At 41.2% G+C, this 57,671-nt stretch carries 55 protein-coding genes and 1 pseudogene (1 of these 56 running past the window's edge); 55 read left to right on the forward strand and 1 reads right to left on the reverse strand.

Annotated features, from left to right (window positions below):
• From infB to rpsU, 48 genes are all read left to right on the forward strand, one after another.
• Positions 1–2,022 (forward strand): translation initiation factor IF-2 (gene infB / locus LI164_RS08565; RefSeq protein WP_227086999.1); only part of this gene is annotated, 2,022 nt, incomplete at its 5' end.
• A gap of 41 nt (positions 2,023–2,063) precedes the next feature.
• Entirely contained in the window at positions 2,064–2,453 is a 390-nt protein-coding gene (gene rbfA, locus LI164_RS08570) for a 30S ribosome-binding factor RbfA (protein WP_005336656.1), read from the forward strand.
• Positions 2,437–3,390, forward strand: coding sequence for a bifunctional oligoribonuclease/PAP phosphatase NrnA (locus LI164_RS08575; protein ID WP_227087000.1), 954 nt, complete (start codon positions 2,437–2,439; stop codon positions 3,388–3,390). The genes rbfA and LI164_RS08575 overlap by 17 nt, the downstream gene beginning before the upstream one ends.
• Positions 3,391–3,392: 2 nt before the next feature.
• On the forward strand, positions 3,393–4,307 hold the full coding sequence (gene truB / locus LI164_RS08580; protein ID WP_005331043.1) for a tRNA pseudouridine(55) synthase TruB: 915 nt from the start codon (positions 3,393–3,395) through the stop codon (positions 4,305–4,307).
• Complete coding sequence (locus tag LI164_RS08585; protein WP_117494194.1) at positions 4,308–5,204, forward strand: bifunctional riboflavin kinase/FAD synthetase; 897 nt, start codon at positions 4,308–4,310, stop codon at positions 5,202–5,204.
• A 150-nt stretch (positions 5,205–5,354) separates the two neighbouring features.
• Positions 5,355–5,621: a 30S ribosomal protein S15 gene (rpsO, locus tag LI164_RS08590; RefSeq protein WP_005331040.1), complete on the forward strand. Its 267-nt coding sequence runs from the start codon at positions 5,355–5,357 to the stop codon at positions 5,619–5,621.
• A 357-nt stretch (positions 5,622–5,978) separates the two neighbouring features.
• Positions 5,979–8,066, forward strand: coding sequence for a polyribonucleotide nucleotidyltransferase (locus tag LI164_RS08595; protein WP_227087001.1), 2,088 nt, complete (start codon positions 5,979–5,981; stop codon positions 8,064–8,066).
• Positions 8,067–8,631: 565 nt separating this feature from the next.
• Positions 8,632–10,080: a histidine kinase N-terminal 7TM domain-containing protein gene (locus LI164_RS08600; protein ID WP_227087018.1), complete on the forward strand. Its 1,449-nt coding sequence runs from the start codon at positions 8,632–8,634 to the stop codon at positions 10,078–10,080.
• Positions 10,077–11,399, forward strand: a complete 1,323-nt coding sequence (locus LI164_RS08605) for a hypothetical protein (protein ID WP_227087002.1) — start codon at positions 10,077–10,079, stop codon at positions 11,397–11,399. The genes LI164_RS08600 and LI164_RS08605 overlap by 4 nt, the downstream gene beginning before the upstream one ends.
• Entirely contained in the window at positions 11,387–12,013 is a 627-nt protein-coding gene (locus tag LI164_RS08610) for a response regulator transcription factor (protein ID WP_173793868.1), read from the forward strand. Before LI164_RS08605 ends, LI164_RS08610 begins: the two co-directional genes overlap by 13 nt.
• Before the next feature lie 85 nt (positions 12,014–12,098).
• Positions 12,099–13,478 carry an extracellular solute-binding protein gene (locus tag LI164_RS08615; protein ID WP_117612796.1) on the forward strand — a complete coding sequence of 460 codons (1,380 nt, stop codon included), beginning with the start codon at positions 12,099–12,101 and terminating at the stop codon, positions 13,476–13,478.
• A 22-nt stretch (positions 13,479–13,500) separates the two neighbouring features.
• Positions 13,501–15,084: a helix-turn-helix transcriptional regulator gene (locus tag LI164_RS08620; RefSeq protein ID WP_227087003.1), complete on the forward strand. Its 1,584-nt coding sequence runs from the start codon at positions 13,501–13,503 to the stop codon at positions 15,082–15,084.
• A gap of 283 nt (positions 15,085–15,367) precedes the next feature.
• Complete coding sequence (locus tag LI164_RS08625; RefSeq protein ID WP_117682465.1) at positions 15,368–16,417, forward strand: hypothetical protein; 1,050 nt, start codon at positions 15,368–15,370, stop codon at positions 16,415–16,417.
• Positions 16,418–16,467: 50 nt separating this feature from the next.
• The gene (locus tag LI164_RS08630; protein ID WP_005330204.1) at positions 16,468–17,148 is read left to right on the forward strand and encodes a TIGR00266 family protein; all 681 of its coding nucleotides are present in this window, start codon (positions 16,468–16,470) and stop codon (positions 17,146–17,148) included.
• 43 nt (positions 17,149–17,191) lie between these two features.
• On the forward strand, positions 17,192–17,542 hold the full coding sequence (locus tag LI164_RS08635; protein ID WP_005330205.1) for a hypothetical protein: 351 nt from the start codon (positions 17,192–17,194) through the stop codon (positions 17,540–17,542).
• Positions 17,543–17,668: 126 nt separating this feature from the next.
• The gene (locus LI164_RS08640; protein ID WP_227087004.1) at positions 17,669–19,060 is read left to right on the forward strand and encodes an SPFH domain-containing protein; all 1,392 of its coding nucleotides are present in this window, start codon (positions 17,669–17,671) and stop codon (positions 19,058–19,060) included.
• Between the two features lie 41 nt (positions 19,061–19,101).
• Positions 19,102–20,175 (forward strand): hypothetical protein, encoded by a 1,074-nt coding sequence (locus LI164_RS08645; protein WP_227087005.1) that lies wholly within the window; start codon positions 19,102–19,104, stop codon positions 20,173–20,175.
• Between the two features lie 15 nt (positions 20,176–20,190).
• Entirely contained in the window at positions 20,191–21,015 is an 825-nt protein-coding gene (locus LI164_RS08650; RefSeq protein WP_005330212.1) for a TPM domain-containing protein, read from the forward strand.
• A 23-nt stretch (positions 21,016–21,038) separates the two neighbouring features.
• Positions 21,039–22,142, forward strand: a complete 1,104-nt coding sequence (locus LI164_RS08655; RefSeq protein ID WP_040015208.1) for a hypothetical protein — start codon at positions 21,039–21,041, stop codon at positions 22,140–22,142.
• Between the two features lie 124 nt (positions 22,143–22,266).
• Positions 22,267–23,217: a stage III sporulation protein AA gene (gene spoIIIAA / locus LI164_RS08660; protein WP_005330216.1), complete on the forward strand. Its 951-nt coding sequence runs from the start codon at positions 22,267–22,269 to the stop codon at positions 23,215–23,217.
• Positions 23,211–23,729 carry a stage III sporulation protein AB gene (locus tag LI164_RS08665; protein WP_117656872.1) on the forward strand — a complete coding sequence of 173 codons (519 nt, stop codon included), beginning with the start codon at positions 23,211–23,213 and terminating at the stop codon, positions 23,727–23,729. The genes spoIIIAA and LI164_RS08665 overlap by 7 nt, the downstream gene beginning before the upstream one ends.
• 62 nt (positions 23,730–23,791) lie before the next feature.
• On the forward strand, positions 23,792–23,986 hold the full coding sequence (spoIIIAC, locus tag LI164_RS08670) for a stage III sporulation protein AC (RefSeq protein ID WP_005336645.1): 195 nt from the start codon (positions 23,792–23,794) through the stop codon (positions 23,984–23,986).
• A 38-nt stretch (positions 23,987–24,024) separates the two neighbouring features.
• Positions 24,025–24,411: a SpoIIIAC/SpoIIIAD family protein gene (locus LI164_RS08675; RefSeq protein ID WP_005336643.1), complete on the forward strand. Its 387-nt coding sequence runs from the start codon at positions 24,025–24,027 to the stop codon at positions 24,409–24,411.
• A 110-nt stretch (positions 24,412–24,521) separates the two neighbouring features.
• Positions 24,522–25,655, forward strand: a complete 1,134-nt coding sequence (locus LI164_RS08680) for a stage III sporulation protein AE (RefSeq protein ID WP_227087006.1) — start codon at positions 24,522–24,524, stop codon at positions 25,653–25,655.
• Between the two features lie 61 nt (positions 25,656–25,716).
• Positions 25,717–26,100, forward strand: a complete 384-nt coding sequence (locus LI164_RS08685) for a stage III sporulation protein AF (protein WP_005330230.1) — start codon at positions 25,717–25,719, stop codon at positions 26,098–26,100.
• Positions 26,048–26,692, forward strand: a complete 645-nt coding sequence (locus LI164_RS08690) for a stage III sporulation protein AG (protein WP_081445637.1) — start codon at positions 26,048–26,050, stop codon at positions 26,690–26,692. The genes LI164_RS08685 and LI164_RS08690 overlap by 53 nt, the downstream gene beginning before the upstream one ends.
• Complete coding sequence (locus tag LI164_RS08695) at positions 26,693–27,319, forward strand: SpoIIIAH-like family protein (RefSeq protein ID WP_005330233.1); 627 nt, start codon at positions 26,693–26,695, stop codon at positions 27,317–27,319.
• Positions 27,320–27,531: 212 nt separating this feature from the next.
• The gene (locus tag LI164_RS08700; RefSeq protein WP_005330235.1) at positions 27,532–29,136 is read left to right on the forward strand and encodes a peptide chain release factor 3; all 1,605 of its coding nucleotides are present in this window, start codon (positions 27,532–27,534) and stop codon (positions 29,134–29,136) included.
• 96 nt (positions 29,137–29,232) lie between these two features.
• Entirely contained in the window at positions 29,233–29,616 is a 384-nt protein-coding gene (locus tag LI164_RS08705) for an Asp23/Gls24 family envelope stress response protein (protein ID WP_005330237.1), read from the forward strand.
• Positions 29,617–30,015, forward strand: coding sequence for a transcription antitermination factor NusB (gene nusB / locus LI164_RS08710; protein ID WP_005330241.1), 399 nt, complete (start codon positions 29,617–29,619; stop codon positions 30,013–30,015).
• An 86-nt stretch (positions 30,016–30,101) separates the two neighbouring features.
• The gene (gene xseA / locus LI164_RS08715; protein ID WP_117606097.1) at positions 30,102–31,313 is read left to right on the forward strand and encodes an exodeoxyribonuclease VII large subunit; all 1,212 of its coding nucleotides are present in this window, start codon (positions 30,102–30,104) and stop codon (positions 31,311–31,313) included.
• Positions 31,306–31,521 carry an exodeoxyribonuclease VII small subunit gene (gene xseB, locus LI164_RS08720; RefSeq protein ID WP_005330243.1) on the forward strand — a complete coding sequence of 72 codons (216 nt, stop codon included), beginning with the start codon at positions 31,306–31,308 and terminating at the stop codon, positions 31,519–31,521. The genes xseA and xseB overlap by 8 nt, the downstream gene beginning before the upstream one ends.
• Positions 31,505–32,407, forward strand: coding sequence for a polyprenyl synthetase family protein (locus tag LI164_RS08725; RefSeq protein WP_117494199.1), 903 nt, complete (start codon positions 31,505–31,507; stop codon positions 32,405–32,407). The genes xseB and LI164_RS08725 overlap by 17 nt, the downstream gene beginning before the upstream one ends.
• Before the next feature lie 12 nt (positions 32,408–32,419).
• Positions 32,420–34,282, forward strand: a complete 1,863-nt coding sequence (dxs, locus tag LI164_RS08730; RefSeq protein ID WP_005330245.1) for a 1-deoxy-D-xylulose-5-phosphate synthase — start codon at positions 32,420–32,422, stop codon at positions 34,280–34,282.
• Positions 34,283–34,285: 3 nt separating this feature from the next.
• Complete coding sequence (locus LI164_RS08735) at positions 34,286–35,098, forward strand: TlyA family RNA methyltransferase (RefSeq protein ID WP_005330246.1); 813 nt, start codon at positions 34,286–34,288, stop codon at positions 35,096–35,098.
• A gap of 4 nt (positions 35,099–35,102) precedes the next feature.
• Positions 35,103–35,939: an NAD(+)/NADH kinase gene (locus tag LI164_RS08740; protein WP_117606099.1), complete on the forward strand. Its 837-nt coding sequence runs from the start codon at positions 35,103–35,105 to the stop codon at positions 35,937–35,939.
• 4 nt (positions 35,940–35,943) lie between these two features.
• On the forward strand, positions 35,944–36,402 hold the full coding sequence (argR, locus tag LI164_RS08745) for an arginine repressor (RefSeq protein ID WP_005330250.1): 459 nt from the start codon (positions 35,944–35,946) through the stop codon (positions 36,400–36,402).
• Positions 36,403–38,079, forward strand: coding sequence for a DNA repair protein RecN (gene recN, locus LI164_RS08750; RefSeq protein ID WP_117606100.1), 1,677 nt, complete (start codon positions 36,403–36,405; stop codon positions 38,077–38,079). It abuts the gene before it with no gap.
• Positions 38,080–38,294: 215 nt separating this feature from the next.
• The gene (gene spoIVB, locus LI164_RS08755) at positions 38,295–39,359 is read left to right on the forward strand and encodes a SpoIVB peptidase (protein ID WP_005336615.1); all 1,065 of its coding nucleotides are present in this window, start codon (positions 38,295–38,297) and stop codon (positions 39,357–39,359) included.
• A 114-nt stretch (positions 39,360–39,473) separates the two neighbouring features.
• Positions 39,474–40,265: a sporulation transcription factor Spo0A gene (spo0A, locus tag LI164_RS08760; protein WP_005330257.1), complete on the forward strand. Its 792-nt coding sequence runs from the start codon at positions 39,474–39,476 to the stop codon at positions 40,263–40,265.
• Positions 40,266–40,333: 68 nt separating this feature from the next.
• On the forward strand, positions 40,334–41,770 hold the full coding sequence (gene glgA, locus LI164_RS08765; protein ID WP_227087007.1) for a glycogen synthase GlgA: 1,437 nt from the start codon (positions 40,334–40,336) through the stop codon (positions 41,768–41,770).
• Complete coding sequence (metF, locus tag LI164_RS08770) at positions 41,760–42,641, forward strand: methylenetetrahydrofolate reductase [NAD(P)H] (protein WP_117656880.1); 882 nt, start codon at positions 41,760–41,762, stop codon at positions 42,639–42,641. The genes glgA and metF overlap by 11 nt, the downstream gene beginning before the upstream one ends.
• Positions 42,642–42,656: 15 nt before the next feature.
• Positions 42,657–43,301, forward strand: a complete 645-nt coding sequence (locus LI164_RS08775) for a vitamin B12 dependent-methionine synthase activation domain-containing protein (protein WP_005330265.1) — start codon at positions 42,657–42,659, stop codon at positions 43,299–43,301.
• Positions 43,302–43,304: 3 nt separating this feature from the next.
• The gene (locus LI164_RS08780) at positions 43,305–45,710 is read left to right on the forward strand and encodes a homocysteine S-methyltransferase family protein (RefSeq protein ID WP_227087008.1); all 2,406 of its coding nucleotides are present in this window, start codon (positions 43,305–43,307) and stop codon (positions 45,708–45,710) included.
• 2 nt (positions 45,711–45,712) lie between these two features.
• Positions 45,713–46,720, forward strand: a complete 1,008-nt coding sequence (asnA, locus tag LI164_RS08785) for an aspartate--ammonia ligase (RefSeq protein ID WP_005330281.1) — start codon at positions 45,713–45,715, stop codon at positions 46,718–46,720.
• A gap of 158 nt (positions 46,721–46,878) precedes the next feature.
• Positions 46,879–49,515, forward strand: coding sequence for an alanine--tRNA ligase (gene alaS, locus LI164_RS08790; RefSeq protein WP_227087009.1), 2,637 nt, complete (start codon positions 46,879–46,881; stop codon positions 49,513–49,515).
• Positions 49,516–49,545: 30 nt separating this feature from the next.
• Positions 49,546–50,880, forward strand: a complete 1,335-nt coding sequence (locus LI164_RS08795) for an APC family permease (RefSeq protein ID WP_119209806.1) — start codon at positions 49,546–49,548, stop codon at positions 50,878–50,880.
• A gap of 113 nt (positions 50,881–50,993) precedes the next feature.
• Positions 50,994–51,170: a 30S ribosomal protein S21 gene (gene rpsU, locus LI164_RS08800; protein WP_004054229.1), complete on the forward strand. Its 177-nt coding sequence runs from the start codon at positions 50,994–50,996 to the stop codon at positions 51,168–51,170.
• 187 nt (positions 51,171–51,357) lie between these two features.
• On the opposite strand, the pseudogene LI164_RS08805 reads toward rpsU, so the two are convergent.
• A pseudogene (locus LI164_RS08805) lies at positions 51,358–51,951 on the reverse strand (transposase); the annotation flags it as partial.
• A gap of 49 nt (positions 51,952–52,000) precedes the next feature.
• Here LI164_RS08805 and LI164_RS08810 point away from each other — a divergent pair.
• The 7 genes from LI164_RS08810 to LI164_RS08840 all read left to right on the forward strand — a co-directional run.
• Positions 52,001–52,195, forward strand: a complete 195-nt coding sequence (locus LI164_RS08810) for a hypothetical protein (RefSeq protein WP_227087010.1) — start codon at positions 52,001–52,003, stop codon at positions 52,193–52,195.
• Between the two features lie 243 nt (positions 52,196–52,438).
• Entirely contained in the window at positions 52,439–52,723 is a 285-nt protein-coding gene (locus tag LI164_RS08815; RefSeq protein WP_117648933.1) for a winged helix-turn-helix domain-containing protein, read from the forward strand.
• A gap of 114 nt (positions 52,724–52,837) precedes the next feature.
• Positions 52,838–53,230 carry a hypothetical protein gene (locus LI164_RS08820; protein WP_227087011.1) on the forward strand — a complete coding sequence of 131 codons (393 nt, stop codon included), beginning with the start codon at positions 52,838–52,840 and terminating at the stop codon, positions 53,228–53,230.
• Between the two features lie 163 nt (positions 53,231–53,393).
• The gene (locus LI164_RS08825) at positions 53,394–54,989 is read left to right on the forward strand and encodes an ABC transporter substrate-binding protein (protein ID WP_005330295.1); all 1,596 of its coding nucleotides are present in this window, start codon (positions 53,394–53,396) and stop codon (positions 54,987–54,989) included.
• 143 nt (positions 54,990–55,132) lie between these two features.
• On the forward strand, positions 55,133–56,065 hold the full coding sequence (locus LI164_RS08830; RefSeq protein ID WP_005330296.1) for an ABC transporter permease: 933 nt from the start codon (positions 55,133–55,135) through the stop codon (positions 56,063–56,065).
• The gene (locus tag LI164_RS08835) at positions 56,065–56,991 is read left to right on the forward strand and encodes an ABC transporter permease (protein ID WP_005330297.1); all 927 of its coding nucleotides are present in this window, start codon (positions 56,065–56,067) and stop codon (positions 56,989–56,991) included. Before LI164_RS08830 ends, LI164_RS08835 begins: the two co-directional genes overlap by 1 nt.
• Positions 56,992–57,006: 15 nt before the next feature.
• Positions 57,007–57,671, forward strand: partial view of an ABC transporter ATP-binding protein gene (locus LI164_RS08840; protein WP_005330306.1) — the 5' portion only. Its footprint extends 322 nt past the window's final position; 665 of the gene's 987 nt are visible here — the first part of the coding sequence; its start codon is at positions 57,007–57,009; its stop codon lies off the right edge, out of view.

Below are 57,671 nucleotides of genomic sequence, written 5' to 3' on the forward strand. Positions count from 1 at the left end.
CGTAATCAGGGCGGACGTGATGACAGACGTGATAATCGTGGACGTGATGACAGACGTGACAACCGCAAGAACAGTCCGGCAATTCCAGAGCCAATCGTGGAAGGTCAGAAGCCACAGAGAAACAAAGGAAAAGGTAAGGATGACTTTAAGAAGAAAGATAAAGACTTCCGCCATGACGAAGACCGCGTAGGAAAAGGTAAGAAGGGCAAGAATGAGCCAAAGACTCAGCTTCAGAAACCGGAGAAGAAAGAGCAGAAACAGGAAGAGCAGATCAAATCTATCACGATTCCAGAGGTTCTGACGATTCAGGAACTTGCAGATAAGATGAAGATTGTTCCTTCGGTTATTGTAAAGAAACTCTTCATGCAGGGTAAAATCGTAACAGTCAATCAGGAAATTGATTACGAGACAGCTGAAGAAATCGCATTGGAGTTTGATGTTCTTTGTGAAAAAGAGGAAGTTGTTGATGTGATTGAAGAACTTCTTAAAGAGGACGAAGAGGATGAAAGCAAGATGAAAAAACGTCCACCTGTAGTCTGTGTCATGGGTCACGTTGACCACGGTAAGACTTCCCTTTTGGACGCTATCCGTCAGACAAATGTCATCGACCGAGAGGCTGGTGGTATCACACAGCACATTGGTGCTTCTGTTGTAGAGGTAAATGGAGAAAAAATCACATTCCTGGACACACCGGGACATGAGGCGTTTACAGCAATGCGTATGCGTGGAGCAAGTTCTACAGATATCGCAATCCTTGTTGTCGCAGCAGATGATGGTGTCATGCCACAGACTGTTGAGGCTATCAACCATGCAAAAGCTGCAGGTGTTGAGATTATTGTAGCTGTCAACAAGATTGATAAACCGAGTGCTAATGTTGATCGTGTAAAACAGGAATTGACAGAGTATGAATTGATTGCAGAGGACTGGGGTGGAAGTACTATTTTTGTTCCGGTATCTGCTAAGACAGGAGAAGGTCTGGAAGAACTGATGGAAATGATCCTTCTGACTGCAGAGGTTATGGAATTAAAAGCAAATCCGAACCGCCGTGCAAGAGGTCTTGTATTGGAAGCACAGCTTGATAAAGGAAGAGGTCCGGTCGCAACTGTGCTTGTGCAGAAAGGTACACTCCGTGTCGGAGATGCAATTGCAGCAGGTTCTGCACATGGTAAAGTAAGAGCTATGATGGATGACAAGGGAAGACGTGTCAAAGAGGCAGGTCCATCTGTTCCAGTAGAGATTCTTGGACTTGATGATGTGCCGAATGCAGGAGAAGTTGTAGTATGCTGTAAGAATGAAAAAGAGGCAAGAAGCTTTGCTGAGACATTTATTGCTCAGAATAAAGTGAAACTTCTTGAAGATACAAAGTCAAAACTTTCCCTGGATGATCTGTTTACACAGATTCAGGAAGGTAATTTAAAAGAACTTGATCTGATCGTTAAGGCTGATGTACAGGGATCTGTGGAGGCTGTAAAACAGAGCCTTCTGAAGCTGTCTAACGACGAAGTTATTGTAAAAGTAATCCATGGTGGTGTTGGTGCAATCAATGAGTCTGATGTCAGCCTTGCATCTGCATCTAATGCAATTATCATTGGATTTAACGTACGTCCGGATGCAACTGCAAAAGAAACAGCAGAGCGAGAGGGCGTAGATGTACGTCTGTATCGTGTCATCTATAATGCGATTGAGGATGTAGAGGCAGCTATGAAAGGAATGCTTGATCCGGTATTCGAAGAAAAAGTACTTGGTCATGCAGAAGTGCGTCAGACATTCAAGGCTTCCGGTGTCGGAACTATTGCAGGTTCCTATGTACTGGATGGCTTGTTTGAGCGTGACTGCTCAGTTCGTCTGACAAGAGATGGAATTGTGATCTTTGAAGGACCGCTTGCGTCTCTGAAACGTTTCAAAGATGATGTAAAAGAAGTAAAAGCAGGCTATGAGTGTGGTTTCGTATTTGCAAACTTCAATGATATCAAAGAGGGTGACCTTGTAGAAGCCTTCAAGATGGTAGAGGTTCCAAGATAAGGGAAATCATGTGAAAAGCCTTCTCTTAGGAGGAATAGAAATTGAGAAAAAGAAGTATTAAGAATACAAGAGTGAACACTGAAGTACAGCGTGAACTCAGTGAGATTATCCGCCGGGGCTTAAAGGACCCGCGGGTAGCTCCGTGGACATCTGTTGTAGCAGTCGAGGTGGCACCAGATCTTAAGACATGTAAAGCATATATCAGTGTTCTCGGTGACGTAAAGGCGCAGGAGGATACGATCAAAGGACTGAGAAGTGCAGAAGGATTTATCCGCCGCGAACTGGCAAGAACTCTGAATATGCGAAACACTCCGGAGATTCAGTTCATTCTGGATCAGTCTATTGAGTATGGTGTTAACATGTCCAAGAAGATTGATGAAGTAACAAAAGATCTGAACACAGAAGGTGATGAAGATGTTGAATCTGAATAAGATTCTGGAACCGGCAAAAACAATCGCCATCGGAGGACATGTGCGTCCGGATGGCGACTGTGTCGGATCCTGTATGGCAATGTATCAGTATATCCAAAATAATTATCCAGACAAAGAAGTGGACGTTTTTCTGGAGAAAATCCCATCTACATTTTACAGAATCAAAGGGACGGATGAGATTTTACATGAGATTGACGAGAGTAAACATTATGATCTGTTCATTGTACTGGACTGTGGAGATACCGGAAGACTGGAGTTTTCTGTGCCACTGTTCGTAAGTGCAGGACATACACTTTGTATTGATCATCATGTCAGCAATATCTGTTTTGCACAGGATAATTATGTTGTACCAGATGCAAGCTCCACTTCAGAGCTTGTTTACAATCTGATTGATAAAGATAAGATTACAAAAGAGATTGCAGAAGCACTGTATCTAGGAATCGTACATGATACAGGAGTATTTCAGTATTCCTGTGCCGGACCATCTACATTTCGTGCGGCGGCAGAACTTCTGGAGACTGGAATTGATGCGGCAGATCTTATTATGGATACATTTTATGAAAAATCTTATGCGAGAATGCAGATTTTCGGACGTGCACTGGTGGAGAGCTTTTTGTTCATGGAAGGAAAATGTATCGTCTCCTATATTCGTAAGAAAGTCATGGATTTCTATGGTGTAAAGCCAAAAGATCTTGACGGGATTGTAAGCCAGCTCCGTAATACCAGAGGCGTGGAAGTTGCTATTTTTATGTATGAGCTGGATCAGAATGTATTTAAAGTCAGCCTTCGTTCTGGGAATGAAGTTGATGTAAGCAAGATTGCAGGATATTTTGGCGGCGGTGGACATGAAAAAGCTTCTGGAGTTACTATGACAGGTACGCCGCAGGATATTCTGAATAATCTGGCAGAGCGCATTGATGAGCAGTTGAAAGGATAGGCATGATACACGGAGTTATAAATGTATATAAAGAGCAGGGATTTACTTCTCATGACGTGGTTGCAAAGCTTCGTGGAATTGTGGGACAGAAGAAAATTGGTCACACAGGCACATTGGATCCGGATGCGGTCGGTGTGCTGCCTGTATGTCTGGGACGTGCAACAAAATTGTGCGATATGCTGACAGATAAAGACAAAGTCTATGAGGCTGTGATGCTTCTGGGTGTGGAGACAGATACCCAGGATACAACCGGACAGATACTAAAAAGCAGTGAGACAGACGAGCTTACAGAAGAACAGGTCCGGGCTGCAGTTTTAGATTTTGTGGGGGATTACAATCAGGTTCCACCTATGTATTCCGCGCTTAAAATCAACGGCAAGAAGCTTTATGAGCTTGCCAGAGAAGGCAAGATTGTAGAGCGTGCGGCAAGACGGGTACAGATTTTCGATATTGAAATCCTAAGTATAGCATTGCCACGGGTGACAATGAAGGTTCATTGCTCAAAAGGAACATATATCCGTACACTGTGCCACGATATCGGGCAGAAGCTTGGATGTGGTGCATGTATGGAAAAGCTTACAAGAACAAAGGTAAGCAGATTTGAGATAAAGGACAGTCTGACACTTGCACAGATCGAGGTATTAAAGAAAGAAGACAGACTGTCAGAAATACTGATTCCAATTGATCAAATGTTCGCAGATTATCCGAGCATTATTGTGTCGGGAGAAGCGGCGAGACTTGCGTATAATGGTAATGGGATCAAAGACAGAGATGTCCGGAAAGATGAAAATATTCTGGACGAAGCGTATGTCAGGGTATATGATGATGTAGAAGATTTTATTGGGGTGTATCAGTATCACGAGAAAGAACGTGAGTACCGGATACGGAAAATGTTTTATATAAAAGAGGAAAAATAGATGCAGTATATCAGAGGTCTTGAGCATTATGACAATGCCAGAAAGACAGCAGTGACATTTGGAAAGTTTGACGGACTTCATAAAGGGCATATGACGCTCGTTGACACAGTGAAAAAACTGCAGGACAAAGATGATGTAGATAGTGTAGTATGTGCGTTCGATATGGATTCACCGGCGCTATTGATGCTTCCGCAGGAACGGCAGATTCATCTGGAGGATGAGGTGGATTATCTGGTCGACTGTCCATTTACAGATGAAATCCGTCAGATGAGAGCTGAGGATTTTATCCGGAATATTATCATCGGAACATTTCATGCAGCTTATGTAGTAGTAGGTACAGATTTCCAGTTTGGCTATAATAAAGAAGGAGATATCTATATGCTTGCCCAGTATCAGGAAAGATATGGATACCGTCTGATCGTTCTGGAAAAGATACGGTATGAGAATCATATTATCAGCAGTACCTACACAAAGAAGATACTGGGAACCGGAAACATGGATCTGGTCGGCAGACTTCTGGGCTATTCTTATGGAATCTGCGGCACGGTAGAGCATGGACATAAACTTGGAAGAACACTTGGATTTCCAACGATGAATATTGCATGGCCGAAGCGCAAGATTATACCGCCGAGAGGCGTGTATTTGTGTCGTGCGTATATGGACGGTTATGGATATAATGGTATTGCAAATGTAGGAGTCAGACCGACCGTATCCAACGAAGAGAAGGTGTGGCTTGAGACATTTTTATTTGATTATGATGCAGATGCTTACGGCAAAGAAGTCATGGTGGAACTGATTGAGTTCGTCAGACCGGAGCAGAAATTTGAAAATAAAGAAGAACTGAAAGCGCGTGTGGATAAAGATATCGCCAGCGGCAGACAGTATTTTAAAATTTAAGCATTCAAATTTAAGCATAAAATTAGTGCTTTACAAGATAAAGTATATATGATATATTAATCAAGTGAGTTAGCCGGTGTTCGGTAATAGGAATCTCCAACCGTTACTTAATACCAGGCGATATATAAGAATTTAAGGAGGAACCACAACATGGTAACAAAAGAGCAGAAAGAACAGATTATTGCAGAATATGGTAGAACAGCAGGGGATACAGGATCACCGGAAGTACAGATTGCTATCCTGACAGCTAGAATCAATGATCTTACAGATCATTTCAAAGCTAACCCGAAAGATCACCACTCAAGAAGAGGACTTCTTAAGATGGTAGGACAGAGAAGAGGACTTCTTGCATACCTTAAGAAGACAGATATCGAGAGATATCGTGCACTGATCGAGAAGCTTGGACTGAGAAAATAATTCAGTTATGTTTAGAGACGTTCATTTTATGGATGTCTCTTTTTCTATAGTAGGAAATCGCATTTTCTAATATAAAAAAGCCAAAAATCCCCAAAAAGCCGATACCATGTAATATGAATTTTTATATGGCACATTTTATATATGTATGTTATAATATTAAAGATTGTGGACGGGGATAACACTCCGAGACCACTGAAAAGGGTATTTGCTTCGATGAAAAGTACATTTTTCAGTAGTTTCGGTGTTCCCCGGCCGATGAATAATACATGAGATACCAAAAGTGAGAGAATACGAGAGCGTGGGATTTTCATATGGTATCCCGTGAGTTCAAGAGTAATAGAGAAAAAGGAGAACACTATGTACAAAAAGTTTGAGATGGAACTGGCTGGAAGAACTCTTCGCGTAGATGTAGACAGAGTTGCAAAGCAGGCAAATGGTGCTGTTCTGATGCATTACGGTGATACGACTGTTCTGTGTACGGCAACTGCATCTGAAAAGCCGAGAGAAGGAATTGATTTCTTCCCATTAAGTGTAGAGTACAATGAGAGAATGTACGCTGTAGGAAAGATTCCGGGAGGATTTAATAAACGAGAGGGAAAGGCATCTGAGAATGCAGTTCTGACAGATCGTGTTATCGACCGTCCGATGCGTCCGCTGTTCCCGAAAGATTATCGTAACGATGTAACACTGGAGAATCTGGTATTATCTGTAGATCAGGACTGCTCACCGGAGCTTACAGCTATGCTTGGTGCTGCAATTGCAACAACTATTTCAGATATTCCGTTTGATGGACCAATCTCTACAACACAGGTTGGACTTGTTGATGGCGAGTTTGTGATTAATCCGACTGCAGAGCAGAAAGCTGTATCAGATCTTGCCCTGACTGTTGCATCTACAAGAGAGAAAGTTATCATGATCGAGGCCGGTGCCAATGAAGTGCCGGAGCAGCAGATGATCGATGCAATCTTCAAGGCTCACGAAGTGAACCAGGAAGTGATCAAATTCATTGATACAATCGTAGCTGAGTGTGGAAAGCCAAAGCACTCATATGAGAGCTTTGCTGTACCGGAAGAGTTATTTGCAGCTATGAAAGAAGTGGTAACTCCAGAAGAGATGGAAGAAGCTGTATTTACGGATGACAAGCAGACTAGAGAAGAAAATATTCGTGTTGTTACAGAAAAGTTAGAAGAAGCATTTGCAGACAATGAAGAGTGGCTTGCAATTCTTCCGGATGCTGTATATCAGTACCAGAAGAAGACTGTTCGTAAGATGATCTTAAAAGACCACAAGCGTCCGGATGGAAGACAGATCGATCAGATCAGACCACTGGCAGCAGAGGTAGACCTGATTCCTAGAGTTCATGGTTCTGCAATGTTTACTCGTGGACAGACACAAATCTGTGATATCTGTACACTGGCTCCGTTATCTGAGGCACAGAGATTAGACGGACTTGACGAGGCAGAGACAACAAAGAGATATATGCACCACTATAATTTCCCATCATACTCTGTAGGCGAGACAAGACCTTCCAGAGGACCGGGACGCCGTGAGATCGGACATGGAGCGCTGGCTGAGCGTGCACTTGTACCAGTACTTCCAAGTGAGGCAGATTTCCCATATGCGATCCGTACAGTATCTGAGACATTTGAGTCCAATGGATCCACATCACAGGCAAGTGTATGTGCATCTTCTATGGCTCTGATGGCAGCAGGTGTACCAATCAAATCTGCAGTAGCAGGAATCTCCTGTGGACTTGTAACAGGTGATACGGATGATGATTACCTTGTACTGACAGATATCCAGGGACTGGAAGACTTCTTCGGAGATATGGACTTCAAGGTAGCCGGAACACATGAAGGTATCACAGCTATCCAGATGGATATCAAGATTCACGGATTGACAAGAGCAATCATTGAAGAGGCAATTGCAAAGACAAGAAAAGCAAGACTTTACATCATGGATGAGGTTATGTCCAAAGCAATCAATGAGCCAAGAGCTGAGGTCGGAGAATACGCACCTAAGATTATCCAGATGCAGATCGATCCTCAGAAAATCGGTGATGTTGTCGGTCAGAGAGGAAAGACAATCAATGCGATCATTGAGCAGACAGGTGTGAAGATTGATATTACAGACGATGGTGCAGTATCTATCTGCGGAACAGACGCAGCAGGAATGGAGCAGGCAAGAAAGCTCATTTATACAATCGTTACTGACTTTGAGGCCGGACAGATTCTGGAAGGAAAAGTCATCAGCATCAAAGAGTTTGGAGCATTCGTTGAGTTTGCACCAGGTAAAGAAGGAATGGTACACATTTCTAAAATTTCAAAAGAAAGAGTGAATCATGTAGAAGACGTCCTGACACTTGGCGATACAGTGAAAGTTGTATGCCTTGGAAAAGATAAGATGGGAAGATTCTCATTCAGCATGAAAGACGTAGCAGAATAAAAAAATTGTAAATTGGGGACGTAGTAAAGTGTTAAAATGCTACGTCCCCATCATGGATTAAGGGTGTCCCTTTTTGAAGAAAGGGGTGCCCTTTTGCATTGCAAATTCATACTATCTTCGATACAATGAAAGAAAAGAGGTTATATCAGCTGGGAGATGACTCCCACCTCTATAGGTGGTGAGAAACAAGCTGGTATCAGTGGTGGGAGTCAATCCCCCAGCTGATATAGCCTCCGGCAGGATTGCAGAGGTGCGCAGTAGAAGTATGTCATGCAATTGCATGACGCGCACCTCGCAGCAAGAATGCCGAGGCATTCTTGAACTGCAGGTGGAGGAGAGGTATTTGAGGAAAATAAAAAAGACAATTTTCTTGGACTGGGTATGTATATTTTTGATTATTATGAGTGGACCGGTTCGTGTTTTGTTCAATGTAATTCCGGGATATTCCTGTAATATTATTATTTTTTTGCTTTATACATCAGCTTTATTTATTTGAATCAGTCAGGTGAAACGCAGACTTTTGCAGAATGAGGAATGTAAATTTTTAAGTGGAGTCGCTGCTTTGATGTTATTTTTGATGGCAGTAAGGACGATAAAATTTGATTTTTTACCAAGTGGAAGTGTATATGCACGATATGCCTGGTATTTATATTATGTTCCGCAGACACTTGCGGTACTATGGATGTTTTTTGCAGTTTTATATATTGGAAAACCGTATCATTATCAATTAGAGCGAAAGTGGAGAATACTTTACATTCCGGCGTTCATTTTGATAGGCGGAATTATGACTAATGATTTTCATCAGCTTGCTTTTCGTTTTCCAGATGGAATACAGAATTGGGGAATGGAATACACAAGGGGATTTTTATATATTCTGGCAATTGGCTGGATCGTGATATTCTGTGCCATGATCCTGGTGATCACATTTTCCAGATGTGCGTTTTCACAAAATCGCCGAAAAATCTGGATTCCGATGATTCCATTAGGAATCGGGGGAGTGTACATAATTATATATATATTAAGTCCCAAGGGGCTTTTCCCTTCATTATACAAAATGGCAGAAGTAATTTGTTTTATTTTTCCGGCGTTTATGGAATGTCTGATTTTAGCCCGACTTCTTCCGTCTAATGACAGCTACATGGATTTGTGGCAAGTTTCGTCGGCTGGCGGTGGGCTTATGGATTTTGAAGGGAATATCTTTTATTCTTCAGAGAAATGTCTGCCAGTAAAGAAGGAGCAGATTATAACTGCAAAAAGAAAAACTGTTCTTTTATCTGACAAACAGACAATATTAAGAAGTCATGAAGTCAGCGGAGGGTGGGGATTTTGGTACAAAGATATTTCGGATATTTTGAAATTAAATAGAAATCTTGAAGATGTTGGAGATGTTCTGGTTGAAGAAAATGCCATGTTGGAGGGAGCAATCAGATTATCTGAAAAGAAAATCAAGGTGGAAGAAAAGAATCAGTTATATAATGAAATTGCCAGAGAGGTGTCACCGCAGCTAAAGGAATTAAATGAGCTTTTGGATTCCTTAGAGCAGAATGATCAGGACATTAGAGAGAAACTTTGCTATGGAGGAGTTTTGAATGTATATATAAAACGGTGTTCAAATCTGTTGATTATGTCCAGGCAGTCAGGAGTCTTGAATGTTGGAGAATTATGGCTTGCATTATCTGAATCATTGGAATATATGCGGTTATATGGAATCAAGGCTTATGGAGAGAAAAAAGGAGAAGGATTCCTTTACGGAAAAGATGCAATTTTGGTATATGAGTCTTTTGAAAAGATTATAGAGAGTGTCCTTCAAAAAACAAGAGCAGTAATGGTTCTGCTGGATATGAAAGATGTTCTTTCAATAAAAATAGAACTTGACCGGGTAAAAAGTACCCGGAATTTATTGGAAATACAGAAAAAATTTGAAAAATGTAATGGAACCTTTGAGACATTTTCGGAAGAAGATACGTTATATATCCGGGGAACATTACCGCTTTTAGGAGGTGGTGTTTCATGAAAACAGTAATCATGGATATTATGAAACGTTCATTTACTGAATTGTCAAAAGAAAGTCAGATTATATTGGGAATCATTATTACTATAATTACAATTTGGGAAATTTTCGCCTTTTTGAATATGATTGAAAGAAAAAGAAGATGGTACTTGTTGTCACTGGCAGTCGGTATACTCATTTTTTCAACAATATTAATGCAAGGACTTGCTGATCTTGCAAGAGGTGGACATATGACTGAATCTGTGCCAGGTAGAATTCTTGAAAAGATACCATTTTCATATGGTGTTTTACTACTTGCACTTTTGTATGGAGTAGAATATTTACTATGGAAAAAAGAAAAAAATACTCCGGAATATCTGACGGCTCGGTCTGTAAAGGAAACACTCGATGCAAGAATGGATGGAATCTGCTATGCATCTATGGAGGGACAGCCAATTCTGGTAAACATACAAATGAATGAGATTTGCGGATATTTATTTCAAACAGAGATTATGAATGCGAATGATTTCTGGGAAGATTTACAGAACATTCAAACTTCAGAGAAAGCAGAAGTCATAAGGAATGAGCCGTCTTTGATTCTTCGATTTTCAGACACAAAAGTATGGAACTTTTTGAAAAAAGAAGTGTCCATGAAAGATACTTCGTATCAGGAAATTATAGCATACGATATCGCAGAGCAGTACCAGTTGAATCGGGAGCTGAAGGATAGAAATACTAAGTTGAATGATATCAATAGAAGGCTCATGAAATTTAATGAAGAAGTAGAAACCGTTACGCGGCAGAAAGAAATGTTGGAAGCAAAGATGAAAGTACATGATGATCTCGGACGCGTTCTTCTTGCACTTCGGACTTATCTGGAAGAACCTGAGAATTCCAAGAGGCGCAAGGAACTTCTTGCAATGTGGAAATATGTTGTAAATTCGATGACTTATGAGGCAGGAGAAAAAGAAAACAAGAAGTCATTTGAGGAATTGAAAAAAATTGCAGATTTAATGGATGTGGAAATTATTTTTGAAGGAGAGCTTCCACAGACAGAAAAAGAACAGCGGGTTATATATGCACTTTTAAGAGAAAGCCTGAATAATATGATCAAGCATGCCGGAGGACATTATCTTTACATTGAAATAGACAATTCCGGAGAAGATGTGCAGATATGTCTGCACAATGATGGAGAGATACCCAAACAGAAAATAGAAGAAAAGGGCGGACTTCGTAATCTCAGGATGATGGTAGAATCAATAGATGGAGAGTTTCGCATTGAAAGTTTCCCGATTTTTGCAATTTATGTGACCTTAAAAAAGGAGAAAGTATGGAAAAAATAAAAGTAATGATTGTAGATGATCAGTATATAGCCAGGCAGTTATTTGAAATGTACATAAAATCCAGTGAAAAATATAAACTTGTAATGCAGGTAGATTCAGCAGCATTGGCCACAAAAGCACTGAAAGGAAATCCAGTTGATTTAATTCTGATGGACATTCTTATGTCAGATGGTTCGAATGGACTGTCAGCCGCCTGTGAGATAAAAAAATTCAGACCAGAAGTGAAGATTATTGCTGTAACATCTATGCCGGAAACATCTTGGCTTACGAGGGCAAGAGAGATTGGAATCGATAGCTTCTGGTATAAAGAAGCATCGAAAGAAACTATCCTGCAGGTAATGGACAGAACGATGAGTGGAGAATCTGTTTATCCGGATAAGGTACCACAAGTTAAGGTAGGGATGGCCACAAGTCATGAATTTACAGAACGGGAAATGGAAGTACTGCGATTGATGACCACTGGTGCTTCGAATGCTGCGATCGCTGAAAAACTGGTGATTTCGGAAAGTACTGTGAAAAATCACATCCATCGAATGTTGGAAAAGACAGGCTGTGAAAGCCGCACAGAGCTTGCAATAGAAGCAAGAATTAGTGGAATTGCAATAAAGATATAAAAATAGATCTTTTGGTTCATGTCTTTCTTTTGATTAATTGATATGATATTTAAGAGAGAGTTTTCGCTTAAAAGGGGGGACGAGAATGAGATCTACAGAAGAAAAAATCAAAAGAAAAGTTATCAGTGTGGTTATTATTGTAGCAATTCTGTCAACGATGGCCGGGTGTGGAAAAAGTCAGAGCCGCAAAGAACCAATCACATTGACTATCTGGCATGTATATGGAGGACAGACAGATTCTCCGTTAAATGATCTGATCGATGAATTTAATGGGACGGAAGGGAAAAAAGAAGGTATAAAAATCCAGGTAGGGATGGTATCTAATACAAATACAATCCATGAAGAAGTACTAAAAGCAGCGAATAAAGATCCGGGAGCGGCAAAATTACCAGATCTTTTTATCTCATATCCCAAAACAGTGCTAGCTATGAATGATTCCGGTATATTGGCAGATTATCATGATTATTTTTCAGAAAACGAGTTGAAAGATTTTATACCGGAGTTTCTTAAAGAAGGTGAAATTGACGGTCGCCTCCTCGTATTTCCGGTTGCTAAATCTACAGAAATCTTATTTGTTAACAAGACGATATTTGATCGTTTTTCAGCAGATACCGGAGCTTCTATGGAACAGCTTACCACTTGGGAAGATCTTTTTGACTTGTCAGATACCTATTATGAATGGTCAGATGCTCAGACTCCTGATGTAGAAGGTGATGGAAAGAGCATGTTTGTTCATGATTATCATTTTAATTATTTTCAAGTAGGAGTAGAGTCACTGGGGACAGATTTTTTTAATGGGGACAAAATAGTCTATGATACCAGCGAGTTTGGGCAAGTATGGGAGCCTTATGCAAGGGCGGCTATAGAAGGTGGAATCTGGTTAAATGAAGGGTATGCAACAGAGCCTCTTAGAACAGGTGAGTCCATTGTCAGTGTAGCATCTTCAGCCAGTGTATTATATTATGAAGATATTGTAACTTACTCCGATAATCGTTCTGAGCCAATTGAAATTATTGCCAGACCAGTTCCGGTCTTCAAAAATGGAGGCAAGCTTGTTATGCAAAGAGGTGCAGGAATCTGTCTTACAAAGTCTGATCCAGAAAGAGAAGAGGCAGCAGCAAAATTTGTAAAATGGCTGACTGAACCAGAAAAGAATGTTCAATTTGTTACAAGCGTGGGATATATGCCAGTGACGGAAAAGGCATTCGAATTATTACCGGAAGCAATAAATAATCTTACAAATGAAAAATATAAAAGTCTGTATCAGGCATTCATAGATACACAAAATGAATATACATTTTATTGCGCACCTCAAATGGATAGTTATCTTGACTCGGAAATGAAATTCGAAAAAAATATCAGAATGAAATTAACATCTGCAAGAAAAAGATATATGAATAACGAGGCAGATATAGAAACATTAGTATGGGATACATTTCAGGAATTTAGTGATTCGATGGAATAATAAGATAGAGTATGGGTAAGAAATGATAAAGAAAATAAAAGAATTTGGCCAGATTATTTATCTGGCAAGAAAAAAGAATATTCCAATGCGAAAAAAACTGATGCTGTACTTATGCACCATGGTCATGGCAGGTCTTGGAATAGTGTGTTTGCTGCTTGTCCTGACAAGAAATCTGTTTGGAACGCATAAACAGATACAAGATGTATTACAGATGCAGTTGGATTCCAGTACAGCACAGATGCAGGAAGATCTTGAACAATATACAGGATATGGACTTTCTCTTTCCGGACAGATCAGTCAGAATATAGATAATCAATTGAAAAATAATGCAAAGAAACTTACAGATTATAATGATGACCAGGAAGCACTGATTGAATTACAGAGACAGATATATCCGGAAATGAATACGACAATTCAAATCTGTCGTCCGAGCGGTGTATATGCAGTATTGGATGCTACAGTCAATACGAAAATATCCGGGAGTGAAAAGTCAAGAAGCGGACTTTATCTAAGATTAAAAAATGTTACCAATACTGGAAATTTAATGGCGGAGACCATTTTGTTCCGTGGCAGTCCGGATATTGCACGCGAAAAAGAACTGGAATTACATAATCGATGGAATTTGGAGTTTAATACGGATGTAATGCCGGGATATCGCACATTGGTAGATGAAAAAAAACGAAAAGGAATGTCATATTTCTGGAGTGAGAAGACGTCATTGACCGGAACGTGGGAAGATGTCATGTTCTTGTGTGTCCCGATCATTGGAAATTCAGGAGACATATATGGACAATGTGGAGTGGAACTGAATTCCATGTATTTTAATCAGAATTACACAGCTGTAGACAGCAAATACGGCTCTATGGTTACGATACTTGCACCAGTCAGCGATCAGATATTGGAAGTGCAGAAAGGTATGACAGGTTCTACCGATGGAACCTGGCTTCAGTCAGTCGAAGATTTAAAAATCAATCATAAGAAATATTATAATGAATATTTTTCCGGTCAAGGAGAGTTTATAGGTCTGCAGAAGGAAATACAGATTCCGGGAGAAAAGGAAGATCGATGGGTAGTTGCTGTACTTCTTCCGAAAGATAAATGGCAAGCTTCTGTCTGGCGGAACCGAAATTATATGATGTTAGCCGGAATAGGTTTTTTAGTTGTGATGTTTTTCCTTGCAAATCATTTGTCACAGAGGTTTGTTAAGCCTATACTTCGGGGATTTTCTGACATTGTGGGGAATAAAGAACTTTTAAGAAATGAATCGGGTATTGAAGAGTTAGAAGAATTATTGCGATTCACTGGTGAACAGAAGAAAAATGAAAAGATCCATACACAGTCATTGCCACCGAATATTGAAGAACTGTTTACTAGATTTGCACTGGGAGTATATACTTTGACAAAAACAGAGTATATAATTTTTCATTACTATATGGAAGGATACGAGATTGCACAGATTCCTGAAATTGCATTTATTAGTATGAGTACGGTAAAAAAACATAATAGAAATATCTATGAAAAATTAAAAGTTTCATCTTACAATGAACTGATGTTATATCTGGATCTGTTTGAGAGATGCGGACGGATCAGTGAGCTGGAACGATAAGATGATGATAGGATTCAATGATGGAAACCGAGTAGAGGGCGAAAGCCTTTTGCTCGGTTTTATTATACAAAAAGCCTCCGGCAGGATGCACTATGCTGTGATCGACATGAAGAGAAAGCTTGTATTATAAGGGAAAAATAATGGTATACCTGGTATACCATTAACGAAAACAGGCCATTAAGTAGCCGTGGGTGAATAGAAAATAATAAAAAAAACATATAAGATAAAACCAGAAAATCACATAGCTCAAAGATTTGAAAAGAAGAAAAAGGAGATGATCAAAATGAAAAAGAGAGCATTAGGAATTATTCTTTCTGTCTTATGTGTACTTTTATTATTTAGTGCGTGTGGCGGAAAAGATAAGAAAGAAAAAAAGAAATCTGATGAAGCCAAGGTGAAAGTTGAAAAAGAAGAGTCGGAAGAAAAAGAAGATGAAGAAGAGGAAGTAAAACTTTCACCAGAAGAAGGAACACCATTTACGACAGAAGCCGTACGTGATGTGACAATGGGACCGGTTACAGTACATTGTCAGTGGATTCCATTTGAAAGTCCATATATTGTAGATGATATTTTCAGTGGACGTGTAGCTGCAGCAGGTGACCGGGTATGGATACTCGCAGATGGCAAGTTAAAAGAATATCAGTATGCAAATGATGCAGTTACATTTGTAAAAGATATTCCAATTGGTGATGGGTATTCAGAGATCACAGCAGATGAAACAGGGAACTTATATGTTTCCAGTAAGCTTAGCAATAATGCATTCTTGAGAATTAAGGACGGAAACATAGAAGAGCTGGCAAAGGACATTGGACCTGTAAAAATGCAAAGAAGTGGAAATGTTGGTATATCTGCTCTCTTTGATATAAAAAAGATTGTAGTAGCAGATGGAACAGCAACAGCACAGGACTGGATGCCGCAGGAGTACGATATTATAAGCACAGCACTGATCAGTGAGAACTATGCATATATCGGAGGACGCAGTGAGGAATTAGATGCCTATATTTTAAAAGCATATGATATGGAAGGAAATCACTTACTGACCTTCGGAGAAAAGGGAAAAGATGGTGATGATTGGCTTGCATATGTATCACAGATCATGGAAATTCCAGAAGGTTTCTTTGGAATTGATGCGAATATGCGAGATCTCTATATCTGGGGACCGGATGCAAGTGTACTTGGCTCAGTAGAAGCACCGGATCTGTTTGGAGCTAGATATGCATGGATTGCAGGTGCAGCTAAACAGGACGATGGAAGTATATTGGTTGCATTGACACAAGATCGAGATGATGATTCAGCTACTGAATTATTACTTTACAGATTGAGCGGATTTTAAATTAGAGCAAAATTAATTAATTAGAAATATTTTATAAGGAGGAAAATTATATGAGGTATGAAATCACAGGAGGAAATTTACCAGTCGTTATTTGTTATTTACAGTCAGGAGAAGGTATGATCACAGAATCCGGAAGTATGAGCTGGATGAGCCCGAATATGAAAATGGAGACAGTCGGCGGAGGAATGAAGAAGATGCTTGGAAGAGCATTTTCAGGAGAAAATGCATTTCAGAATCGTTACAGTGCGCAGGGCGGCGATGGAATGATTGCATTTGCTTCCAGCTTTCCAGGTTCTGTCAATGCATTAGAGATTGGACCAGGAAAGAGCATGATCGTTCAGAAAAAAGCATTTCTTGCAGCGGAGGAGGGCGTAGAACTTTCTGTTTACATGCAGAAAAAACTTGGAAAAGGATTGTTTGGTGGTGAAGGATTCATCATGCAGAAATTAACCGGACAAGGAACAGCATTTATTGAAATTGATGGTTACGGAGTAGAATATAATCTTGCTCCAGGACAGGAAATGATTGTTGATACAGGTTACCTGGCTGCAATGGAAGAGACTTGTACAATGGACATTGTTAAAGTCGAAGGAATGAAAAATATGTTCCTTGGTGGTGAAGGATTATTTAATACTGTAGTGAGAGGACCAGGTAAGATTATTCTTCAGACAATGCCGATTGCAAATGTTGCAGCGCTGCTCCAGCCATTTTTTGCAGACGGAAAAAAATAAATAAGTAATCTAAGAACACATAAGAGGAAAGGGTGAATTTATTATGAGAAAAAAATTGGCGGTCTTAATTGCTGTGATCACAGCCGCTATGATGCTTTTCGGATGTGGCGGAAAAGATATGTCCGGAAGTGAATATCTCGGAAAGTGGAAAGCAACAAAGGCTGAATATGCCGGAATAGAAGTTGGAGTAGATACCGTATTTGATGAATTTCATTTTACACTACAGGATAACGGAAAAGTAAAATTAAATGTAAATGGTGATGAAACAACTGGTAAATGGGATGAAACAGAGAATGGTATTTCAATAGAAGATGAGATGGAATTCCAGAAATTAGATGACAATACGTTGACCTATGAAGTCAGTGGAGTCACAGTTCATTTTGCCAGAGATTAATCAAGAAACAAAGTATGCCGAAAGCATTCTTGAATAAGGTGAAATAGGTGAAAATAAGTCAGGTGGAGCACATCTTGTGGTGGGTTCCGCCTGAGTGTGATATCAGATGCGAAAGGAGTTAAAAATATGGGACTTATTAAAGCGGCAATGGGAGCAGCAGGCGGTGTTATGGCGGATCAATGGAAAGAATTTTTCTATTGTGATGCGTTGAATCAGGATACATTGATGATCAAAGGTCAGAAACGTACAGGAGCAAGATCTTCCAATACAAAAGGAAGTGACAACATTATTAGTAACGGTTCCGGAATTGCAGTAGCAAATGGACAGTGTATGATGATTGTAGAACAGGGTAAAGTTGTGGAAGTTTGTGCAGAGCCAGGAGAGTATACATATGATACATCTTCCGAACCAAGTATTTTCGCCGGAAATTTAAGTGACAGTATTAAATCAACATTTATGACAATTGGAAAAAGATTTACATACGGTGGTGACACGGGTAAAGATCAGAGAGTCTATTATTTTAATACGAAAGAAATTACAGACAATAAATTTGGTACAGCAAATCCAGTCTGGTTCCGTGTAGTCGATCAAAAAATCAACCTGGATAAAGATGTTGAAATACGCTGTAATGGAATTTATTCCTATCGTATCACAAATCCACTTTTGTTCTATACGAATTTAGGCGGAAATGTATCAGACCGATTTGAAAGAAGTGAGATTGACACACAGCTTCGCACAGAATTTATCAATGCTCTTCAACCGGCATTTGCGAAGATAGCTGAACTGGAGATACGTCCAAGCCAGATTCCGGCACATTCTATGGAAATTGGAGATGCGATGAATGAGGTGCTGACGAAAAAATGGTCAGAACTTAGAGGAATTTCAATTGTATCTGTAGCATTTAATCCAGTTACATTGAAAGAAGAAGATGCAGAGGCAATCAAACAGGCACAGAATGCATCGATGTATCGCGATCCGAATATGATGGCAGCTACTCTTGGAATGGCTCAGGCAGAGGCAATGAAGACTGCTGCCGGTAATCCTAATGGTGCGATGATGGGATTTATGGGTATGAACATGGCCGGAGGCGGTATGGGTGGCATGAATCTTCAAGGACTCTATAACCAGGGAGCAGCACAACAACAGATGCAGCAACAACAGATGCAGGAACAGCAGATGCGTGAACAACAGATGCAGCAACAACAGATAAAACAGCAGGAAATGGCACAGAACACACAGACGACAGAAACAGCGGCTGGCTGGACGTGCGCTTGTGGAAAAGTAAATACCGGAAAATTCTGCATAGAGTGCGGAAAACCAAAACCGGCAGATGGCTGGACTTGTAGTTGTGGAACTGTGAATAAGGGGAAATTCTGTATGGAGTGTGGAAAACCAAAACCGGCAGGAGAACCATTATATCGCTGTGATAAATGTGGCTGGGAGCCTGAAGATCCAAAGAATCCACCAAGATTCTGTCCAGAGTGCGGAGATCCATTTGATGAGAATGACATGCAGTAAGCAGAAGGCTTTATAACTAATTAAGGAAAGGAGTTGAGAGGATGTCTGATTTAAGAGAATATAAATGCCCTGCATGTGGAGGAGCTATGGAGTTTGATAGCGGATCTCAAAAGATGAAATGTCCATTTTGCGACACAGAAGTATCTATTGAAGAATTCGAACAGGAACAGAAGAAAAATCCAGAGGAAACACGCTGGGAAGCTGGTAATGGAGCACAATGGAAAGAAGATGAAATTTCTGGCATGGCAGTTTATTCTTGTCAGTCCTGTGGCGGTGAAATTACAGCAGACAAAACAACAGGAGCTACGACATGTCCGTTCTGTGGAAATCGTGTTGTTCTAAAAGGCCAGTTTGAAGGAGAATTGAGGCCGGATTATATCATTCCGTTTAAGCTGGATAAAAAGGCTGCAAAAGCAGCTTACTATAAACATTTAGAAAAGAAATCATTTCTTCCAAAAGTATTCAGCTTTGAAAATCACATTGATGAGATTGTAGGTGTCTATGTTCCATTCTGGCTGTTCGATGTAGATGCACAGGCATATATGACATACAATGCAGAGCGGATACGAACCTGGAGACAGGGAAATAAAGAACATACGGAGCATGAATATTATCATGTGGACAGAGCCGGCGGCATTGAATTTGAACATGTTCCAACAGATTGTTCAAGAAAAATGGACGATGCACTTATGGAAGCAATCGAACCATATGATTTTAAAGATGCTGTGCCATTTCAGACACCGTATCTTGCCGGATATGTGGCAGACCGATATGATGTGAATATGGAAGAATGTATGGGGCGTGCAACCAATCGGATCCGGCAAAGTGCGGAAGATGCTCTTAGAGAGACTGTAAAAGGGTATCAGACAGTTACTACTACAAATCGTCAGATTAATATTATGAGTGCGCAGTACTGGTATGCAATGTATCCTGTCTGGGTTTTAAATACGACCTGGAAAGGAGAAAAATATACATTTGCCATGAATGGACAGACGGGAAAGATGGTTGGAGATCTTCCGGCAGATCAAGGTGTTTTCTGGAAATTTGTAGGACTTAGAGGAGTGATCCTTGGAGCAATTATTTATGCTGTCATGTGGATCGTGACATTGATATAGAAGGAGGGATCAAAGATGAAAATGAGTTCTGAAAAGAAAAAAATATTCGGTGTGATTCTTTCTTTCCTTTTGGTATTTAGTATGTCTGTTCCGGTAATGGCAGAAGATGAAAACTATCCGAGATATTTGGATGACGCAGGACTTTTGAGTAGTAGTCAGGCTCAAAAGCTTGAGAAAAAACTGGATAAAATCAGCAAAGAACATCATTGTGACGTTGTGATTGCAGTGGCCAATACTACAAACGGCCAGGATATCGAATCATTTACAGAGGATTTCTATGATTCGATGGGATATGGGCAAGGTGAGAAAAAAAGCGGAATTATGCTGATGGTCAGCATGAAAGAACGGCAGTGGAATATGTGTACGACCGGAGATGCAATCGATGCGTTTACCGATGCAGGACTTGATTATATCGGTGAAACATTTATCACTTATCTTAGTGATGAGAAGTATAACAAAGCTTTTACTACATTTGCCAGGTTAAGCGATAAATTCCTGAACCAGGCAGAGAAAGGTAAACCATATGATTCAGGACATATGCCAAAAGGAAGTGTCTCACCGTTTTGGATATTTGGTGATCTGGCGATTGGAATTTTAATTGCATTGATTTGGGGAAATGTAAAAAAAGCAAAACTTAAATCTGTGAAAAAGCAGGTGGCAGCTCAGGAATATACAAAACCAGGAAGTCTCAGACTGACGATGAATTCTGATCGGTTCGTGAACAGAACTGTGACTACGCGGGTGATTCAAAATAACAATTCTAATTCTTCCGGAGGTGGCAGTTCGGTCCATAATGGATCATCAGGAACTTCTCACGGAGGAAAGAGCGGAAGCTTTTAGTAAGGACGAAAGAAGGTGACAGAGTGAACGAGAGATTATATAAAAGAAAAATAAGATTGCTTATCTCTATAGTCTTAGTGCTGGTAATGGCGTTTTCTGGTTGTAATGGAAAACAAAAAAAGCAGGAAAGAAAGCGGGAAAATCGTCAGGAAAGCCAGCAGGGAAAAAAGGAAACTGTGAAAGCGGATAACAAAGATCTTTCAAAATCCGAACAGTCACTCCAAAACCTTCAGAAGAATCTAAGGAGAAGCCGCATGCCAATGGCAGCCGCATACCTTGGATATGCAGATGATAACAGTCCATTTCGGGATCAAGTCCGGACGCTGTTGAAGAATGGAAAATATGAAGAACAATATTCTTTTTTGGCAGATGTCCCAAAAGAAAATTACATTTCCTATAACGGGGAAGAAGTATATGCAATTGTTCCGCAAAGTACTCAGTATGCTATGAAGGTTGAGTCTTTTGATTGGGATGAAAATGCAAATGCAATGGTCCGGGATACATTGTACATAAGCCAAAAGGCAGCTCCTGTGATACTTAAGTGTAATCTCAGTGAGCTGAGTTACAATGTTGTCATCACATTGACAAAAGGGACAGAGACATTTTCTTACTCCCCATCATTAAGTCTCATGGATGGGGCATTGTATGCATATAATCTGGATGGGATGGAAATCTATGATTTCACGCTTTATGATAATCTGGAGATACCAGTCTGGAATGAAGGCGGAGAATGCGGAGGATGCGGTGATCCGGAAGGTTATGGTGCCCCTTTAGAGGCTGCAGGAGAAGAACCTGGACTGATCGGGCAATGGCTATCAACAGAATTGAAAAATCAGTCCGGACAGAATATTACATACGGAATGTATTTTGGAGATTATCAATATTTTGAATTCCAGTATGGTCAAATGGGACATGATTTGGAATGTTGGTCGGGAACTTTTGAGGTAACAGACCAGTTCAGAAATGGAGAACTCGTTGTACATTATGTGTTGTACACTCCTGATGGTACACGGGAGGGAGAGTTTTATACAATGGTAAATTATGGAGAAATGCTTGTAACAGAAGGAAGTGGAGATGCAATATTTCCATTTACAGATGCAAGTACAGAATGGTTTTATTCTTATTAAGATGATACTTCGTGTCGGGCAACAGTTAAGGGTACTCTGGAAGACAGGGTATCCTTTCTTAGTGAAAAAAACCAGTCATAAATCCTGTCCATTTACATATATTGAGAGTAAGAGGTGAGAAATCATGAAAGAAGAAGTTATTTTAACCATTTTGCCGCATCAGCTCAGGGAGGTTCTTAAGAGAGAGAATATTGATTTCCAGAGTATTCAGGAAATCAGGCTTCGGGTCGGAAAACCTTTGATTTTGCTGTACAGAGGAAATGAAGTGATTCCTAAGGCAGACGGCAGGCCGTATTACATCACAAAAGATGAAATACGGGAAATGTTAGATTACATCAGTGGATATTCACTGTACTCTTATGAACGTGAGATGAGTCAGGGATATATTACAATTGAAGGAGGGCATAGAGTGGGACTGTCAGGACAGGCTATAATGGAAAACGGAAAGGTGAAAAATTTAAAATACATTTCATCGATCAATGTGAGAATGTCACATGAAATACTTGGATGTGCAGATGGACTATTGCCTTATATTACTTTCCACAGGCGATTATATCATACACTTCTTGTCTCGCCTCCGGGTTGTGGAAAGACGACACTACTTCGGGATCTGATACGACAAATTTCAGAAGGCAATGAGTTTATTAAGGGAATGTCTGTCGGTGTTGTCGATGAACGTTCAGAGATTGCCGGCTGTTACAGAGGTGTGGCACAGAATCATCTGGGAATCCGTACAGATGTACTGGATGGGTGTCCAAAGGCTGAGGGAATGATCATGCTGATTCGTTCGATGCGTCCCGAAGTTATTGCAGTTGATGAAATTGGAGGGAGTGAAGATGTACATGCTATTGAATATGCAATGCATTGCGGCTGCCGTATGATTGCAACAGCTCACGCAGATTCTATGGAGGAACTACAAAAGAAACCAGTATTTGATCGGTTGATACGGGAAAAAAGATTTGAACGTTATGTATTACTTGGAAATGAGCCACAGATAGGAACGATTCAGGAAATTTATGATGAGAGAGGTTCGCTTCTGTATCAGGATCAGGAGGAAAAAACTGCTATATGTTAAAGTTTCTTGGAAGTCTTTTTATAGTAAGTTCTATGACCGGGATTGGAATCTGGAAAGCAGAAGAAGTGAAACACTCCTATCAGGCGTTAGGAAAAATATATCATTTGATTGGAATGATGAAAAATGAATTAAGTTATGCGGGCTCGGAATTTGGAGAAATGTTTGAATGTCTTTCGAAAAAAGTGGATGCACCATATCGAAATTGGCTGCTTGGAATGAAAATACAGATGGAAAGAAGAGATGGAAAGACATTTTCTGAAATATGGGAGGATAATGTCAATGGTTTTTTGAAGGAAAGCGGACTTGGTATGGAAGCTTTAAACCATTTAAAAATGCTGGGCAGAAATCTTGGAGGAGCCGATCGGCAGATGCAGATCTGGTCCATGGAACGTTATTTGAAACAAATAGAATTACAGATGGACGAGATAAGAAAAGATATTCAAATGCGAATGAAAGTGCGAATTTGTCTTGGAGCAAGTGCAGGCATATTGATTACCATATTCTTGATATAACAAAGGAATATTTAGTTGTAAATGAAAAACCATGAGCTGCGAATGTGAATCAGGAGGTAACTATGAGTGTCAATTTAATCTTCAAAATTGCAGCAGTTGGAATTCTTGTGTCTGTTATAAGTCAGGTGCTCAAACACAGTGGGAGAGAGGAACAGGCATTTCTGACAAGCCTTGCAGGCCTGATTCTTGTATTATTTTGGATTGTACCTTACATATATGAACTTTTTGAATCGATTCAAAGATTGTTTACACTGTAAAAGAGCAGTGAGCGCGAAAAGGAAAGGCGGCATCTTACATGAGTATTTTGAAAGTAGGGGTTCTCGCAGTTGCCGGAGTTCTTCTGGCAGTTCAGTTTAAAAATGGGAAAACAGAATATAGCACTTATATAAGTGTTGTATTGGGAATTTTAATTTTTGGCGGAATTTTGGGATATCTGGAAATATTGATCCATGCATTTGATAAGTTGGAAGAGGATTTGGATTTAGATTATGCATATGTCGCAATTTTATTGAAAATGCTTGGAATTACTTATGTGTCGGAACTTGTGTCTGCAATCTGTAAAGATGCAGGATATCAGTCAGTTGCACTTCAGATTGAAATATTTGCAAGGCTTGGGATCATGGTTTTGTGTATTCCGATTCTTATGACACTTCTGGAGGTTGTACGAGGGTTTCTGGGGTAGAGCGTATGTTGATAAGAAAAATATCGGACGTGGAAAAATTCACGAAAAATTCCCGGAGATTTATGTGTCGGAGATTTGTAGGATTAGGGATGCTTTTTTTGTGCTTCTGTATGGAGTTACTTATTGGGAGAAATGTTTATGCATCACAGCTGCAATCAGGTATAAACGATGAATCTGCACTGACTTCAAGTGTTGTCTGGCAGTTTGCAGATCAGTACGACTACGGCGAAATTGATGAGACATTAAAAGAACTTTTTCCCAAGGAAAGGCTGGATTTTAAAGAAATACTTATAGGAGTTCTGTCCGGTGATATTACATTTTCAGCGCAATTATTGAAGCAGCTTGTTAAAGAACAGTTCTCCTATGCATTTGCGAGCAGCAGGCAGAACCTGATACATATTCTCATGCTGGCGATCATGGCGGCAGTATTTACGAATTTTGTCCGGGCATTTGGAAATGGTCAGGCAGCAGACACGGGCTTTTACGTGATGTATTTTCTGATTGTGGCACTTTGTCTGAATTCCTGCCAGATCATCATGGACTGGGTGGAGGCAGGAATCAGCAATCTGATACAGTTCATGACAGTATTTGGTCCTATTTATTTTCCGGCGGTGGCAGTCGCAAAAGGGAGTGTGACTGCAATTTCTTTTTACAGCCTGACGCTTTTTCTTGTATATCTGGTAGAGATGTTTCTGGAGTATGTGGTGCTCCCGGCAATTCATATTTATATTTTAGTAAGTATGCTGAATTATTTGACGAAGGAATCGTATCTGAGCAAACTGGCAGAGTTGATAAAGACTGTACTTGTGTGGATTATGAAGACAATTCTGGCAGGTGTAGTGGGGCTGAATCTGGTGCAGAGCCTTTTAAGTCCTGCTATGGATACAGTCAAGAGAAGTGCGTTGACGAGGGGCACTGAGGCAATACCTGGGATCGGAGATGCGATTGGCGGTGTGACAGAGGTGATTTTTGCTTCGGCAGTGCTTGTGAAAAATGGAATAGGTGTAGTGGGAGCAATTATCTGTTTTGCTCTTTGCCTGATTCCGATTGTACAGATAGGGGCAATCGCACTTCTTTATAAACTGGCGGCAGCTCTGATGCAGCCGGTATCAGATGTCCGGATTATTGGATGTATGGAGACTGTAGGAGAAGGTATGAGGCTTTTGATCCGGGCAGTGTTTACAGTAGGAATGTTGTTCCTTATTACAATTATACTGGTGGCGGCATCTACTGGGACAACATAAAAGCTTTACAGCAAAATGAAACTGTGAAAAGACATAAGACAGAAACAGGAAGGAGAAACAAGTGGTTCAGGAATGTTATGACTGGGTGTGGAAACTGGCTGGATATCTGATTTTTATGACGGCAGTATTACAGCTTGTCCCAGGAGAGAAAGACCGCAAGTACATTCATTTTTTTACAGGACTGGTGCTGATCATTCTGATAGCATCGCCTGTGATAAAATTCTTTACTTCAGATGATCTATTTGTTCAGTTTCAAGATCAGTATGATGCAATGGAGACACAGGTAGAGGAGATGTTAAAGAATACCTCCGGATTGGAATCTGTGATGAAATCTCAGGATAACAGAAACGCAGAAGATGAGCTAAGTGAAAACGTGGAAGGGGGAGAGCCCGGTGGAATCCAGGTGGAGGAAATCCGAATCGGACACGGCAGTGAAAATCCGTAAGGTGTTTGAACATTTAAAGCATGGAAAGGTAAAAAAAGATCAGCTTCTTATCGTGTTTTTGGTGGGAATTCTTTTACTCGTGATTTCAATTCCTGCCGGAACTAAGAAAGACAGCAATACTGGAACTAAGAAAACACTGGCCAATTCGTCAAAAAGCAGTGTCGGAACGACAAAGCAGAGTGAGTATACAGCTTATATGGAAGAACGACTGGAACGGATTCTCTCCCAGATTGACGGGGCGGGACAGGTGCAGGTGATGATTACCTGGAAGTCTGATGGTGAAAAGGTGGTTGAAAAGGACAGAAAGTCCAATGAGGAAAATGTGTCCGAGCAGGACAGTCAGGGAGGCAGCAGGACAACGAGCAGCCATGATACACAGGAGACGACAGTCTATAATAGTGGAAGCAGCACTTCCGGTGTACAGGAGCCTTATGTCAGCAAGGAGCTTTCCCCTCAAGCACAAGGTGTGATTGTGATTGCGCCGGGCGGAGACGATGCAGTAGTCGTAAAAAATATTACTGAAGCTGTGCAGGCATTATTTGAGATAGACACGCATAAGATTAGAATAATGAAAGGCGGGAGGGTGAAGTAAGTGAAGCGAATCTTAAAAAAGAATCAATTGATCATTGCGGCTCTTGCAGTGATGATCGCAGCAGCAGGATATCTGAATTATTCCGGAAGATTATTACCGGGATCTCAGAATACGAAGGAGGCAGGCAGTGACCTTGCGAATAAAGAACTTCTGGATATTTCTGATGAAGATGTTGCCAGTGCTTCCGGGGATATCAAAAGCCAGGACGGCGATGAAGGCGAAGTAGATGGCAATCCAGGCGAAGCGGTCTTAACTTCAGGGGATGCTCAGGCAGTGGCTGCACAGGCGAAGGTCACAAGAGAACAGGTGCGTGCCAAGAACAAGGAGACGCTTCAGAGCATCATTGACAGTGACTCTTTAAGTGATGCCCAGAAGCAGGACGCTGTGGCGCAGATGGTAGCCATGACAGAGATTGCAGAAAAAGAAACGGCAGCAGAGACAATGCTGGCGTCAAAAGGCTTTCTTGATTCTGTAGTCAGTATTTCAGAGGACTCTGCAGACGTTGTTGTCAATGCATCAGAACTGACGGAAGCAAACCGGGCTCAGATTGAAGACATTGTAACAAGGAAAACAGGCGTGGCAGCGCAGAATATTGTAATCACTCCAGTATATGCAGAAGGAAAATAATCGATTTACGCAGACTTGTTACTTTGCGATAAGGCGGCTATCTACAGCCGCCAAATTTTCGTTGAGGAAAATGTCTCCTTATGCTATAATGTATGTCGCTGATTGAAACATGAGATAAGTCCACATTTGTTCATAACTTTAATAAATGTAAAAAATATGATGTAGATATGAAGTGTGAAGATGGGACAGTTTAGATAGGAGAATTCAAATATATGTCAAAGATAAAGGACGATGTTAAGAAACAGATTGAGAAAAGACGAACATTTGCGATCATTTCCCATCCGGATGCCGGTAAGACGACTCTGACTGAGAAGTTTCTGCTATATGGAGGAGCAATCAATCAGGCGGGAAGTGTAAAGGGAAAAGCAACATCAAAACATGCAGTTTCTGACTGGATGGAAATTGAGAAAGAAAGAGGTATTTCAGTTACTTCTTCTGTATTGCAGTTCAATTATGGAGGATATTGTATCAACATTCTGGACACACCGGGACATCAGGACTTCTCAGAGGATACATACCGTACTCTGATGGCAGCAGATTCTGCGGTCATGGTCATTGATGCATCCAAGGGTGTTGAGGCACAGACAAGAAAGCTGTTCAAAGTATGTACGATGCGCCATATTCCGATTTTTACATTTATCAATAAGATGGACCGTGAGGCGATGGATACATTTGAACTATTAGATGATATTGAAAATGAACTGGGAATCGCGACCTGCCCGGTCAACTGGCCAATCGGCTCCGGTAAGGAGTTCCGCGGTGTCTATGACCGTGCTACAAAGAGTGTGGAATTATTCTCAGATACAAGAAAGGGTACGACACAGGGAGAAGTGCAGATTGTGCCGATCGATGATCCTTCCCTGAATGGACTCATCAGTGAAGAGCAGAAAGCAAAGCTGGAGGAAGAGATTGAACTTCAGGATGGAGCCGGAGCAGAACTGGATCAGGAGATGGTAAGTAAAGGAGAACTTTCACCGGTATTCTTCGGATCTGCTCTGACGAACTTTGGAGTAGAGACATTCTTGAAGCATTTCCTTAAGATGACTACATCACCGCTTCCAAGAAAGTCTGATAAAGGTGAGATTGACCCGATGGAAGAAGGCGATTTTTCTGCATTTGTATTTAAGATTCAGGCAAATATGAATAAAGCACACCGTGACCGTATCGCATTTATGCGTATCTGTTCCGGAGAATTCGAGGCAGGTATGGATGTATTCCATATGCAGGGAGGCAAGAAGGTACGACTTTCCCAGCCACAGCAGATGATGGCCAGTGAGCGCCACATGGTGGATAAAGCTTACGGTGGAGATATTATCGGTGTCTTTGATCCGGGGATTTTCTCAATCGGAGATACATTGACAACCTCCTCTGACAAGTTCAGTTATGAAGGAATCCCGACTTTTGCACCGGAACATTTTGCAAGAGTGCGTCAGGTCGATACGATGAAACGTAAACAGTTCATCAAAGGAATTAATCAGATTGCGCAGGAGGGTGCGATCCAGATATTCCAGGAGTTTAATACAGGTATGGAAGAGATCATTGTAGGAGTTGTAGGAGTTTTGCAGTTTGATGTTTTAAAATATCGTCTGGAGAATGAATATAACGTAGATATCAGACTGGAGAATCTGCCATATGAGTATATCCGCTGGATTGATAATCCGCAGGACTTCGATCTTGCAAAACTTTCAGGTACTTCTGATATGAAGAAAGTGAAGGATTTAAAAGACCGTCCGCTTCTTCTTTTTGTCAATGAGTGGAGTATCCGCATGACCCAGGAGCGTAACGATGGACTGGTTCTGACTGAATTTGCCCGATAAGGTTTGTAAATATTTACCGTGAACCTTTGCAAATGTATGCGAATGTGGTAAAATGCTTAAAAAGGACGTATAGAAAAACCGAAAGGATTGGTAGATATGAGTAAAGAAGAAAAGAAAACTTATACAATAAAGTCAGATGAGAATCTGGGCGAAGTAAAGATTGCCGATGAAGTTGTAGCAATTATCGCAGGACTTGCAGCTATGGAAGTAGAAGGTGTTTCTTCTATGGCAGGGAATGCGACAAGAGAGCTGATCGCAAAGCTTGGAATGAAATCTTTATCCAAGGGTGTAAAAGTAGATGTCCTGGACGGCATCGTGACTGTGACACTGGCTCTTAATATGAGCTATGGATACAGTATTAAAGATATTACAGCAAAAGTGCAGGAGAAGGTAAAAGCTGCAATTGAAAATATGACAGGACTTGAGGTTGCGGACGTGAATATCCGTGTAGCCGGAGTTGATGTGCCGGAGGAAGCATAAGTGAAGAGAACAGAGATGAGGGAACACATTTTCAGAATGGTGTTCAGTTATGAATTTAACAGTGATCAGGAGATGCCGCAACAGATGCAGCTTTATTTTGAACAGCTTGACCAGGAACCAAAAGAGGAAGACATGGCATATATCAGAGACAAGGCTCTGAACGTCATCTTGAAATCTGAAGAGATTGATGAGATGCTCAATGAACATGTGACAGGCTGGAAGACAAGCCGCATGAACAAGGTGGATCTAAGTATCTTAAGACTTGCGGTCTATGAGATGAAATATGACGAGGACGTACCGGTAGGAGTTGCAATCAACGAAGCGGTAGAGCTCGCAAAAAAATACAGTGGTGATGAAGGCCCGGCATTTATCAATGGTGTGCTGGCCCGGCTGTCATAAATAACAGACTGATATACGCCTGACGGGGGATTGAGTAGAACATTACATGTTGCCCCGCGGGCGAATCTTGAATATAGAGGTGTGTAATGACACGGAATGTATATACGGTAGGCCAGGTAAATGCTTACATCAAGAACATGTTTACACAGGATTACATGTTGAACCGTATCTATGTGAAGGGCGAGGTATCTAATTGTAAATACCATACTTCAGGACATATATATTTTTCACTGAAAGATGAGTCTGGAACGATTGCCTGCGTAATGTTTGCCGGGCAGCGCGGCGGGCTCTCTTTTCGTATGTGTGAGGGACAGCAGATCGTAGTGTTCGGGCAGGTCAATGTCTATGAAAGAGGAGGTTCTTATCAGTTATATGCAAGAGAGATCCGTTTGGACGGAGAAGGTGTTCTTTATGAGCGTTTTCAGGCTCTTAAGCGTGAGTTGGAAGAGATGGGAATGTTTGCTTCGGAATATAAGATGCCGATTCCTGCATATGCACGAAGAATCGGTGTTGTGACAGCACCGACCGGAGCTGCGATCCGGGATATTATGAACATTTCCAGACGAAGGAATCCTTTTGTACAACTTATTTTGTACCCGGCACTTGTGCAAGGAGAAGGCGCGAAAGAGAGCATTGTAAAAGGTATACGTATGTTGGATCAGGATGACATAGATGTGATCATTGTCGGACGAGGCGGCGGATCCATTGAAGATTTGTGGGCGTTCAACGAAGAAGAAGTTGCAAGAGCAATTTTTTATTGCCGGACACCGGTGATTTCTGCGGTAGGGCATGAGACGGATACGACTATTGCAGATTATGTGGCAGATCTTCGAGCACCGACTCCTTCTGCAGCAGCAGAACTGGCAGTGTATGATTACTGGAAGACACAGGAACAGGTGGATGTAAGAAGAAGTCAGTTACAGGGCTATCTGCGAAGAAAAATGGAGGTATCTAGACTTCGAATCGAGAAGTATGAGACGAAGTTAAAGTATCTGCACCCTGAGCATAAGCTTCAAGAAGATAGGCAGAGACTGGCGGATACAGAAGAAAAGCTGCATATGTTGCTGCATCGCAAAGTAGAGCAGTATAGACACCGGTTTGCAGTTTATATGGAACAGATGAAAGGATTATCCCCACTTCAGAAACTGAATCAGGGATATGCATATATTGAAGATGTGGACAAAAAAGCAGTCCGAAGTATCGAACAGGTCAGATGTGGTGATCATCTGTCGGCATATGTGACAGATGGATCCATTCAGATGATAGTAGAGAGTGTAAAGGAGGAGCGCCATGGCTAAGGAAGAAAAAACACTGGATGAGATGTTTCAGGAACTGGATAAACTGATCCAGGCTATGGAGGAGCCGGAAGTATCTCTGGAAGATTCTTTTCAGATGTATCATCAAGGCATTGATATGTTAAAGGCATGCAATGACAAGATGGATAAAATCGAAAAGCAGATGCTTGTATTGGATAGTGAAGGAGAGACACATGAGTTTGAATCTTGATTTTAAAGTACAAAAAGAGCAGAAAGTCAGGGAGATTGAAGATTCTCTGCAGAATTACCTGCCAAAGCAAAAGGGATACCAGAAAATTATTATGGAAGCTATGGGATATAGTCTTCTGGCCGGAGGAAAGAGGCTTCGTCCGATGTTGATGAAGGAGACTTATACTTTGTTCGGCGGTCACTCAAAAGTAATTGAGCCATTTATGGCAGCGATTGAGATGGTTCATACATATTCTCTTGTACATGATGACCTTCCGGCAATGGATAATGATGAATATCGAAGAGGGCGTAAGACGACGCATGTTGTATACGGAGAAGACATGGCGATTCTGGCGGGAGACGCTTTGTTGAATTACGCATTTGAGACAGCAGTCAAAGCATTTGTTCTGGAACCGGAAGATAGTCTGACAATCGGAAATGCAATCCGCGTACTTGGTGAGAAAGCCGGAATTTACGGAATGCTTGGAGGTCAGGTCATCGATGTAAAAGAGACCGGGCATGCTGTTTCAAAAGATGTGTTAGATACGATCTACGAATTAAAGACCGGAGCACTTATCGAAGCTGCTATGATGATCGGAGCAATTCTTGGTGGAGCAAGCCAGGAAGAGGTAAAGACGGTAGAGCGTATTGCAAGCCTTGTTGGACTGGCATTCCAGGTGCAAGATGATATTCTCGATGTGACAAGCACTCAGGAAGAACTTGGCAAACCGATACATAGTGATGAAAAGAATGAGAAGACTACTTATGTAACATTACTTGGCATTGACGATGCAAAGAAAGTGGTCGAAGAAAAATCGGAAGAGGCGATCAGCCTGCTTCGGACACTTCCGAATGAGAATCCATATCTGGAAGAATTGCTTATGGAGCTGATTCACAGGAAAAAATAGAGGGGGACCAGTATGCTGGAACGAATACAAAAGGAAAATGACATAAAAAAACTAAACAGTGAGGAATTGGAGTGTCTTGCAGGAGAGATCCGTGAATTCCTTGTAGAGAAGGTCAGTAAGACAGGAGGACATCTGGCTTCCAATCTTGGCGTTGTAGAGCTTACGATGGCATTGCATCTGATCTGTGATCTGCCAAAGGATAAGATTATCTGGGACGTTGGACACCAGTCCTATACACATAAATTACTAACCGGACGAAAAGAAGGATTTGAAGATTTAAGAAGTTACGGCGGTATGAGCGGATTCCCGAAGAGAAAAGAAAGCCAGTGTGATGCATTTGATACAGGACACAGCTCTACTTCGATTTCTGCAGGACTTGGTTATGTGAGAGCAAGAGATTTAAAACATGAAGATTATACCGTTATCTCTGTGATCGGCGATGGTTCTCTGACCGGAGGTATGGCATATGAGGCGCTGAACAATGCATCGAATCTGAAGACGAATTTTATTGTGGTACTCAATGACAATCATATGTCCATTTCAGAAAATGTAGGCGGAATGTCCAGATATCTGGCAAATCTCCGGACGGCAGATATCTATACCGGACTGAAAAAAGGTGTGACAAATGCTTTGCAGCAGGTGCCGGTCATGGGAGACCGTATGATTGAGCATATCCGGAAGACGAAGAGCAGTATCAAGCAGCTTGTGGTACCAGGCATGTTCTTTGAGGACATGGGAATTACTTATCTGGGACCGATTCCGGGACACAATTTACCAATGCTCTGCAAAGCTCTTAAGGAAGCGAAGAAAGTGGAAGGTCCGGTACTCCTTCATGTTATGACAACAAAAGGAAAGGGCTATGAACCTGCAGAGACAGCACCGGATAAATTTCACGGGATCGGACCTTTTGACATAGAAAGCGGTAAGGTACTTGCAAAAAAAGACGGAGATACTTATACAGATGTGTTTGGTAAAGTGCTTTGTGACGAGGCATCCAGAAATCCAGATATTGTGGCAATCACAGCTGCCATGGCAGATGGAACCGGACTTGCCAGATTTAAGAAGCATTATCCGAATCGTTTTTTTGATGTTGGAATTGCGGAAGAACACGGTGTAACATTTGCTGCGGGACTGGCAGCAGGAGGATTAAAGCCTGTATTTGCAGTTTACTCTTCATTTTTGCAGAGAGGATATGATCAGTTAATCCACGATGTGGCACTGCAGAATCTGCCGGTGGTATTCGGGGTAGATCGTGCGGGTCTTGTCGGAAGCGATGGAGAGACTCATCAGGGAATATTTGATCTGTCATTTTTATCCAATATTCCCAATATGACCGTTATGTCACCGAAGAATAAATGGGAATTAGCCGATATGTTACGGTTTGCGCTTCAGATGAATTCGCCAGTGGCAATCCGCTATCCGAGAGGAAAGGCTTACGACGGATATGAAGGATGCCGGGAAAGGATCAGTTACGGAAAGAGCGAATGGATCTTTGAAGGAAAAGAAATTGCAATTTTAAGCGTCGGTCATATGTTCGAGGAGGCTGTGAAGACAAGAGATAAACTGATCGAACAAGGATATGAGCCGACACTTATCAATATGCGTTTCATTAAACCAATCGATGAAGCAATGATAGAAAAAGTCTGTCAGACACACAAACTGATTGCAGTGATTGAAGAAAATGTCCAGACCGGAGCATGCGGAGAGCGTGTATCAGAATACGTGATGCGAAAAATGCTTCCGTCACACGTCCTGACACTGGCACTCCCGGATGATTACATTGAACATGGAAGTGTTGATGTGCTCCGTAAGATGACAGGAATTGACAGTGAGAGTATGTCTGAAAAAATTATAGAGACGTATAAGGAGTTATAGAAGATGAAAGAACGTTTGGATGTGTTGCTGGTGAAGAGAAATCTTGCCGCGTCCAGAGAAAAAGCAAAAGCCATTATCATGTCTGGAAATGTTTATGTGGACAACCAGAAAGAAGATAAACCAGGAACAACATTCCCAGAAGAATCTAAGATTGAAGTGCGTGGCCATACACTGCCTTATGTCAGCCGCGGCGGACTTAAGTTAGAAAAAGCAATGAAAGAATTTCAGGTATCTGTAGAAGGAAAAGTCTGCACAGATGTAGGTTCTTCTACAGGTGGATTTACAGATTGTATGTTGCAAAATGGCGCGGTCAAGGTGTTTGCCATTGATGTAGGTCATGGACAATTAGACTGGAAACTTCGCCAGGACGAACGTGTAGTTTGCATGGAGAAGACGAATATCCGTTATGTGACACCGGAAGATATCGGTGAGCCGGTTGATTTTTCATCAATTGATGTATCCTTTATTTCCCTGACAAAAGTGCTGATGCCGATTCGTGATTATTTGACAGACAAAGGACAGATTGTAGCACTGATTAAACCACAGTTTGAAGCGGGAAGAGAGAAAGTCGGTAAAAAAGGAGTTGTGCGCGAAAAGAGTACACATATTGAGGTTGTGACCATGATCTTGGACTATGCGTCTACCCATGGATTTCATGTGCTGGATCTTACATTTTCACCAATCAAAGGACCGGAAGGAAATATTGAATATCTTGTCCAGTTAGAAAAATGTGAAGAGCCGGGCGATATAAATGAAAAAATTCAGATTGAAAAAATTGTAGATGAGGCATTTGGAAACCTCGCAAAAAAGGAATAAAGATATGGCAGAGAGAGTGTTGATTGTAACAAATGATGGCAAAGATGCAGACTATGCAATAACGAATCAGGTCAAAGAGTATCTGACACAGGCAGGAAAGATATGTCTGCAGTGTCCAAAAGATGAGAATAATGCCATTGTTTCCGAGCAGATACCACCGGATCTTGATTATGCGATCGTTATTGGGGGTGACGGAAGTTTTATTGAGGTGGCGCGTGCTCTGCGTGGCAGAGATGTCCCGATTCTGGGAGTCAATATGGGAACATTAGGATATCTGACAGAAGTAGAGTTAACGAATATTGAGGGAGCTCTGGAACGTGTTGTGAAAGGCAGATATACGGTAGAAAAACGAATGATGTTAGAAGGCAGTTTTGACGGAGAGCGAATGGATCTGGCTTTGAATGATATTGTAGTTGCAAGAAAAGGGGCTATTCGAGTCATTCATTTCCGACTTTTTGTAAATGGAGAATTGTTGAACTCCTATGAAGCAGATGGAGTGATCATATCTACCCCGACAGGATCTACGGCGTATAACCTTGCAGCGGGAGGTCCGATCGTAGAGCCGACGGCATCCATGATCGTGATCACACCAATCTGTCCGCATGCGTTAAATACAAGCAGTATTGTATTGTCAGCAGAAGATGAGATCGTGATACAGATCGGAGAAGGAAAACATGGAATCCCAGATGAGGCATACGTGGCATTTGACGGTGTGGATGAAGTGGAGCTGACTTCCGGTGATATGGTAGAGATCCGCAAGGCAGAAGCCCAGACAAGAATTATAAAATTGAACCAGGATAGTTTTCTGGAAACGCTTCGAAGGAAGATGAAAGGAAATTAGAGATATGAAAGTAAACAGACATGCTAAGATCATTGAACTGATTGGCAAATATCATATTGAGACCCAGGAGGAATTGGCAGATTATCTGAACCGGGAAGGATTTAAAGTGACTCAGGCAACGGTGTCCCGAGATATCCGGGATCTGAAACTTACCAAGATTCCAGCTGAGAACGGCAAACAGAAATATGCGCTGCATCAGGAAAGTGGCAATGGCATGAGTGAAAAATATATCCGTGTTTTAAGAGACGGATATATGTCGATGGATATGGCACAGAATATTCTGGTCATCAAGACGGTGGCTGGAATGGCGATGGCTGTATGCCTGGCTATTGATGCTATGAACTGGAGCGAGGTCGTGGGAAGTATTGCCGGAGACGACACAATTATGTGTGCAATCCGCACGACAGAGGATACTCCGAAGGTGATGGATAAGATTCGTAAAATTGTTCGGCAGGAGGAATAGATGTTACAGAGTTTACACGTAAAGAATCTGGCATTGATTGATGAGATAGAAGTAGAATTTGCAGAAGGCTTAAATATTCTGACCGGTGAGACGGGAGCAGGAAAATCTATTATTTTGGGTTCTGTAAATCTGGCACTGGGTGGAAGATACACAAAAGATCTGATCCGTCAGGGGGAGAATTATGCACTGGTGGAGCTGGTCTTTACTGTGACGGAAAAAAGCCGTCTGAAAGCTTTGGAGAAACTTTGTATTTATCCGGAGGATGGCCTTTTGATCTTGAGCCGGAAATTAATGGATGGCAGAAGTGTAAGCCGGATTAACGGTGAGACTGTAACAATTGCTGTTTTAAAGGAAGTAGCTGCTATTCTGATCGATATTCACGGGCAGCATGAACATCAGTCTCTGTTATATAAAAAGAATCATCTCGGGTTTGTCGATGCATTTGCGTGGGATTATCTTGCAGATATAAAAAAACAGGCAGCTTCGGCTTATCAGGAATATCGTACATGTAAAAAGACTCTGGATGAGGCTGATATGGACGAATCAAGCCGTGCAAAAGAATTGGATTTCTTAAAATTTGAAGTATCTGAGATTGAAGATGCCATGTTAAAAGAAGGAGAAGATGAAGAACTGGAGACAACCTTCAAACGCATGGAAAATGGACGAAAGATTGCTGAGAGTACTGCGGCTTCGTATGCTTATACGAGTGGGGAAGCCGGAAGTGCAAGCGAATGCCTGAGCCGCGCGATCCGGGAGCTGGCACCAGTCAGTAATCTTGATGAGACAGCAGGAAATCTGTACAGCCAGCTGATGGAGATAGACAGTCTGTTAAATGATTTTAATCATGATCTTTCTGATTATCAGGATAGTCTGGAGTTCTCAGAAGAAGATTATATGACAATTACTGAGCGCCTTAATGAGATCAACCGTTTGAAGACGAAATATGGCACGGATATTGCAGGGATTCTGGATTATGGAATAAAACAACAGAAAAAGATACAAAAACTGGAAGATTATGAGAATTATATTGCGGATTTAAAGCGAGATCTGGAACAAAAAGAGCAGAAGCTTGAGAAAGTGACAAAGAAGCTGACGAAGATCCGAAAAGAGCAGGCGCAGATTATGGAACAGGCGATTACAGAAGGTCTTGCAGATCTGAATTTTGAAGATGTGAAATTTTCTATTGCATTTGAAAAGTCTGGTTCTTATTCTGCAAATGGTTCTGATGACGTAGAGTTTATGATTTCGTTGAATCCTGGACAGCCGGTGCGTCCGCTTGTGGAAGTAGCCTCCGGTGGAGAGCTGTCCAGAATTATGCTTGTGATCAAAAGTGTTATGGCTGACAGGGATGAGATTCCGACGCTGATTTTTGATGAGATCGATGTGGGGATAAGTGGAAGAACAGCACAGAAAGTGTCTGAGAAGATGGCGTTGATCGGCAGAAAGCATCAGGTCATCTGTATCACACATCTGGCACAGATTGCGGCCATGGCAGATCATCATTTTATGATCGAAAAAAATGTGTCAGATGGTCAGACAAAGACATCTATCAGGGAACTTAAGGCGGAAGAATCTACCGATGAACTGGCGAGAATTCTTGGCGGTGCTAAGATTACGGACACGGTCAGACAGAATGCAAAAGAAATGCAGGAACTGGCAGCGCAGATCAAAAAATAAAAGAATTGAAATTCAAATAATACACATACTAAGACAGGTGTTCTGATTGAGGGACACTTGTCTTTATTTATATCAGATGTGAGATGCTTTCCGTCGTTGTAGATGGCAAGCAAAAAATCAGTATCAGTGGCAGAAAGTCCATACTCATCTGATATAGCCTCCGGCAGGATGCTGATTGAGATTTTTTTGTAAAAAACATGGGAGGATCAGAGTGTATGAAAAAGTATTGGTATCGGCGAATTTTAATTATGGCATTGGTGTTTTTTGTATCGGTAGGTGGAAGCTATCTTTTGATCGAGCAGAAAAAAGATGCCATGAGGCGAGAGGTGAGTGCTCAGACCTCTGAAGAAGACCTGGTAATTCCAGGTGGCATGCCGGTAGGGATTTATATGAAAACAAAAGGTGTTATGGTATTGGATACACAGAAAATCAAAGGGGAAGACGGTGCAGAATATGAACCGGCGCTTCATATTGTAAAAGCCGGAGATTACATCACTGGATTTAACGGCAAAGATATCAATACTAAAAATGAACTGGTCGAAGCAGTAAGTTCCTTCTCGGAACAAAAAGCAAAATTAGATATTTGCAGGAAGGGGGAGACGATTCATGTAAAAATGGATATGATCCAGTGTGAAGATGGGACGAAAAAACTCGGAATCTGGGTGCGGGATAATGCACAAGGACTTGGGACCATTACTTATCTGGACTCGGACAGTCATTTTGGCGCGCTGGGACATGGAATCCATGATATCGATACAGGGGAGCTTCTTAATATTTCCGATGGAACACTATATCTGACAAGTGTTAAGGAAATCCAAAAAGGTGTGAATGGGACACCCGGTGGTATGGAAGGAATCATTGTTTATAATAATTATAACGTGCTTGGAAAAATAAAGAAGAATACAGAGGCAGGAATTTTTGGAACTATTGACCGGGTTGATGTCCTGTTCGCAAATCAGACTCCGGTACAACTGGCAAAAAAAGAAGAGGTAGAAGAAGGGCCTGCTATCATTCGCTGTGCTGTGGATGGAGAAATAAAAGAATATGATATTTTAATCACACAAGTCAATCTGTGGTCAGGCGAAGTAAATAAAAGCATGACAATCGAAGTGACAGATCCGTCGCTTTTGGATGAGACAGGCGGGATCATCCAGGGAATGAGCGGCAGTCCAATTCTCCAGAACGGAAAACTAATCGGCGCAGTAACTCACGTTTTTGTCAACAATCCGACAAAAGGTTATGGCATTTTTGCAGAATCTATGATAAATGAGTCGGAATAAAAAATACCGTGTCGAGAAGTGATAGAACTTTCCGACAGCAATTTCTTGATTCGAAAAAAGGAGAAAATTATAATAAAATCCAACGAGAAATAAAATCGAGGAGGATTTTGGAATATGGGAGAAATAGCTGTTGCAATCGCAGACGATAATGAGAGAATTCTGGATCTGCTTGGCGAAATGATTGAAAATAACAAAGAGATGAAGCTGGTTGGGAAAGCCAATAATGGAGAAGATGTATATACACTGATTAAGGAAAAACAGCCAGATGTTGTACTATTAGATCTGATTATGCCGAAAATGGACGGATTAAGTGTTATGGATACCGTGAATCGGGATCATGATATCAGAAAACATCCAAGTTTTATTATTATCACTGCAGTGGGACAGGAGCGGATTACAGAAGATGCATTTCGTAAAGGTGCTTCTTACTATATTCTGAAACCGTTCAGTAATCAGATGGTGCTGGACAAGATCCGTGAAGCTGGAAAATATCATGTGCCGGAAGCAAAATCATTTGCACCGGTTGGAAATGCAGAAGCTTCGGAGCCGAAGATAAATCTGGAAAATCGTGTAACGGATATGATACATGAGATAGGGATTCCAGCGCATATCAAAGGATATCATTATCTGAGAGATGCGATTCTTATGGCAATTGAAGATATGGATGTATTAAATGCAGTGACAAAAGTATTATATCCGACTGTTGCAAAGATGCATCAGACGACGGCAAGCCGTGTGGAACGTGCAATCCGTCACGCAATTGAAGTGGCGTGGAGCAGAGGAAAATTAGATACTCTGGACGAGCTGTTTGGATATACTGTGAATGGTGGGAAAGGGAAACCGACCAATTCTGAATTCATCGCACTTATCGCAGATACGATACGTTTAGAATATAAACATAGATAAAAGGCTTTTCTTCTGAAAAAAAATACTGTATAATGATTCATATATCGTGGAATCGGGAGGAAATTACTATGAAAAAAATACTCTTTGCCACTTCAGAAGCAGTGCCATTTATTAAGACCGGAGGTCTGGCAGATGTGGCAGGTTCTTTACCGAAATTCTTTGATAAAGAAAAATATGATGTAAGAGTTATGCTTCCAAAGTATATGTGTATGAAAGAATCCTGGAAGGAAAAGCTTCAGTATAAGACGCATTTTTATATGGATCTTGGTTGGCGGACACAGTATGTCGGGGTTCTGGAGACAGAGTATGAAGGAGTCACCTTTTATTTTATCGATAATGAATTTTATTTTAATGGTTTTGCACCATATGGAGAGATGTATACAGATGTTGAGAAGTTTTCATTTTTCTCAAAGGCAGTATTGAGTGCTCTTCCGGTCATTGATTTCAGACCGGACATCATTCACTGCCATGACTGGCAGACGGGACTGATCCCGATATTTCTGGATAATTTTCGGTATTCCAATGAATATTACCGCGGAATCAAGACTGTGATGACGATACATAATCTGAAGTTCCAGGGGATGTGGGATGCAAAAAAAGTGCGTGACATTACCGGACTTCCGGAGTATTATTTTGTACCGGACAAGCTGACATCTTATGATGATGCCAATATGTTAAAGGGCGGTATCGTCTATGCAGATAAAGTGACAACTGTCAGCAGCTCCTATGCAGAGGAAATTAAGACTCCGTTTTACGGAGAAAAGCTGGAAGGACTGATGCAGGCCAGGTCGGCAAGCCTTTCCGGTATTGTGAATGGAATCGACTATGATGTATATAATCCGCAGACAGACAAGGATATTTACAGGAATTACAGTATAGAGAATTTCCGGAAAGAGAAGATTAAGAATAAAATTGAACTTCAAAAAGAGCTTGGACTTGCACAGAACCATAAGGAGCTGATGATCGGTATCGTATCCAGACTGACAGATCAGAAGGGATTTGATTTGATCGCCTGTGTGATGGATGAACTGTGTCAGGATGCAATTCAGATTGTTGCGCTTGGAACAGGTGAGGAGCAGTATGAGAATATGTTCCGTCACTATGCATGGAAATATCCGGATAAAGTATCTGCGAATATTTATTATTCAGAGGCAATGTCTCACAAGGTCTATGCGGCATGTGATGCATTTCTGATGCCGTCACTGTTTGAGCCTTGTGGTCTGAGTCAGCTTATAAGCCTTAGATATGGAACGGTTCCGATTGTCAGAGAGACCGGAGGACTTAAGGATACGGTAGAGCCATATAATGAATATGAGAAGACTGGAACAGGATTCAGCTTTGCAAATTATAATGCACATGAGATGATGGCAACTGTGCGTTATGCAGAAAAAATATATTACGACAAGAAGAGAGACTGGAATAAGATTGTAGAACGGGGAATGAGTAAGGATTTTTCATGGAAGAGTTCTGCAAAACAGTATGAGGAATTATACGATGACATGTAAGATAAGAGACATTTTAAAAGATCAGACACCACAGGTTTCATTTGAAATCTTCCCACCGAAGACAGATGCAGGATATGACAGTGTGCTTTCCGCTGCTGAGAAGATTGCGGCATTAAAGCCGTCGTTTATTAGTGTAACTTATGGAGCAGGCGGTGGAACAAGTAAGAACACTGTAAGTATTGCATCTCATATCAAAGATGATTTTGGAGTAACAAGTCTGGCGCACCTGACGTGCGTATCGTCTACAAGAGAAGAAGTACATCAGGTCATTGATAAGTTAAAAGAAAAGAAGATTGATAATATATTAGCGCTTCGCGGAGATATTCCGAAAGATAATGCATTTCCACTTCCGAACCAATATCGTTATGCATGTGAACTGATTGAAGATATCAAACAGCAGGGAGATTTCTGCATCGGGGCGGCATGTTATCCGGAAGGCCATGTGGAGACGGAGCATAAGAAAGACGATATCAGCAATCTGAAGACGAAAGTAGATTGTGGAGTTGATTTCCTGACAACACAGATGTTTTTTGATAATAATATTTTTTATAATTTCCTGTATCGTATACGTGAAAAAGGAATTTTGGTTCCGGTACTTCCGGGAATCATGCCGATTACGAATAAAAAGCAGTTAAGACGTTCTATGGAATTATCCGGGACAGCAGTTCCGCAGAGATTCCTGGCAATTATCGATCGGTTTGGAGATGATCCTGAGGCAATGAAGCAGGCGGGAATCGCGTATGCAACAGATCAGATTATTGACCTGATTGCCAATGGTATCAATCACATTCATGTGTATTCTATGAATAAACCGGATGTAGCAGCAGCAATCATGAATAACCTGTCAGCAATATTAAAAGTAGAAGATTAGACTGGATGTTGGGACATGGATAAAAGGACATTAGAAGCGGTCCGTTATCTTGGATATGGAAAACATGCGGTAGACGATCAGACGTTAGCCTTGATTCGGGATTCATTTGAAGACCTGGAACGGGTCGCTAAGAGGAGAATCGTCTATCGCATCTTTGAGTTAAAGGTATCGGACGAAGAACACTTGAATATTGAAGGACTTGAAATTACAAGCAGGAATCTGGCAAAGAATATGAAAGGTTGTACCCAGGTCGTGATGCTTGGTGCAACACTTGGAGTAGAAGTTGATATGCTGATGAAGCGTTATTCTCTGACAGAAATGTCCAGAACAGTTGTTTTACAGGCCTGTGCAGCAGCAATGCTGGAGGAATATTTAAATAACTGGCAGAAAAGTCTGAAAGAAGAGATGACCTCACAGGGATATTTCCTGCGTCCGAGATTTAGCCCGGGATACGGTGATTTCAGTATTTTACACCAAAAGGATATTCTCGGAATGCTGGATTGTGCAAAGAAGATCGGACTTACTATGACTGAAAGCAGTATGCTGACACCGACGAAATCAGTAACAGCAGTTATTGGACTTGGCAGGGAAGAGGTTCACTGTCATGAAGAAGGATGTGAATCCTGCAGTAAAAAAGATTGTATTTACCGGAGGAATTAACGAATGATATTAGACAGATTAGGGAAAGAACTCATATATTTTGATGGGGGGACCGGAACTCTTCTGCAGGAGCGGGGATTAAAACCGGGAGAATTGCCAGAAACATGGAGCCTGGAACGTGCAGATGATATGATTGATATCGCAAGACAGTATTATGAGGCTGGAAGTGATATTGTGCTAAGTAACACATTTGGCGCAAATGCACTGAAATTTCATGATTCCAGACATGAATTAGATGAAATCGTAAAAGCAGCAATTGAAAATGTGAGAAAAGGAGCAAAACTAGGTGTCAAAGATGGCAGAGAGACTTATGTAGGACTTGATATCGGACCGACAGGAAAACTCTTAAAGCCAATGGGAGATCTGGATTTTGAAGATGCATATCAGGCGTTTGCAGAGGTGGCAAGACTTGGCGAAGAAGCAGGTGCTGATCTGATCCATATAGAGACGATGAGTGATACTTATGAAGTGAAGGCAGCAGTACTTGCTGCAAAGGAGAATACTTCACTTCCGGTATTTGCAACTATGATCTTTGATGACAAAGGAAAACTACTGACCGGAGGAGATGTGCCATCGGTTGTAGCAATGCTGGAAGGACTCCGCGTAGACGCACTTGGAATCAACTGCGGCATGGGACCGGAGCAGATGATGCCGATTCTGGATGAAATTTTACAATATGCTTCTGTTCCCGTCATTGTTAAGCCGAATGCCGGGCTCCCAAAACAAAAAGACGGAGAGGTGTATTACGACGTAGAACCTGAAGAATTCGGGAGATTCATGGCTGAAATCCTGAAACGTGGTGCCAGTCTGATCGGCGGCTGTTGCGGAACAACTCCGGCACACATCCGTGCCATGGTGGAAGCAACGAAAGATCAGAGGGACATTACAGACCGGCCTGGAAAAGAATTTAAGAACCGGACAATCGTATCCTCCTATGGGCGAGCTGTGGAACTTGGCGGGAAACCGATGATCATCGGAGAGAGAATCAATCCAACAGGTAAGAAGAAATTCAAACAGGCACTCAAAGACCATGATATTGATTATATATTAAGAGAAGCTATTTCACAGCAGGATGCAGGAGCACATATCCTGGACGTCAATGTAGGGCTTCCAGATATAGATGAACCGGCTTTGATGCGTGAGGTGGTGCAGGAGCTTCAAAGTGTAACGAGTCTTCCGCTTCAGATTGATACGGTAGATATAAGTGCTCTGGAAGCAGCTATGCGAATTTACAACGGAAAGCCAATGGTCAACTCTGTCAATGGAAAACAAAGTTCCATGGATGCAGTATTTCCACTGATTAAGAAATATGGCGGGGTGGTTGTCGGTCTTACTCTCGATGAAGATGGAATTCCGGCAACAGCCGAAGGGCGTGTAAAGGTTGCAGGCAAAATTATCGAAGAGGCAAAGAAATATGGTATCGATAAGAAAGATATTGTAATTGATGTTCTTTGTATGACGATCAGTTCTGAGCCGACAGGAGCAATCACTACGTTGGAAGCTCTGAGACAGGTACGAGAAAAATATGGAGTTTGTACGGTGCTTGGTGTATCAAACATTTCCTTTGGGCTTCCATACAGACCGGCAGTGAACTCCAATTTCTATACTATGGCAATGCAGTCAGGCTTAAGCGCGGGAATCATTAATCCGCTTTCAGAGGATATGATGCGTTCTTATTATTCTTTCTGTGCGCTGATGAATTATGATGAAAATTGTGAGAAATATATTGAACAGTATGGAAGTCAGAAAGTGCAGGCTGTGACACCTGCCACAAAGGCGGAGATGACGCTTAAGACTGCCATTGAGAAAGGCCTGAAGGAAGAAGCACATCACATAACAGCAGAGCTTGTGAAAGATAAAGCTCCACTGGATATCATTAACGAGGAACTGATCCCGGCACTTGACCAGGTTGGAAAAGGATTTGAAAAAGGAACCGTATTTTTACCACAGCTTCTGATGAGTGCCGATGCAGCAAAGATAGCATTTGCAGTTTTGAAAGATGAACTTGCCAAGAGCGGTGAGAGCGAGCAGGCTAAAGATAAAGTCATTCTTGCTACCGTAAAAGGAGATATTCATGATATTGGCAAGAATATTGTAAAAGTTCTTCTTGAAAATTACAGCTTTGATGTGATCGATCTTGGAAAAGATGTTCCGCCGGAGGAGATTGTCGAGACAGCAATAAAGGAAGATGTCAGACTGGTGGGATTAAGCGCTCTGATGACTACAACTGTAGTCAGCATGGAAGAGACGATCAGACAGCTTCGCAAGAAAAAACCAGAATGCAAGGTAATGGTCGGCGGAGCGGTACTGAATCAGGATTATTCTGATATGATCGGAGCAGATTTCTACGGAAAAGATGCGATGCAGTCCGTTTATTATGCACAACAATTATTTGGAGGAGAGAAATAGACATGAGTTTAATATTACCAGAAAATTACGATCCACACATGACCGTGCGCGAGACACAGGAGGCAATTAAGTATATCCGTGATACATTCCAGAGAGAATTCGGAAAAGAAATGAATCTGGAGCGTATCTCAGCACCGCTTTTTGTTGAGAAGAGCAGTGGTCTTAATGATAACCTGAATGGAGTTGAAAGACCGGTACAGTTTGATGTTGCCGGAATTCCGGGAGAGACAGTAGAAGTTGTACATTCTCTTGCAAAATGGAAACGTATGGCTCTCAAAAAATATGACTTTGAGCCAGGCGAAGGACTCTACACAAACATGAACGCTATCCGGCGCGATGAGGAACTTGATAACCTTCATTCCTGCTATGTTGACCAGTGGGACTGGGAAAAAGTTATCCGTAAGGTGGACAGAACAGAAGAGACATTAAAGACAACCGTACGTCATATCTTTAAAATTATCAAACATATGGAACATGAGGTGTGGTACAAATACCCGCAGGCAGTGAAACATTTACCGGATGATGTAACATTTATCACGACTCAGGAATTGGAAGACAGATATCCGGACAAAACTCCAAAGGAGAGAGAGAACCTGATTACAAAAGAATATGGCTGTGTATTTCTGATGAAGATTGGAGATAAGCTTGCAAGTGGTGAACCACATGACGGACGTGCACCGGATTATGACGACTGGCAGTTGAACGGAGATATTCTGTTCTGGCATGATACATTAGATTGTGCACTTGAAATCTCCAGCATGGGTATCCGAGTAGATGAGAAATCTCTTGCTTCCCAGCTTAAGAAAGCAGGATGCGAGGACAGACGAGAGCTTCCATACCACAAAATGCTTCTTCACGGAGAACTTCCATACACAATCGGAGGAGGTATTGGACAGTCCAGACTGTGTATGCTCCTTCTCGACCGTGCTCATGTAGGAGAGGTGCAGGCAAGTCTCTGGCCGGAAGAGATGAGACAGACATGCAGAGAGCATGACATTATCCTTTTATAGATTATAAAAATGTAAACGGATAAATTTCGTTTGCCAGGAGGAAAGGAGATTCCACCAAAAGAACTGGAAGAAATTGAATTGAAATAAATTCAACGGACGTTGACAAACGAAAGATGACTACTTATAATTATAAGTTAGTGAATTTTGAGGAGGAAATTATGCAGAAATACGGAGTTAACGAATTAAGAAGAATGTTCCTTGAATTCTTTGAAAGCAAGGATCACCTGGCACTTAAAAGTTTTTCACTGGTGCCACATAACGATAAAAGTTTATTGTTGATCAATTCCGGTATGGCACCAATGAAGCCATACTTTACAGGACAGGAGATCCCGCCGAGAAGAAGAGTGACAACCTGTCAGAAGTGTATCCGTACAGGAGATATCGAGAATGTAGGTAAGACAGCTCGTCATGGTACATTTTTCGAGATGCTTGGTAACTTTTCTTTTGGAGATTATTTCAAGACAGAGGCAATCCACTGGACATGGGAGTTCCTTACAGAGGTTGTAGGACTTGATCCGGAGAGATTATATCCTTCTGTATATGAGAATGACGATGAAGCATGGGAAATCTGGAATAAAGAAATCGGTGTCCCGGCAGAGCGTATCTTCCGTTTCGGAAAAGAAGATAACTTCTGGGAGCATGGTTCAGGTCCTTGTGGTCCATGTTCAGAAGTTTATTATGACCGTGGTGAAAAATATGGCTGTGGAAAACCAGGCTGTACAGTAGGCTGCGAATGTGACCGTTATATGGAAATCTGGAATGATGTATTTTCACAGTTCAACAATGACGGACATGGAAACTATTCTGACCTGGCTCAGAAGAACATTGATACAGGTATGGGACTGGAGCGTCTTGCATGTGTCGTACAGGATGTAGACTCCATGTTTGATATTGATACAATGAAAGCATTGCGTGACCATGTATGCGCTATGTCAGGAAAACATTATGGCATCGACCACGAGACAGATGTTTCTCTTCGTGTCGTAACTGATCATATCCGCTCTGTTACATTTATGATTTCAGACGGAATTATGCCATCTAACAGTGGCCGTGGTTATGTACTCCGCCGTCTGCTCCGCCGTGCTTGCCGTCACGGAAGACTTCTCGGTATCGAGGGAGCTTTCCTTGTAGAGCTTGCACAGACTGTTATTGATGGTTCAAAAGACGGATATCCGGAGCTTGAAGAGAAGAAAGACTTTATCTTCAACGTGATTGCAAAAGAAGAGGCTCAGTTCAATAAGACAATTGATCAGGGACTTTCTATTCTTGCAGATATGGAAAAAGAGATGAAGAAAAATGGTGAGACAGTTCTTTCCGGAGAAAATGCATTTAAACTTTATGATACTTATGGATTCCCAATTGATCTGACAAGCGAGATTCTGGAAGAGAAGGGTCTGACTTATGATAAGGAAGGATTCGAAAAAGCTCAGAAAGAGCAGCGTGCGAAATCAGAGGGAACATTTGGTACTCACAGCTACACTGGAAAAGACGCTACAGTTTATGATGAACTGGATGCAGAGCTTGCAACAGAATTCGTAGGATACGAGAATCTTGTATGTGATGCAAAAGTGACAGCACTTACAAGCGAAGAGGAGATTGTAGACGCATTATCCGATGGCGAGAAAGGTACAATTATTGTTGACAAGACTACATTTTATGGAACAATGGGTGGTCAGGAAGGTGACATCGGTACCATTAAGACTGCTGATGGAGAGTTCGTAGTAGAGAATACAATTCATCTTGCCGGAACAAAGATTGGACATGTGGGATATGTAAGCCATGGAATGATTAAAGTCGGTGATACAGTATCTATGGAAGTAGATAAAGAGAACCGTAATCTGTCAGCAAGAAACCACAGTGCAACACATCTTCTTCAGGCAGCTCTTCGTCAGGTGCTTGGAACACATGTTGAGCAGGCAGGTTCTTATGTAGATGCTGAGAGACTTCGTTTTGACTTTACACATTTCTCAGCATTGTCAAAAGAAGAGTTAAAGCAAGTAGAAAATATTGTAAATGAAAAGATTGCAGAATGCATACCGGTCGTAGCTAAGAATATGCCAATCGAGGAAGCAAGAAAGACAGGAGCAGCAGCCCTTTTCGGTGAGAAATACGGTGATGTTGTCCGTGTCGTAAGCATGGGAGATTTTTCAGTAGAGTTCTGTGGAGGTACTCACGTATCGAATACAGGAGTTATCAGTGCACTTAAGATTATTTCTGAGACAGGTGTTGCAGCAGGAGTCAGACGTATTGAGGCTCTGACTTCAAAGGGACTTCTGAAATATTATGATGATATGGAAAAGAAACTTCAAGAGGCAGCAGCTCTTGTGAAAGCAACTCCGAATCAGTTATCAGATAAGATCCGTCATCTTCAGGCTGAGAATAAAGATCTTCACAGCGAGCTTGAGAGCGTGAAGAGTAAGATGGCAAAAGAGGCAATGGGAGATGTATCTGATCAGGTTACAGAAGTAAAAGGTGTAAAACTTATTGCTGCAAAAGTAGATGATGTAGATATGAATGGCCTTCGTGATCTTGGAGATCAGTTGAAAGAAAAACTTGGTGAAGGTGTGATCGTTCTTGCATCCGCGGCAGGTGGAAAAGTAAGCCTTGTTGCAATGGCAACAGATGAGGCTGTGAAGAAAGGTGCCCATGCCGGAAATCTGATCAAAGGCATTGCCGGCCTTGTTGGAGGTGGCGGCGGTGGACGTCCGAATATGGCACAGGCTGGAGGAAAGAATCCAGACGGAATTGACGCTGCAATTGCAAAAGTAAGTGAAGTCCTGGAGAGCCAGTTATAGACATTTGATCAGACTTTTCAGGGGTAGTTTATGGAGCAAAAACAAGAACAGAAACAAGAGTTAAAAAAGAATTTGGGCGCAGTGACAGCGATGGCAACCGTTGTCGGAAGCGTTATCGGGTCTGGGGTTTTCTTTAAACCCCAGGCTATTTATACAGCGACAGGCGGCGCTCCTGGACTTGGAATGTATGCCTGGCTGATTACTGGAATTGTAAGTATCGCAGCAGCATTGACATTTTCAGAAGTTGCGATCATGATTCCGAAAACAGGTGGAATCGTAGCCTATCTGGAAGAAATTTATAATCCGATGATTGGATTTTTGGCAGGCTGGGTACAGATTTTATTATTTTATCCGGCCATGATATCTGCCCTTGCAGTGGCAGGAGGTCAGCAGATGGCGTTTTTTATCGGGGACGGTTATGTTGCTCCGGTAGCAGTTGCCATGATTATCATTATCATCTTTCTGAATTCTATGGGATCCAAGATAGGTGGCAGTGTACAAGTCATTTTTACAGTCTGCAAGATGATTCCGTTAATCCTTTTGATGATTTTCGGGTTTGTGCGCGGAGCAGGAACGAATCCAGTCTTTACTCCGATGGTAGGCGAAGGATTAAGTCCGATGGTCGTTCTCGGTCAGCTTATGATCGCGATTTTATTTGCATTCGAAGGCTGGACCAATGTGGGAGCAATTGCTGGAGAGATGAAAAATCCGGGAAAGGATCTTCCTGTTGCCATTGTTGGCGGAGTATCATTGATCATGGCAGTTTACTTTATCATTAATCTTGCATATCTGTGGGTACTTCCGGCATCCGAACTTGCAACACTGACTGCACCGGCATCTGCCGTAGCAGTGAAGATTTTCGGAAAACTTGGAGGACAGATTGTAGCAATCGGAATTATTGTTTCCGTATTCGGAAGCTGTAACGGATTTATACTTTCCGGTTCCCGTGTGGCATATTCTCTTGCGGCAGAAGGGAAATTTCCATTCTACAAGACATTTGCAAAATTGAATGGAGCACAGGTTCCGGCAAATGCAATTATGCTTGTCGGAGGCATCGGTGCATTTTATGCGTTAAGTGGTCAGTTCAATCTTCTGACAGACCTGGCGGTATTCTCAAGCTGGACATTCTACACACTGACATTTATTGGTGTGATCAAACTTAGAAAAGACCGTCCGAATGCAGTGAGAACCTATAAAGTGCCGTTATATCCTATTGTTCCGCTCATTGCGATTGCCAGCGGAATCTTTGTTATTATCAATCAGATTTTTCTGGCAGGGCACAGATCGACCATAATTTCCATTGCCAGCATAATTGTTATGCTGCTTGGACTGCCGGCATATATGATAATTAAAAAAAGATTGTAAAAACATATTGACGTAACGTAAATTTATGATATAATCGTATGTGTGCAAAAAATATACCCGAACAGTCGTATAATGCACAATATAGGACTGGAGGGGAGGTTAGGTGTGAGACTATGTCAAATGTAATCGTAAAAGAAAACGAGACGTTAGACAGCGCTTTACGCAGATTCAAAAGAAACTGTGCAAAGGCTGGAATTCAGCAGGAGATTCGTAAAAGAGAGCATTACGAGAAACCAAGCGTAAGACGTAAAAAGAAATCTGAAGCTGCTAGAAAACGCAAGTATAACTAATATGTGCAAAAAAGGGGCTGTCGGTTAATACCACATTTCGACATCTCCAGTAGCAATTAAAAGGATCCCTGCAAGGACAAGGTTTGTTAGCCTTCTACCTTGCGAGGGATCCTTTTCTCTATGAAAGATAAAATTTATTTTTGGCCGCAAAAATCCCTTGTCTGGATTTTTACAGCCACACTTTTGATCAAGCTGTTTTTTTCGTTGTTTTTCCCTCAAACTTCTTTAATTTTTCATTGAGAAAACGGCAGTATTTATTTATATTCCTTCCGATTGCAGACAACATGAATTCTTTGTACACTTTATCTGCGGAACGGTAATTAAAACGGCGGAAATTTTCGTTTTCTTTGATATCACCGAAATGTCCTTCTGTCTGGATCGAACGTGTCTGCCGTTTCAGAATTACACGCTCACTTTGGATGTTTGCATGGGATTTTTCACGCAGTTCCTCCCACTGCTCATTGATCTTCATTATCTTGTTTTTCTCAGTATCCTTTTCGGCATTATATTTATACAAACAGCGGGCTTTATGTTCGCATCCACTGCAGTCGGCGCAGCCGTATACCTCAAAGGTCTGGGTATAACCATTCTGCTCTTTAGTTTCCGTTCTTATGTGACGCAGTTCACGTCCATCATGGCAGATATAGAACTGCTCATCTTCAAATACTTCGACTTTCATGTTGTAATATTTGCTGATATCTTCGGCATATGCACGTGTTTTGCGTTTTTCATGATCCTGCAATTTTATATAGCTTTCTATTCCTTTTTCTTTTAAATAAAGATGTTAGCATAGTTACATTCTTGAAAACGCGAAACGGCTTATTGAATTTATGAACAACAACGGATTATATGAGATCAATCTTCTTCGTTTCCATCGAATGGGCGCGGCCAAATGGGAGCAGCGTGGAAAGAAATATGAATACAGTGATCATGGGGATATGCCAGAAGAACGCATGTTGGAACTGCAGGAATGCTATCTTAATAATGATATCGCCTGCTATATTGGAGAGGATACTCCGTTCTAAATTCATAATATATACCGTATTAAAAATATCATTAAGGTGCTTAGCGAAAGAATTTTTTATTGACCCAGCATATATAGCAATATTTATAGAAGTACATACAATGAAAAAGTCCTTTTTGCGTATAAATTAACACAAAATAAAGCATATCAATCAAGTTTGAGACACTATATATAGTATGCAAAAACAGTTTTTCAGTGGCGTCCCTATAGAGGTGGGAGTCATCTCCCAGTTGATATATCAAAGATGTCTGTTCTTGGTATTTCACCAGTAAGTTCTATCCAAAGAGCTTGTGAGCAGATTGCACATCATATCATTGTGAATGAAGTTGGAGGTGCCGGCCATGTCAATAATGTAAATGCTATCTGTGAGATGCTCAGAATTAGCAGAAGGAACTTTTATAATTTAGTGAAGAAGCTGGCAGATGATAATATTATAGAGCATTTGGAAGGCGTAATCTATATTACAGATTATGACAGGCTGAAGCAGGAGGATCAGCCGGTGCTGGACTTCTTTGGAAATACGATATAATTACGGAGAGATAGAAAATATAGGATATGAAAACAATCAAGCATTAAATTATGTGATTATCAGAAAATAGCTCTTCTTCCAGAAGATATTAGACAAGCAGAAGAAGCAGCAAGAATGGCTCCGAAAGAAAGTGCTGCTGATACAAGAAGATATTTTTTACAGACAGCATTTTTGCAGAAAGCAGTAGAAGCCAGTAAAATAAAAGTGTCAAAGAAGGAAGCTGAAAAATGGGCACAGAAAATGATGCGTGCAATGGATCAGCAATTGGCTAATAATGGAGAAGATTTTAAAAAGTATTATGAAGGAACAGGTACTACAGAGAAAGAATTGATGGATGAATTCATCAAGGAAGCAGAGCTTATTAAAAAGGATATTGCTATCTCAAAGGGTGAAGAATATATTGGAACATTAATTGATGCTAGCTATAATAAATTTTTAATAAAATCACTATTTGGTGATTTTGTACAATACACACAGGGAAAAATAAGCAAAATGCCTAATAATTAAATATCTAAAAAATAAAAATGGGTAAATATTATTGACACGTTAAATTAATACAAATATAATATACAGAAAGGTTCTTGCTTAATTTAGGGAAATGATATTTACTTGATCAAGTTTGTAGAATTTATGAGGATGAGCCAAAAGACGAAAAAAAGGAGAAGAATGTATGAAAAAAAGATTATTTAGTCTTGTTCTTGCACTTACAGTAGCTGCAGGCTGTCTTGTTGGCTGTGGCGGCTCTAAGTCAGAGAAGAAGGCAGATGCAACGAATTCTTCAGAAGCAGGTGGAGAGAAGATTCTTCGTGTGGCATCTGAGGATCCACAGGTACCGCTGGATATGCAGCTGAATACTTACAGTATTATCATGAAGATAACAGACAATGTTACAGAGTCATTGCTGTTAACGAATGAAAAAGGTGAACTTGAGCCTACATTGTTGGAAGAGATGCCTACATTGTCTGATGATAAGCTGACTTATTCTTTCACATTGAAAGATGGTGTTACTTTCCACAATGATGCACCGCTTACAAGTAATGATGTAAAGTATTCTCTTCAGAGAATGGTAAGAAAGTACAAGATGTCTAGTTTGTTGGAAAAGGTAGAAGGATATCAGGCATACTTTGATGAGCAGGCTGATGAGATCACAGGTATTGAAATTGTTGATGATAAACACTTCAATATTCATATGTCAGAGGTTTATACACCTTTCTTATCAGCACTTTCCACACCTTACTGCGCAATTTATCCTGCAGAAGCATGTGAAGAGGCTGGTGATAACTGGGGTATGACAGTGCTTTATGGTACAGGTCCATTTAAGCTGGTAAGTTATAAGACAGGCGTTGGTGTTGAACTTACTAAGAATGAGAATTACCATGGTGGAGACGTAAAACTGGATGGTATCAAATACACATTTATTGATGATCCGAACACTGGTGTCCTTGAATATCAGAAAGGTAACATTGATGTAGTTTATCTGGATTCCTCCCTGTATCCTACATATGCAAACGGAGAGCTGAAAGACGAACTTTATTCTTTCAATCCAGTTGGCGGTTACTATCTGAACTTCAATGTAAATGAAGTAAAAGAAGTTAAAGTGCGTGAGGCTATGACATACGCAGTTGACAGAAAAGCACTGTGTGACAGCGTATTATTTGGAACAGCAATACCGAACTCCAACTTCATACAGGATGGTCTGATTGGAGCAGATGACAGTGCAGAGCAGTTCGAGTATGATCCAGAGAAGGCAAAAGCACTTTTGGCAGAAGCTGGTTATCCGAATGGATATGATTTAACAATGACTGTAAATACAAAGTATCCTACTTCAGTGAAGATTGCTACAGCTATCCAGGCACAGATGGCAGAAGCTGGTATCCGCGTTGAGATCGAACAGGTCGACAGTGCAGCATGGACAGATATGAAGAAAGCAGGAAAAGTAACTTGTGGTATTGGTAACTGGTATGTTGACTACAATGACCCGGATAGTATGTTATATCCGATGAGTGATGGCCGTACAGATCTTTCTTCAAGTTTCTTCCACAATGATGAATTCAAACAGTTAATGATTGAAGGTATTCAGACGGAAGATACTGCAAAGAGACAGGAAATCTACGCAAAAGCAGATCACATCCTGACACATGAGCAGTTCCCAGTGGTAATGCTTTATAACGAGACAATGTTCTATTTGAAAAAACCTTATGTAAAGAATTTTGAAGTTACTTTTACATATCGAACAATGTTTAAAGACGCAGATATTGAGTACTAGATTTTCAAAACGAATAAGATAGGAAATAGCTACGGCTGTACTCTTAGTCCGTAGCTATTTCTATGATTATAGGAAAAGTAGTCATAGATGATTGCTGTTTTAGATAAAAACAGCACAAAAGAATAAAAAAAGGAGGGGCTTCCTTGTTTTCATACACATTAAAAAGACTGGGACAGACAGTTCTGGTTCTGATCGGAATTACGCTGATCACATTTTTGCTCTTGAATGTCGTACCGGGAGATCCGGTGGCGATGATGCTGGATAAGCGTGCGGACGAAGCTACTATTGAGAAAGTCCGCCATGAAATGGGACTTGATGTTCCGCTTCATGAGCAATATATTGATTTTGTGGAAGGCGCAGTAAAGTTAGATTTTGGAACATCTTACTTTACAAAAGAGGTAGTAATTGATGCTATTGTTCGTTGTTTTAAAGTAACTGTAAAACTGGCTGCGATGTCATTTCTGTTTGCAGTGGTGCTGGGTGTCACGTGTGGTATGATTGCCGCGGTCTACCGAGGCAAGTGGATAGATTCGACGTTGATGACGTTATCTGTAGTCGGAGTATCAGCTCCGTCTTTCTGGATTGCAATCATTTTGCAGATTTTAATAGGATTAAAATTGGATCTTCTGCCAATCTCTGGATTTGATGGTCCTTTAAATTATATTTTGCCAAGTATTGCTCTTGGTACCCGTTATGCAGGAAGTATTGCACGTATTACAAGAACTAGTATGCTGGATGTTATTAAGCAGGATTACATTCGTACAGCGCGTTCAAAAGGTGTGAAAGAATCTCTTGTCATTATGAAGCATGCGCTTAAGAATGCCATGATTCCAATTGTTACACTGGTAGGTACAGAACTTGGTAATATGTTGACTGGTTCTATGCTGATCGAGAAAGTATTCTCCATTCCTGGAATCGGTAAGCTGGCAGTAGATGCCATGAGTAACCGTGACCTTCCGCAGCTTCAGGGAACGGTAGTATACATTGCCCTTGTATTTGTTGTTGTCAATCTGGTTGTTGACCTTTCTTATGCCCTGATTGACCCTAGAATTCGTTACGGGAAAGGAGAGGGCTAATGAAGATTAATATTTTTAATAAACAGAAAAAATTTGAAGAAGAAGTCCTGTCTGGTGAATATGCCGTTGGGGATATGGAATATTCCAGTTATTATAAAGACAGTTTCAAACGACTGAAGAAGAATAAAATGTCCATGTTCTGTTTGTTTGTGATTTTGTTGTTGATTCTTATTGCTATTTTTGCACCGTTGCTTGCACCATATGATCCGACTGTACAGGATTATGCATCCATTTTACAGGGACCATCCAAGCAGCATTTACTCGGTACAGATGAGTATGGACGAGATATTTTATCCAGAATTATTTACGGAACAAGAATTTCCTTAAGTGTTGGTATTCTTGCACAGGTTATTGCAACAATCATCGGAGTGACTATGGGATCTTTGGCTGCTTATTATGGTGGTTGGGTAGATACACTGATTTCCCGTATCATGGAGATCTTTGCTGCATTCCCAGATCTGATTTTTGCAATGGCGATTATGTATGTATTAGGTGCAGGTATGAAGAATATCTTCGTTGCCTTGGGACTTTTGACCTGGGTGCGTACGGCACGTATGATTCGTGGTTCCATTTTACAGTTAAAGGAGAAAGAGTATGTAGAAGCGGCTAAGGCAAGTGGTGCATCCCCGTTCTATATTATTACAAGACATCTGATCCCGAACTGTATTTCAACAATCATCGTACTTGTAACATTAGGTATTCCGAATGCAATTATGTATGAAGCATCATTAAGCTTCTTAGGATTGGGTATCCAGCCTCCAACACCGAGTTGGGGATCTATGATCAGTTTTGCTCAGTCCTATATCAGTTACCTGCCAGGTTATAGTATCTTCCCAGGTCTTGCAATCATGATTACGGTTATCGCGTTCAACATTTTTGGTGATGGTCTTCGTGATGCACTGGATCCTAAGATGAAGAATCAGTAAGAAAGGGGAAGAAAAATGTCAGAAAAACTACTTGAAGTAAAGAACTTAAAGACGTATTTTTATACAGATGAAGGTGTCGTAAAATCTGTAGATGATGTTTCTTTCGATGTAGAGAAAGGCAAGACCCTTGGTATTGTAGGAGAATCCGGTTGCGGAAAAAGTATTACATCTCTTTCTATCATGCAGCTGGTAGAGACTCCACCGGGAAAAATTGTGGGTGGAGAAATCATTTATCAGGGCGAAAACCTTCTGGAAAAGAATAAAGATCAAATGCGTAAGATTCGTGGCGGCGAAATCGCTATGATCTTCCAAGAGCCGATGACTTCTCTGAATCCGGTGTTTACGGTAGGTAAACAGATTATGGAAGCATTGAGACTCCATACAGATCTGGATAAGGAAAAAGCAAAAGAACGTGCAATTGAGATGCTGAAGCTTGTAAAAATCCCGCTTCCGGAGAAGCGTTTTAACGAGTATCCGCATCAGTTGTCTGGTGGTATGCGTCAGCGTGTTATGATTGCAATGGCATTGTCCTGTAATCCGAAACTTTTGATCTGTGACGAGCCGACAACGGCGTTAGATGTAACGATTCAGGCACAGATTCTGGATCTGATCAATGAATTAAAAGAAAAGCTGGGAACTTCTGTAATGATGATCACTCATGATCTGGGTGTTATTGCAGA

The organism is Dorea sp. 210702-DFI.3.125, assembly GCF_020560945.1.
Classification (GTDB): domain Bacteria; phylum Bacillota; class Clostridia; order Lachnospirales; family Lachnospiraceae; genus Dorea; species Dorea formicigenerans.

Bases quoted from the DNA above. Each gene is read 5' to 3' on its own strand.
- LI164_RS08575 (WP_227087000.1), top strand. From the start codon at position 2,437: ATGTTGAATCTGAATAAGATTCTGGAACCGGCAAAAACAATCGCCATC.
- truB (WP_005331043.1), top strand. From the start codon at position 3,393: ATGATACACGGAGTTATAAATGTATATAAAGAGCAGGGATTTACTTCT.
- LI164_RS08585 (WP_117494194.1), top strand. From the start codon at position 4,308: ATGCAGTATATCAGAGGTCTTGAGCATTATGACAATGCCAGAAAGACA.
- rpsO (WP_005331040.1), top strand. From the start codon at position 5,355: ATGGTAACAAAAGAGCAGAAAGAACAGATTATTGCAGAATATGGTAGA.
- LI164_RS08595 (WP_227087001.1), top strand. From the start codon at position 5,979: ATGTACAAAAAGTTTGAGATGGAACTGGCTGGAAGAACTCTTCGCGTA.
- LI164_RS08600 (WP_227087018.1), top strand. From the start codon at position 8,632: ATGTTATTTTTGATGGCAGTAAGGACGATAAAATTTGATTTTTTACCA.
- LI164_RS08605 (WP_227087002.1), top strand. From the start codon at position 10,077: ATGAAAACAGTAATCATGGATATTATGAAACGTTCATTTACTGAATTG.
- LI164_RS08610 (WP_173793868.1), top strand. From the start codon at position 11,387: ATGGAAAAAATAAAAGTAATGATTGTAGATGATCAGTATATAGCCAGG.
- LI164_RS08615 (WP_117612796.1), top strand. From the start codon at position 12,099: ATGAGATCTACAGAAGAAAAAATCAAAAGAAAAGTTATCAGTGTGGTT.
- LI164_RS08620 (WP_227087003.1), top strand. From the start codon at position 13,501: ATGATAAAGAAAATAAAAGAATTTGGCCAGATTATTTATCTGGCAAGA.
- LI164_RS08625 (WP_117682465.1), top strand. From the start codon at position 15,368: ATGAAAAAGAGAGCATTAGGAATTATTCTTTCTGTCTTATGTGTACTT.
- LI164_RS08630 (WP_005330204.1), top strand. From the start codon at position 16,468: ATGAGGTATGAAATCACAGGAGGAAATTTACCAGTCGTTATTTGTTAT.
- LI164_RS08635 (WP_005330205.1), top strand. From the start codon at position 17,192: ATGAGAAAAAAATTGGCGGTCTTAATTGCTGTGATCACAGCCGCTATG.
- LI164_RS08640 (WP_227087004.1), top strand. From the start codon at position 17,669: ATGGGACTTATTAAAGCGGCAATGGGAGCAGCAGGCGGTGTTATGGCG.
- LI164_RS08645 (WP_227087005.1), top strand. From the start codon at position 19,102: ATGTCTGATTTAAGAGAATATAAATGCCCTGCATGTGGAGGAGCTATG.
- LI164_RS08650 (WP_005330212.1), top strand. From the start codon at position 20,191: ATGAAAATGAGTTCTGAAAAGAAAAAAATATTCGGTGTGATTCTTTCT.
- spoIIIAA (WP_005330216.1), top strand. From the start codon at position 22,267: ATGAAAGAAGAAGTTATTTTAACCATTTTGCCGCATCAGCTCAGGGAG.
- LI164_RS08665 (WP_117656872.1), top strand. From the start codon at position 23,211: ATGTTAAAGTTTCTTGGAAGTCTTTTTATAGTAAGTTCTATGACCGGG.
- spoIIIAC (WP_005336645.1), top strand. From the start codon at position 23,792: ATGAGTGTCAATTTAATCTTCAAAATTGCAGCAGTTGGAATTCTTGTG.
- LI164_RS08675 (WP_005336643.1), top strand. From the start codon at position 24,025: ATGAGTATTTTGAAAGTAGGGGTTCTCGCAGTTGCCGGAGTTCTTCTG.
- LI164_RS08680 (WP_227087006.1), top strand. From the start codon at position 24,522: ATGGAGTTACTTATTGGGAGAAATGTTTATGCATCACAGCTGCAATCA.
- LI164_RS08700 (WP_005330235.1), top strand. From the start codon at position 27,532: ATGTCAAAGATAAAGGACGATGTTAAGAAACAGATTGAGAAAAGACGA.
- LI164_RS08705 (WP_005330237.1), top strand. From the start codon at position 29,233: ATGAGTAAAGAAGAAAAGAAAACTTATACAATAAAGTCAGATGAGAAT.
- xseA (WP_117606097.1), top strand. From the start codon at position 30,102: ATGACACGGAATGTATATACGGTAGGCCAGGTAAATGCTTACATCAAG.
- xseB (WP_005330243.1), top strand. From the start codon at position 31,306: ATGGCTAAGGAAGAAAAAACACTGGATGAGATGTTTCAGGAACTGGAT.
- LI164_RS08725 (WP_117494199.1), top strand. From the start codon at position 31,505: ATGAGTTTGAATCTTGATTTTAAAGTACAAAAAGAGCAGAAAGTCAGG.
- dxs (WP_005330245.1), top strand. From the start codon at position 32,420: ATGCTGGAACGAATACAAAAGGAAAATGACATAAAAAAACTAAACAGT.
- LI164_RS08735 (WP_005330246.1), top strand. From the start codon at position 34,286: ATGAAAGAACGTTTGGATGTGTTGCTGGTGAAGAGAAATCTTGCCGCG.
- LI164_RS08740 (WP_117606099.1), top strand. From the start codon at position 35,103: ATGGCAGAGAGAGTGTTGATTGTAACAAATGATGGCAAAGATGCAGAC.
- argR (WP_005330250.1), top strand. From the start codon at position 35,944: ATGAAAGTAAACAGACATGCTAAGATCATTGAACTGATTGGCAAATAT.
- recN (WP_117606100.1), top strand. From the start codon at position 36,403: ATGTTACAGAGTTTACACGTAAAGAATCTGGCATTGATTGATGAGATA.
- spoIVB (WP_005336615.1), top strand. From the start codon at position 38,295: ATGAAAAAGTATTGGTATCGGCGAATTTTAATTATGGCATTGGTGTTT.
- spo0A (WP_005330257.1), top strand. From the start codon at position 39,474: ATGGGAGAAATAGCTGTTGCAATCGCAGACGATAATGAGAGAATTCTG.
- glgA (WP_227087007.1), top strand. From the start codon at position 40,334: ATGAAAAAAATACTCTTTGCCACTTCAGAAGCAGTGCCATTTATTAAG.
- metF (WP_117656880.1), top strand. From the start codon at position 41,760: ATGACATGTAAGATAAGAGACATTTTAAAAGATCAGACACCACAGGTT.
- LI164_RS08775 (WP_005330265.1), top strand. From the start codon at position 42,657: ATGGATAAAAGGACATTAGAAGCGGTCCGTTATCTTGGATATGGAAAA.
- LI164_RS08780 (WP_227087008.1), top strand. From the start codon at position 43,305: ATGATATTAGACAGATTAGGGAAAGAACTCATATATTTTGATGGGGGG.
- asnA (WP_005330281.1), top strand. From the start codon at position 45,713: ATGAGTTTAATATTACCAGAAAATTACGATCCACACATGACCGTGCGC.
- alaS (WP_227087009.1), top strand. From the start codon at position 46,879: ATGCAGAAATACGGAGTTAACGAATTAAGAAGAATGTTCCTTGAATTC.
- LI164_RS08795 (WP_119209806.1), top strand. From the start codon at position 49,546: ATGGAGCAAAAACAAGAACAGAAACAAGAGTTAAAAAAGAATTTGGGC.
- rpsU (WP_004054229.1), top strand. From the start codon at position 50,994: ATGTCAAATGTAATCGTAAAAGAAAACGAGACGTTAGACAGCGCTTTA.
- LI164_RS08810 (WP_227087010.1), top strand. From the start codon at position 52,001: ATGAACAACAACGGATTATATGAGATCAATCTTCTTCGTTTCCATCGA.
- LI164_RS08815 (WP_117648933.1), top strand. From the start codon at position 52,439: ATGTCTGTTCTTGGTATTTCACCAGTAAGTTCTATCCAAAGAGCTTGT.
- LI164_RS08820 (WP_227087011.1), top strand. From the start codon at position 52,838: ATGGCTCCGAAAGAAAGTGCTGCTGATACAAGAAGATATTTTTTACAG.
- LI164_RS08825 (WP_005330295.1), top strand. From the start codon at position 53,394: ATGAAAAAAAGATTATTTAGTCTTGTTCTTGCACTTACAGTAGCTGCA.
- LI164_RS08835 (WP_005330297.1), top strand. From the start codon at position 56,065: ATGAAGATTAATATTTTTAATAAACAGAAAAAATTTGAAGAAGAAGTC.